The sequence below is a fragment of the Pseudomonas sp. P105 genome (assembly GCF_032614175.1).
Classification (GTDB): Bacteria; Pseudomonadota; Gammaproteobacteria; order Pseudomonadales; family Pseudomonadaceae; genus Aquipseudomonas; species Aquipseudomonas rhizophila.
On sequence record NZ_CP126693.1, the window covers coordinates 3,514,458 to 3,572,128 of the forward strand.

The following is a 57,671-nucleotide window of genomic DNA, read 5'->3' on the forward strand; positions in this document are numbered from 1 at the left end:
GGCGTAGAGGCGTCCATCCAGCCCATGCCTTGGGCGCGGGCCTACGAACTGGCGCTCAATGAAAGTAACGTGTTGATTTATTCAATCGTTCGAACGCCTGCGCGTGAATCACTTTTCCAGTGGGTCGGGGCCATCGCCCCAACCCAGTGGTACATGTATTCGCTGGCTGAGCGCCCGGTAAAACTCAACTCGCTGGACGATGCGCACGGTCACCAGATTGCCACCGTCAATCAGGACGTGGGTGAGCAATACCTGGTGTCGAAGGGTTTCCGCATTGGTAAAGACCTGCAGTCGAGCAACAAGTACGAACACAACTACCGCAAGCTCAAGGTCGATCACGTGGAGCTATGGATTTCCAACGAGCTCAACGCGCTGTACCTGACCCGCCAGAATGGTGAAGACCCGGATAAAGTGTTGATCCGCTCGCTGCCGCTTCCCGAATTGAGCAGTCAGGATGGCTTGAGCATGGCGTTCAGTCGCAAGACGCCGGCCGCGACGGTCGAGAAATTCCGCTCAGGCCTGGAGACCATCCGCCGTAATGGCGTTTACGACGCCATCATGCGCAAGTGGTTATGACATGGCCGACGATTTTCGGACTGTCCCCATCCATCCGCCAAAAACCAGGACGTTCAGCTCGCTGGGACGGCGTCTGGTGTTGGCCACGCTGGTGTTCTGCCTGTGCTTTACCTTGGCGATGGTCACGCTGCGTACCTGGCAGGCCTGGGAAAACAATCTGGCGCAGATGAATTCCGAGCTGGTCCTGATCGACCAGGTGTTCCAGAACACCCTGGCCCATGCCATTTGGGAAATGGACCGTGAATCGTTGGACAAGCAGATCACCAGCGTTGCGAATGCGGCGCCGGTGGGACGCGTGGTACTCAATATCCTGCGACCCGGACAGGCGCCAGAAATCATCGAGTTCAATCGATATGCCAGCAATGCATCCAGCGTGGCGCCGGTGCTGCATCGCCAGCTCGTCGCGCAGCCCTACATCGGCGCCAACGAAAAGGTCGGTGAACTGACCATCGAGGGCGATAACAACCTGCTTTGGGAACGCCTCTGGGACGAAGCCCGCAGCATCGTCATCACGCAGGTGATCCAGTCGTTGCTGCTGGCCGGCCTGGTCATGACCATGTTCAACCGCCTGGTGACCGTGCACGTTGTCCATATCGCCCGGCATCTGGGGAAACTCTCACCACAAACACTCAACTTCCACCTCAAGCTGCAACGTTCGGTCCGGCGCCAGGACGAGTTGAGCCTGCTCGAATCCAAAGTCAATGCACTGCAAGACAACCTCCACGCCCATCTGGAGCGCCAGCACTCGGACGAATTGGCCCTTGCAGCCAGCCGCGACCAGTTGGCCGAACTGGTCGAGGCGCGCACTTCGGAACTCAAGGCCGCCAACCAGGCCCTCGAAGCGCTGTCGCGTCACGATGCCTTGACGGGCTTGGCCAACCGTCGTTACTTCGATGAACTGAAGGATGTCGAATTCCGCCGTGCGATCCGCCACAACACCCCGCTGGCCGTGCTGATGTGCGATGTGGATTTCTTCAAGATCTACAACGACACCTACGGCCATATCAAGGGGGACGAGTGCTTGAAACAGATCGCCGGGACCCTGCGCAGTGTCTTCGGCCGCTCCGGCGAACTGACTGCTCGCCTGGGGGGTGAGGAGTTTGTCGTGGTATTGCCCAATATCAACGCCAGCCAGGCATGCGAGGCAGCCCAGCGGTTTCGTGAAAGCCTGGCTGAACTTGCACTGCCCCATGGCGGCTCAGCGGTTTCGCCCTTTGTCACCCTGAGCATCGGTGTCGCCGAGCTGGACACCAAAACCATGGACCACTTCGATCAACTGCTGCAACGCGCCGACCAGGCGTTGTACCGGGCCAAACGCCAGGGGCGCAATTGCGTCGCTTTATAAAACCACCGTGTGCTGCGAGGTCTGTATGCACTATCGTCTGAAGCTCTGCTCCTGCTTGCTCCTGGCCCTGATCAGCGTGAAAAGTCACGCCGAGGCGATCGAAGTCGTGACCGAAGACTCGTTATACGCCTACCTGCGTGAAGGCGCGCTCGTCGGCCCGGGCACTCGAATAGCCGACGAAACCTTGAGAGGCGCAGGGATCAGCGATTACCGCATGTTGCTGTACCCATGGGCACGCGCTTACGAAAAAGCGCTGCATGAACCCAATGTGATGATCTTCCCGCTCGATCGCACCCCGGCCCGTGAGCAGATGTTCAAGTGGGTGGGTGAAATCCATCGGGCGACGACCAAGCTTTACAAGCTGCGTGGACGTGACGGCATCGCCGTTGACAACCTTGAAGACGCCAAGCAGTACACCATAGGCGTGGTGCGCAATGACGCCAAGCAGGTTTACCTGCAGCAGAAAGGCTTTACCCGGCTGGTGGTATCGGCGGACAACCACGATAACTTTCAGAAACTGTTGAATCAGCAGATTCAGTTGCTGCCGATGCCCGAGAACACTGCGCGCCTGATGAGCAAAGATGCCCAAGTGGATTTCACCACTCTGGAGGAGGTCTTTTCCCTGGATGAACAACCCCACCGAGTTCACATGGCGTTTAGCCTGAGCACCCCAGACGAAATCGTCACCCGGGCTCAACAAGCTTTCGCGAAGCTCAAGGCTTCAGGCGAAGTGGATCGGATCATGACTGAAGAGCGTTAGCGGGTAAGCCTAATGCAGTACGTGCAGGCGGGGTGATTTGCTGACGCTGACCCTCCTATGGCAGGCTTGGGCCAGAGCTTTTTTCCGCGGTTCACGCGGTCACTGCAAGTCGGCAATGAGGCCCTCCCATGAGCAAAGCGCCCTATGTACCGCCCAGAGTCTGGAAATACAACGCCCCGTCTGGCGGCCAGTTCGCCAACATCAACCGCCCTACCGCCGGGCCGACCCATGAAAAAGTATTGCCAGTGGGCGAACATCCGCTGCAGCTCTATTCACTGGCCACGCCCAATGGCGTGAAGGTGACCATCCTGCTGGAAGAGCTGTTGGCGCTGGGGCACACCGGCGCCGAATATGACGCCTGGCTGATTCGCATCAACGAAGGCGACCAGTTCTCCAGTGGCTTTGTCCAGATCAACCCGAACTCCAAGATCCCGGCGTTGCTCGATCGCAGCGTGGAGCCGGCGATCCGGGTTTTCGAGTCCGGTTCGATCCTGCTGTACCTGGCGGAAAAGTTCGGCGCCTTCCTGCCCACCGATCCGGCCGGGCGCACCGAAACCTTGAACTGGCTGTTCTGGCAAATGGGCGCAGCCCCCTATCTGGGCGGAGGCTTCGGGCATTTCTATGCTTACGCGCCCGATAAACTTGAGTACCCCATCAATCGTTTCACCATGGAAGCCAAACGCCAGCTCGACGTCCTGAATCGCCGTCTTGGCGAAAGCCAATACCTGGCCGCAGACAGCTACACCATCGCCGATATCGCGGTCTGGCCCTGGTATGGTCAATTGGTGCGCGACAACGTGTACTCGGCTGCCGAGTTCCTGGCTGCCCACGAATATACCCATGTGCAACGCTGGGCCGAGGAGATCGCCAATCGACCGGCAGTGATCCGGGGGCAACGAGTGAACCGCACGTGGGGTGATGAAGCGAGCCAAGTGCCGGAGCGGCATCGGGCTGAGGATCTGGATTGAAGGGGCCGGGCCGGTCTTTTCCTGTCAGCACCGGATAGCAACCGCGGTGGGCCGGGCGCTATCCGAATCGCTGACCGCTGCGCGGATTAAACACGAATCGTGAATCGATGATTGACTTTTCAGCCATTGAACCTGCAATCGCATTCCCTATGCTGGCATGACTGCTCATTGAGCGCGGCGCATCGTGAGGCCCTCCCGGCGCGCCTTCCGATCACTCGCGAGAACCGTCATGAAAGGCCCCAGAACGCTCTACCAGAAGCATATAGATGCCCACACCGTCTGTACGCTGGACGACCATGGCCATGTGTTGCTCTACATCGACCGCCAGGTCGCCAACGAATACACCAGCCCCCAGGCCTTCAGCGGCTTGAGAGAGGCGAACAGAACGGTATGGCGCCCGTCATCGACGTTGTGCGTGGTCGATCACGTCAACCCGACCGCGCCTGATCGCGTCGCGGCCATGCCGGATGCGGGTGGCGCGCTTCAGGTTTCTTACTTCGAGCGGAACTGTCGAGACTTCGGAATCGAGTTGTTCGATGTCCTGGACAAGCGACAAGGCATTGAGCACGTGGTTGCCCCTGAGCAAGGCTTCATTCTTCCCGGGATGGTCGTGGCCGCAGGTGATAGCCACACAACGACCTATGGCGCGCTGGGCGCCTTTGGTTTTGGTATCGGCACCTCGGAAATTGAACACCTGCTCGCCACACAGACGTTGGTCTATAAACGTCTGAAGACCCTGCGCGTGAATGTGCACGGGCGGATGGGCGCAGGCGTCACCTCCAAAGACATCATCATGGCCTTGATCCGCGACATCGGTGCGTCCGGTGCGACGGGCTACGCCATCGAATTCTCCGGCCCCACCATTGAGTCCCTCAGCGTCGAAGCGCGCATGACCATCTGCAACATGGCCGTAGAGGCCGGTGCCCGTGGGGCTTTCATGGCGCCGGACGAAAAGGTGTACGCCTACCTCAAAGACAAACCGCGAGCCCCGAAAGGGGCGCTATGGGAGCAGGCTGTCGAGAAATGGAAAACGCTTTATTCCGACCCTGGAGCGCATTTCGACAAGGAAGTCGAACTCGATGCCAGCGCGTTGGAGCCGATGGTGACTTGGGGAACCAGCCCTGACCAGGCCGCGCCGATTGGTGAGTGCGTACCGGATCCGCGCCTGGAGAGCGACCTGATCCGCAGGCAGGACCTGCAGCGTGCACTGCGCTACATGGGCCTTGAGCCGGGAACCCGACTGGCCGGGGTGCCGATCAGTCACGCCTTTATCGGCTCCTGTACCAACGCACGCATCGAGGATCTGCGCGATGTCGCGCGCATCGTTCGGGGTCGCAAAGTAGCGGCGAGCGTGCGCGCGATGATCGTACCGGGCTCCACACGGGTACGTGATCAGGCGCAAGCGGAGGGGCTGGCGCAGATCTTCAAGGATGCCGGCTTCGAATGGCGCCAGTCCGGCTGCTCGATGTGCCTGGCGATGAATGATGATGTGCTGTCGCCGGGTGATCGCTGTGCCTCCAGTACCAACCGAAATTTCGAGGGCCGTCAGGGCGCCGGAGCAAGAACTCACCTCATGAGCCCGGCGATGGTCGCCGCCGCAGCGATTTGCGGCCACCTCACCGACGTTCGTCAACTGTCCATGGAGAGCTGAAATGCAGCCATTCACCATCGTTCGCGGTATCGCCGCACCGCTGCCCGCCGCGAATGTGGACACCGACGTCATCATGCCCAAGCAGTTCCTCAAGGGCATCGATCGCAATGGGCTGGACCGCGGGGTCTTCTTTGACTTGCGTTTCCTGGCCGATGGCGTCCCCAATCCGGCGTTCATTCTCAATCAGGCCCCTTGGGATCACGCCAGTTTCCTGATCACCGGACCTAATTTCGGTTGTGGTTCCAGCCGCGAGCACGCGGTCTGGGGGCTGAAGCAATTGGGTATACGCGCACTGATCGGCACGAGTTTCGCTGGTATTTTCTCCGACAACTGCCAGCGCAATGGTGTTCTGCTCATTCAGTTGAAGGAGTCAGAACAGCAGGAGATCAGCCATCTCGTTGGGTCACCTGAAAACTCGCAGATCACGATCGATCTGCATGCCCAGCAGATTCACCTTCAGAGCGGAAAGATGATTGGGTTCGAGATGGACCCCTTGCGTAAAAAAGCGCTGCTGGAAGGTCTCGATGCGATTGGTACAACGCTTGAGCACACGTCACGAATCCGCGACTTCGAGGCACTGCACCATCGTTTGAACCCCTGGCTTGCCTGAGCCTCGAGCGAACAAGGGCCTGCATCCTGCGGGCCTGCGGGGCCGGACAGAACTGCCGTCAGGCGCGGGCCGTCTCCGGTAGCCGCAGCCTTTTCAAATAGCTCTCCAGAAACTCCACGCACACGCGAAGTTTGGCCGAATCCGCCAGCCTGGTCGGATACACCGCCCAGACGTTCGCGCTTTGGGTGTAATCGGGCAGCACGCGGACCAGCTTGCCTTGATCCAACAGTGGCTGAACATCCCACAACGACCGCAGAAGCACCCCGCGCCCAGCCAAGGCCCATTGCAGTACGATTTCTCCGCTGTTGGATGACAATCTGCTGCTGACCCGTACAACCTCATCGCGGTTGGCCTGATTCAAATGCCACACACCGAATGGATTGTTCCGCTCCTTCAGGACCAGACAATCATGATGAGCAAGATCCTTGAGAGTGATCGGGACCCCTCGCCGCTCCAGGTAATCCGGTGTGGCACAGAGCACTCGGTGGTTACTGAGCAGCTTGCGGCTGATGTGATGGCCCGGCAAGTCGTCACCCACGCGGATCTCCAGATCAAAGCCTTCGGCAACGATGTCTACCACGCGGTCGAACACATCCAGCCGCACCTCCAGTTCCGGGTAGATCGATGACAACTCTGCAATCGCAGGGGCAACATGATTGCGCCCAAAACCGAAGCTGCTGCAAATGTGCAGCAGGCCACGAGGGGCTTGGCGAATCTCGGTGAGCTCACCAACGAAATCATCCATGTCGTCGAGAAAGCGAATCGCCCAGCGCTGGGTTTTTTCTCCCGCTTCAGTCAGCGCAATGCGTCGAGTGGTGCGATGCAAAAGCCGCGTGCGCAATGTCTGCTCGAGCACGCGAATCCGTTTGCTCACGAAGGCCGGCGAGAGCCCAAGCTCATCCGCGGCACCGGCAAAGCTGGATTTGCGAATGACGGTCAGGAAGACCCGAAGGTCCTCCGGCAGAGGCGTTTGAACACGAAATGTGTTTTCTGGTGTCATGACTGCCCGGCCTGCTCCACTTTTTTGCGAAGAATAGCATCTACTGATCCGCCCCCCGTCAGCTTATGCCCAACCCGTTCGGCAGCCCCAGGGAGATGGCCGGGATGTCAGTGATCACGATCAGAACCAGCAGCAAGGCAAACTTCGAGAGACGCCTTCGGCCACCCCGAACGGGCGACCGTGGCTGGGGAACTTCAGTTGGATTGGTTGGCCGCCTGGGCCGCTTCGATCAGTTCGGTACCGATCTGCGTTTCGAAGGCTTTCCAGGCAGGACGCACGGCGTTGCGCCAGACATCACGTTGCTGTGGGGTCAGGCTGATGATCTCGCTCTTGCCCGAATCGATGATGCCCTGCTTGGCCTTCTGATTGAGCACCTCGGCCTGCTTGTTCACTTCGACAGTGACCTCATCGATGATCTGCTCCAGCTCATCGCGTACATCTGCCGGCAAACCATTCCAGAATTTGGTGTTGGCGATCAGCAGGTAGTTGCCGATGGCATGGTTGGACTCGGTCATGTACTTCTGCACTTCATAGTATTTCTGGGAATAGATGTTCGACCAGGGGTTGTCCTGAGCATTCACCACCCCCGTCTGCAGGCCCTGGTAGATCTCGGCGAACGCCATCTTGCGCGGCACTGCGCGCAATGCGCTGTATTGCGCGGCCTGCAGGTCAGAGGGCTGCACGCGGAACTTCTGCCCGCGGGCATCACTTGGCTTGACCAGCGGCTTGTTCGCGGTCAACTGGCGCATACCGTTGAGCCAGTAGGCCAGCCCGGTGATGCCCTTGCCTTCCATTGACCTGAGCAGCGCCTTGCCTTTGTCCGACTGTTGAAAGCGCTGCGCTGCCGCCACGTCGTCGAACAGGAACATCAAGTCGAACAACTGCAATTGCTTGGTGTACTGCTCCAGTTTCGAGGGTGCCGGCGCCAACATCTGCACCTCACCCAGCAGCAACGCTTCCATCTCCTTGCCATCGCCGTACAACGACGAATTGGAGTAGACCTGCACTTCGACTTTACCCGGCAGGCGCTCCTCCACCAACTTCTTGAACATCAGGGCGCCCTGCCCCTTGGGCGTGCTGTCGGCGGTGATGTGGGAGAACTTGATCAGAATCGGCTCGGCGGCCTGGACAGACAACGCACCGACCAGGGCAAAGCTGGCAAGCACCCCGGTCAGGCCACGACGCACGGATGGATACTTCATGGTGAGCTCCTATTGTTTTTGTTCGAGCGTTGGGGACGTATCCCCCTCAGTCCGTTTGGACTCTACCCCCCGTCCCTACGCCACTGAAATTCATATTTGAACAATGCTGCCTTCGGCTTTCACGAAGGCTCGACCATGGAAGCCTCCCGTTGTTCGCTGCTCATCAGGTGTTCGAGCATCTGGCGTGCCGTCATCGACAGCGCTTCCAGGCTGCGCACGGCAATCTTCAACTCGCGACGCGCCCAGGGATCGTCCAGCGCAATGACCTGCACATCGAGCGCCGGCAGATAGGTCCGCACGGCAAGCTCCGGCAGGATGCCGATCCCCATGCCGGTGTGGATCATCCGGCAAATGGCTTCGAAGCTGCGCACCTGGATACGCAGGCGCAATGGCGTGCCCAAATGACGCGCTGCCTGTTGCAACAGGCCGTGCAACGAGGCGTCCTGCTGCAACCCGATGAAGTCGTAGCTGACCGCTTCGTGCAGGCTGATGCGGCTGCGTTCGGCCAGCGGATGCGCGCGTGGAGTGACCAGCACCAACCGATCGTGGCGGTAGTTGAACACCTGCAGCTCGTCGGCGGGCACATGGCCGGCGAAGATGCCGATATCGGTAAGCCCTTCGTGCACCGCACGGATGGCTTCGCTGCTGACCCGCTCTTCCAGATCGATTTTGACCTGCGGGTGCAACCGGGTAAAAGCACTGAGGTCCTCGGGCAAGAATTCGATCACCGCCGAGGTGTTGGCATGAATGCGCACATGCCCCTTGACCCCCTCGCTGAACTCGCTGAGGTCGGCATTCATCTGCGCAAGGTTGTCCATCATATTGCGCGCGTGATGCAGCAGCGCATGCCCGGCCGGCGTCAGTTCGACGCCCTTGGGCTGGCGGTAGAGCAAGGCGATTCCCAGCTGGTTTTCCAGGTCGCTGACCCGTTTGCTCACCGCCGCCAGGGCCAGGTGCTCGCGCTCGGCGGCCTTGGTCAGGCTGCGCTCATCGGCGATGGCGACAAACAGCTTGAGGGTGACGAAATCGATACGACGCATAGGCGCGGCCTCCTGTCAGTCGTGTATCACGACGTGCAGCACGATGAAGAACAGTTTCAAGGTTCTCACAGGTGGTACTTCGCAGGATACGAAGCCTGGCTTGGTCATTGATCAATTGTTCAGTCCATGGGCCTGAGCCATCCTGCCTGACAAAGAACAGCGCACGACCCAAAGGTGCAGACATGACAGAACAACACGCAAGCAGCATGGCGCTGCAAGGCCTGAAGGTCTTGGAGATGGGCCAACTGATCGCCGGCCCGTTCGCCAGCAAGATGCTCGGTGAGTTTGGTGCCCAGGTGATCAAGATCGAGCCGCCGGGTGTTGGCGACCCGCTGCGCAAGTGGCGCAAGCTCAAGGACGGCACCTCGCTCTGGTGGCATGTGCAGTCACGCAACAAGCAGTCGTTGACCCTCAACCTGAAGGCGGCGGAAGGTCAGGAGATTGTCCGCCGGCTGGTGGCCGAAGCGGATGTACTGGTCGAGAACTTTCGCCCCGGCACCCTGGAAAGTTGGGGACTGGGCTGGGACACGCTGTCGAAGATCAACCCGCGCCTGATCATGCTGCGCATCTCCGGCTACGGGCAGACCGGTCCCTATCGCGACCGTCCCGGCTTCGGTGTCATCGGCGAGGCCATGGGCGGCCTGCGCCACCTCACCGGTTATCCGGGTCAGGCACCTGTACGGGTCGGCATCAGCCTGGGCGATTCGTTGTCTTCCCTGTATGGGGTCATCGGCGTGCTTCTCGCTTTGCAGGAGCGCCAGAACAGCGGCATGGGCCAGTTCATTGACGTGGCGCTGTACGAATCGGTGTTTGCGATGATGGAAAGCCTGGTGCCGGAATACGACGCCTGCGGATACATTCGCGAGCCCGCCGGCAGCGCTCTGCCGGGTATCACGCCGTCCAACTCCTACCCCTGCAACGACGGGCATTTCGTACTGATTGCCGGCAATGGCGACAGTATCTACAAACGATTGATGCACCTGATCGGCCGCCCGGATCTGGCCGAGGACCCGCGCCTGGCGCATAACGACGGACGCGGCGAACATGCCGAGCGCATCGATGCGGCCATCACCGAGTGGACCCGGCAACGCGACCGGGACCAGGTTCTGGAAGCACTGAATCAGGCGTTGGTGCCGGCCGGCTTTCCCTACACCGCCGCCGATATCGTCAAGGACCCGCACTACCTCGCGCGCCAGATGATCGAGACCGTGCAAACCAGCGCCGGCGCGCTGAAAGTGCCGGGTGTGCTGCCCAAACTCAGCCGCACCCCAGGGCGTCTCGGCGCCGGCGGCCCTCAATTGGGCGAGCACACCGACGACCTGCTGGCCGGTCTGGGCCTGAGCGGCGAACAGGTCCGCGGCCTGCGCGAGCGCGGCATCATCTGAACAAGGACGCGCCTGCAAAACAGCTTGCGCTCCTCACCGTTACCCGGAGAACCGCCCCATGAGCAAACGCCTGTACATCCAGGAAGTCGTCACCCGCGACGGCTTCCAGAGCGAAGCCCAGTTCATCCCCAGCGAAGACAAGATCGCCCTGATCGATCGCCTGGCACAAACCGGTCTGGCGAAGATCGAAGTCACCTCCTTCACCTCGCCCAAGGCGATCCCCAGCCTGCGCGATGCCGAAGCGGTGATGCGCGGCATCCGTCGCGTGCCAGGGGTGGAATACAGCGTGCTGGTGCCCAATGTGAAGGGCTGTGAGCGGGCATTGGCCTGCGAGGTTGACGAGATCAACCTGGTGATGTCGGCCAGCGACAGCCACGGCGTGGCCAACCTGCGCATGACTGCCGAACAATCGCTCGAGCAGTTCCGCCAGATCATTGCCGTCAGCCAGGGTAGCGGCGTGTTCATCAATGCCTCGTTGTCGACCGCCTTCGGCTGCCCGTTCGAGGGCCAGGTCGCCGAAGCGCGGGTCCACGGGCTGATCCAACGCTTGCTGGACATTGGCGTGCAGGGCGTGACCTTGTGTGACACCACTGGCATGGCCGATCCGGCGCAGGTCGCGCGCATCTGCCGTGAAGCCCTGGCGCGCTGGCCGCAGACCCCGTTTACCCTGCACTCTCACAACACCCGAGGCATGGGACTGGCCAATGCCCTGGCGGCACTGGACGCCGGTATTGATCGTTTCGATGCCTCGCTCGGAGGGCTGGGCGGCTGCCCCTATGCACCTGGCGCCAGCGGTAATATTTGCAGCGAGGATCTGGTGCACATGTTCCAGCGCATGGGCCTGGACACCGGTGTCGACCTGGACAAACTGCTGGCGGCGGCGGCCACCCTGCCATCGCTGGTCGGCCACCCGGTGCCAGGGGCAATTCTCAAGGCCGGCAAGTCCGACCGACGCTATGCAAAAGCTCAATAGATACCAAGCCGGTAGCCTCGGGCCGAGGCTACCGCGCCGATAGTCGAGCGCCTCACCGCCCCCTCCAGCATCGGCCGATATTGTTATTGCGCCCTGCACAGACCATTCAAATCTGCTGGCTTTATAGCCGGAGCAGCTGCCTTGTAAGCTCCCTCTCGATCCCCATTGGCGACAAACCGGTGAGTGATTGCCGATCATCGATCCGGTTTGAGCGCGCCGGTATGCGTCGCCATCGGTGTCTTCGATGTCTTCGATGTCGCCACGGATCTTCTCTTCGCAGACTGGGAGTCAACGATGAAGCTACAGGTCAATGAACGCGAACTGGAGGTGGATGCGCCCACCGATATGCCGCTGTTGTGGGTCATTCGAGACCTCATGAACATGACCGGCACCAAGTTCGGTTGCGGTATGGGCCTATGTGGCGCCTGCACCGTGCATATCGACGGCTCGCCCCAGCGCAGTTGCATCACGCCGGTCGGCGCCCTGGCCGGTAAAAAAATCACCACTATCGAGGGGCTGTCAGCCGATATCAGCCATCCGGTTCAGCGTGCCTGGACCGAACTGGATGTGGTCCAGTGCGGCTATTGCCAGTCCGGTCAGATCATGGCCGCCGCTGCATTGCTGACCAGCAACCCTGCCCCCACCGACGCCGACATCGATCAGGCCATGGCCGGCAATCTATGTCGTTGCGGTACGTACCAGCGCATTCGTTTGGCAATCCACCGGGCCGCCGAACTGAGCAAAGCCTGACCCCATCCTCTCAGCCACCTTTCAGCCAGGGAGTGCTCTGCAATGAATGCCATGATTGTCTCTTCTCGTCGCAGTTTTCTTAAGTCCGGCACCGTGCTCGGCACTGGCCTGATTGTCGGTTTCACGGTGCCCGCTGGCAGACGCCTGATGGCGCAAGACCTGGAGTCCGCCGAATTAGCGCCCAATGCATTTCTGCGCATAGCAGCGGATGACAGCATCACCATTTTCCTGGCCCATTCCGAGATGGGTCAGGGGGTCTGGACCACCCTGACCCTGCTCATCGCCGAAGAACTGGACGCGGACTGGAGCACACTCAAGGTCGAGCATGCGCCGGCCGCCGCCGTCTATGCCAGTCTGCGGCGTGGGTTTCAGGGCACGGTCGGCTCTTCCAGCATTCGTGATGAGTTCGAGCGTTATCGCCGGGCGGGCGCAATGGCGCGGGCGCTGTTGATCCAGGCAGCGGCCATTCGTCTTGGCCAGTCACCCAGCGCATTGCGCACAGAACATGGAGAGGTCATCGCCGGCAATACCCGTCTGCGCTATGGCGAACTGGCCGAACAGGCCGCCACGCTCCCGGTGCCGGATCCGGCGACGCTGCCCCTGAAAGATCCGGCAGCCTGGACGCTCATCGGCAAGGGCGCCCTACGGCTGGACTCGCCAGAAAAGATCAGCGGTCGCGCGAAGTATGGCATCGACGTCCAGTTCGAAGGATTGCTCTGCGCCGTGGTTGCACGGGCGCCGATGCTCGGCGGCAGCGTCCGCGCCTTCGATGCGACCCAGGCCAAGGCCCTGCCCGGCGTACGCCATGTGGTTCAGGTCCCCAGCGGCATTGCGGTCGTCGCTGATCACTACTGGGCGGCCAAGCGCGGGCGCGATGCGCTGCAAGTGCAATGGGAGGCTGCAAGCGGCACCGTCATCCTCGACAGCGACCAGCAACGCCAGGATTTAACCGCCCTGACCCACACACCGGGTGAAGTCGTCACGCAACGCGGCGAGGTGGAGCAAGCCCTGAAGTCTGCCCGCAAGGTAGTCGAGATGGCGTACAGCGTGCCCTACCTCGCGCACGCCACAATGGAGCCACTCAACTGCACCGTGAAGCTCAGCGACGATGGCTGCGACATCTGGGTCGGCAGCCAGATGCAAACGTTCAATCAACGAACCGCCGCAAAGATCACCGGTCTTGCCCCTGAGCAAATCCGTATTCACACCACCTTCCTGGGCGGTGGTTTTGGCAGGCGTGCCCTGCAGGATTTCATCGCCGAAGCGGTGGAAGTCGCCAAGGCTGTGAATGTGCCGGTGAAAACCCTCTGGAGTCGCGAGGAGGATATGCAGGGTGGTTACTACCGGGCAGCCTTCGCCCAACGCCTGCGGGTTGCGTTGGGGGCGGACGGGCGACCGGTAGCCTGGTCGCAAACCACGGCGGGGCAATCGATATTTCCGGATGCGCCGGGCGTTCACCCGACGTCTGTCGAAGGCATGAGCGACTCGCCCTACATCATGCGCAGCCCGGCCTATCGGGTCGAAGCGCACGCCCCTCGGTCAAACATTCCGGTGTGGTATTGGCGCTCCGTTGGACACAGCCACAATGCGTTCGTCATGGAGAGCGCGGTGGATGAACTGGCACACGCCGCCGGACAGGACCCACTGGCGTATCGCCGCCTGCTGCTTGAATCGGACCCACGGCACCTGGGCGTGTTGAACCTTGCCGCCGAACGCTTCGGTTGGGGGCGCACGCCAGCACCGGGACGCGGCCACGGCCTCGCCGTGCATCAATCATTTGGCAGCTACTGTGCTCAAGCGGTGGAGGTTTCCATCGAAGGTGGGAATATCCGCGTTCATCGAGTGGTGTGCGCGATCGACTGCGGCATCCCGGTCAACCCTGACAACATCAAGGCACAGATGGAAAGCGCTATTATCTTCGGCCTCAGCGCAGCGCTGTTCGGGCAGATGAGCATCAAGGAGGGTCGTATCCAACAGTCCAACTTTCACGATTACCGGGTGCTGCGCATCAACGAAATGCCGCAGATCGAGGCGCATGTGCTGCCCAGCACCGAGAGCCCTGGCGGTGTGGGCGAACCCGCAACGCCCCCCATCGCTGCGGCGGTGGCCAACGCGGTCTTCGCCCTGACGGGTCAACGCTTGCGCGAACTGCCGTTGCGTCCATCGAGCAGTACATGGAGCGAAGGCCTTCAGGTCAGCGGGCCAAAGCGTTCGGCATACAGGGCGCTCACCCACTCGACAAACACCTTGAGTCGTGGAGAGAGCTGGCGGTGATAGGGATACAACACCGAAACCGGGAGTCCGGGACTGGGCCAGTCACCGAGAACCTCGACCAACTCCCCTGACGCCAGGTATTGCTCCACGCGAAAGCGCGGCACCTGGATCAGTCCACAGCCGTTCAACGCACAGCAGCAGTAAGACTCGGCGTCATTCACTGAAATCCAGCCCCCCGGCTCCAGCTCGACCACTTGGCCGTCAATGACAAAGGTGAACGGGTAACGTATGTCATGATTGCTGGCAAAGAAGCCCACGGCCTGATGTTCAGCAAGCTGCTGTGGAAACATAGGCGTGCCGTGTTCGGCCAGATAGCCGGGGCTGGCACAGACCACTTCAGGCATCAACGCCAGCCGCTTGGCCACCAGCGACGAATCACGCGGGTTACCTGCACGGACCACGCAATCGACGCCTTCGCTCACCAGATCCACCAGCCGGTCGCCGCAACTGATGACCAGGTTGATTTGGGGATAGCGCCGATGAAAATCCTGGATGTTCGGAAGGATGATCCGAGTCGCATGGGTCCCGTGCAAATCCAGACGCAAAGTGCCGCGCGGATTCGCCACGACCGTGCTGAGTGAAGACTCGGCGTCCTCCAGATCTGCGAGCACAGCCTTGCATCGCTCATAGAAGGCCTGGCCGTCGAGTGTCGGCCGCACCCGCCGGGTTGTACGCTCGAGCAGACGCGCACCGAGCTGCCGCTCCAGCTCCTTGATGGCCAGCGTAGCTGTGGCCCGCGGGATATTCAGACCATTGGCGGCACGAGTAAAACTGCCTTGCTCGATGATGCGAATGAACAGTTGCAAGGCATCGAATTTATCCATCGTGTGACGCCCTTTTATTGGTGAGAGATGAACAGTCTTACCTGCGATGCCTGACTAATCCACCCCATCGAAGCAATCAGTATCACTTTCACGACGGTGCAAGGTCCAGCGTGGGCCGATTGTTTATGGGAGGTGAATGGTCATGGCAGCCCCGTCGATTTATCCATCGCCAGGAAGACACCACACTGTCCTCGTCAACCTTTTGATAAACGACTCCAGGACATCATTCAGATGAAACCGACATCTCACGCTCCCAATGCTGAACAGCCCTCGAAGCTGGTCGTCCCGGCCCTGGGTATTTTTTATCAATGGGGCGAGCCTCTCGCCTATGCAATGCTCCGGTTATGCCTGGGGATCATCATGGTGACCCATGGCTTGCCCAAGCTGTTGGGAACTTCACACGGCTCGATGGCGGATCCCATGGCGGGTTCGATTCACTTGATCGCAAACGTCCTGCACCTGCCATTCCCCGCGCTATTGGGCCTGTTCGTCGCCTGGCTTGAAGGTTTGGGTGGGTTGCTGCTGGCGCTAGGATTGGCCACCCGGCCGTTGGCGGTGGCGATGGCCATACAGATGGCGGCGATCGCTTACATCCTTGGCCCGAACTGGCCCTGGATAGACCGTGGCATCGAATACCCGGTGTTGATGGGCTTTCTGTTCACTTACATCGCCTTCAAGGGGGCAGGTCGTCACTCACTGGACCGCCTATGGGGGCGTGAATTCTGACGCCTGCGCGACGCTTATCGACCGGCATCGGCTGACAGTCGATAAGCACGGCGGTTAAATGAGCAACGAATTCACCCGTGTTCAATCATCGTTGAATGGAGCGCTCGGATTCCTTTCACCCGGCGCCCCAGGCCGCTGAATCGTGGCGCAGTTCGAATCATAGCCCTGCCCCTCGAGTTGGGCGCGTGCAAAAGCAAACGCTTCATTCAACGAGCCATGCATCACCCCGTCATGCCCCAATCCTTCATAGGTTTGCCAGGTGACCTGGTTTCCAGCCGCGCACAGCGCCGCCGCCACCGCGTACTGTCGTACCGGGGTGATGGTCTCATCGGCCTGGCCGGTGGCAATCAGCAATGGAAAAGCGATCGTTGCCTGGGGCATATCGGTCGTGGGCGTGCGCAGTGCGCTCAACGCTTGCGCACTGATGGTCAGCAACTGCGAAAACGAACCGATTTTCAGCTCCCGCGACTTGAGGGCAATTTCCCGCGTACAGCTTTGCCGGGCAACGTCGAGAAGCTGCAGCCCTTCAGGCGTCAGTAGGTCGTCTATTCGGGGCGCGTTGTCGCGTAACCCGCCAGTGGCCAACGACAGGAAGATCGTATTGGAATGGCGCGCCTCAAGCGCGATGGGCCCGTCGGGGAATGTGCTATTGGGCGCTGTGATAACCGCACCGAGAATATTGAGTTCAGGTGCATAGCTGGCGGCGAGTATCGACGCGCCCAGAGCGGCGCCGCCCCCCTGGGACTGCCCCGCCAGGATCGTGCGGTTGGCAATCACACCGGGCTTGAGTGCGCGGGCAGCACGGACCGCATCCAGGACAGAGCTGCCTTCGGCCTGCCAGACCGTATAAGGGTGAGGCCCTGGCCCCCCCAGGCCTTGATAATCAGTGGCCACGACGGCGAATCCGCGCTCCAGCCAACGATTGATGTACGCAGCGTCACGCGCTCTGAACCCGGTCCACGAGGGCGCGCATATGTCGGCGATCCCCAGCGTACCGTGGGCCCAGGCCAAGAGCGGCCAACCTTCAGACGGAGCAGGACCGCTCGGCATGAACAGGGTGCCGCTGACAGGCACCTGGCCTGAGTGCCAACGCTGGTCCGTGGAACTGTAGAGCATGCGTATGGTTTGCGCTGCGGCTGGCACCCGCTCCTGCGGTTTGAGCGTTTCGCTCCTCAGCAAAACACCGGGAACAGTGGGCATTGGGTCCTGCCAGCGATAAAACGCAGAAAGCTCCATATCACCTGCGGCACGCCCGACCGGAAGTTCACCGGCAGCCATTGCGCTGAACGCAAGGGTCATGATGCTCCCAAGACAGATCCGCGTCACAAGTGAAGAAGCAAGGGTTCGAAGAATCAGCATTTAGCGTTCGCCTCATGATGAAGAAGGCCCCAGCACAATGGTCTGGAGGCCACGAGAGTCAGTGTTCAGGATCAGGATGACTGGCCGGACGGCGCACTACGCCAGTGCCTGACGCAACGCAGTGGCTTGGGTGAAAATCACATCCCGTACGACAGGTGCAACTTCATTGAATCGCAGGAACCCGTGGGTCATGTTCGCAAGGACTTCCAGGTGCGTCGCCACACCGGCAGCGTGCAACTTATCCGCCAGCTCACAGTTTTCGTCGTACAACGGATCAAGTTTTCCGACGATCAAGCGCACAGGCGGGAGCCCAGCCAGATCAGCGGTGATCGGCTGCACCCGCCAGTCATCTTCATCCTCGGCCAGGTAGCTCGCCCAATAAGCGCTCATCGTTTTGGCAGACAAGTTTTGCCCGCCATACCCACCGAGTCTCTGCCACGAATCGGAAGAAACGCCTCGGGAATAGGAGCCGTAGTACAGCATCAGCTGTCGCACCGCATCCATTCCAGCGTCGCGCAGCGCAAGGGCGGCGCCCAGGGCCAGATTGGCGCCCGCCGAGTCCCCACCCAGGGCATACCCCCGCACAGGACAATGAGTGATTGTCCCCAGGTTGATGACCCTGCTGACTATCGACACCACCTCGTTAAACGCCACTGGAAAACGGTATTCCGGCGAGAGGGCATAGCCGATGGACAACACCGCCAAGCCGCTGTCACGCACCAACTGGCGCAGAGGAGCGTCCCAATCGGCGAGTGCTCCGTGTCGAAACCCGCCGCCGTGACAATAGAACAGCAGCAAGGGCGTCTCATCGTCTTCCGGCCAATACAGCTTGCACGGAACAACCCGACAATTGACCGAAAACTCCAACATGCGCTCGCAGGACAAAGGCACACTGGGTCGCGACGCCCATGCGCTGATTCGTTGCAACTGCGCGCGAACCTTCTGAATCTCTCCTTCGACGACAGGAAGCAGACCCAGCTCGCGTAACGTCGCCGCGACGCTGACCAGGTCTGGATGAACCTCGTTAGGATCGACGAGCACCACGTCTGTCCCCTCACCGCCCACTTTCGGGTTGTCGCACTTCTCACCGAGCCTGGACATCGCCACCTCTGATTATCGGTTGTCTGCCGCCACGTTGAACAATGGCGCCATTAGGACCTGCCTTGATTGGCGCTGATGATTAATCGGATTCCAGGAGCGCGTCCCTCACCATGAAGGCCCATTGCGCACCGTGCATATCACGATCCTGCAGAGCCCCCTGTATTACGGGGCGCGGCAGGCTGATCTTGATCACATTCAATGCATCGATTCGAAACACGCTGATCGACTCGACGGTCCGGCGAAAGAGCTGAGCAATGGCCGGCGCTTGCAGTTTCGGTTCGCCCGCCAGCCGGGAAAAAACATCCGAGTCCTGACAAAACACATCAATGGTCAAAGAGAAGGGGCCGGCGTTCTTGGAGCGGATTTCGTAGCCGAGTGCTTCCATGGTATTCATCTCACGCCGCCTCAATGGTTTTCATGTCAAATCGAAAAGGTGCCAACGGATTCGCCACGACCATCACATGGCTGAGCACGAACTCATAAACCACTCCCCGGTCCATCGAGGCTGGAGAGAATGGAAACGCATGGGTGGGCAGGTCTTTGTCACCTGGCAACGGGAAGTGCAACAGGTAAGGATTGAGCAAAGCGACGATGTCTTTCGTGCGCTCGGCCGTTGCGGAAGTCGCCAGGGCCATGACGCCTATTTCCACTGGGGTGGCGGATCGCGATTCAAAGTCCCCCAACGCCGCGTTCTTGCCAATCGCGCGAAACTGCAGGTCGTAGTCGCCCGATCCGATGTTCAGATGTTTTTCTATTCGCTGGCGCATCACCGAATCGAGACAGGCGAGCCATTCATCGAAGCGCTCAAGGTACTCGGTGTCCCGGACAATACTCATGACAACCGATTGAAACCCGCAAGGCGCCGCACCTTCCAGCTTGACGGTGTAGTCTTCACTGGGTTTCCAGATCGAGCCTTCTACCCGCACCGTTCGCTCGTCGATCGCGGTGTACACAGCCCCCTCGACATCCAGCACACCACCCGGCTCGACGAGCACGTAGGGATTGCTGTTCTCATAGAGCATGTGCGCCATCACCGATTGTGGCGTAAGCCGGGCCCCCTCACCAATCGCCTCGATGGTGAATCCCGTTTCGTCAATGGTTGCCATGACCACGGCCTGGGCGGGTGTGGTGGTACAGGACGCGCCACATTCTAGAATCTTCCCGGCGTGCCAGGCGGCCCCTGGATGTCCCCCTCGCATGATCGGGAGCGACGCCATGACGGCGGTGTCCGTGGAGCGACCGGCCAGGATGATGTCCGCGCCTTCCTGGAGCGCATGAATGAAGGGTTCCACGCCCATGAGCGCGACTATTCGAGAACAGCGATCCACCAAGGCATCATCAATAAAATCAAGCTGCAGCGGTTTGATCCGCTTCTCCAAAAGTGCTGTTTTCACAGCACTTGCTGGCTGCTCGCTGTAGATGCCCGCGATACGTACGGTCTGCCCCAGCTCTGCCGCGACCTCCTCACAGAGCCCGCGCATCAAATCGACACCCGCGTCGGAACCACAGGTTCCGCAGCTGCCAATGATGAGCGGGATCCCCAGCTTTTCCCGGGCCTGCATGAAGACCCGAAGCTCTGCGCGCAATATCGAAGCAGAAGACTTTGTCGTGCCCGTACCGAGATAGTGCGGACCCGAGTCGGTGGACCCCGCATCCATTGCAATCACATCGGGACATTCCAGAAGCGCCTTCTCAAACGCATCTCTCGGGAATCCGGTGCCGATTGCACCCGTTGGTGTAAGCACCTTGATCTTGACGTTCATGTATTTTCCTTTGCAACGGTATGTCGACGGCCGTCTGCGATGACACAGTGCCCAGGCGGGCTCCGCCCTTCCAGGACCGCCACCACACACTGGGCTGCAATTAAATTGGTGCGATTCAAGCCTTCCACCGTAGAGGCGCCGGCATGGGGGGTCACGACCACATTGGGAAGTTTGATGAGCTGCTCTGTCACTGCCGACAGTGAAGGGTCGGACTCGCTTTCGAACACATCGAGTCCTGCCCCGGCGATGTCTTGCTGTTGCAGGGCTTTCAACAGATCCGCGTCGCGCACCAGGCCACCTCGGGCGGTATTGATCAGCACGGCGCCTGCTTTCATCGACTTTAAAGCGCGGCTGTCAATCATTCCCCGGGTCTGCGGGTTAAGGGGGGCATGAAGCGTAATGAAGTCACTTTCCTGAAACAGGGTCTCCAGATCTACGAAGCAGCTCTGCCCCCCGTTGGCTTTTTGTGAACTGTCTGGGCGAGGGGCATAAATCAGGGGTTTGACTTCGAACCCGGCGAGGCGCAGCAAGACGCCTTTGCCGATTCTGCCCAATCCGACGATTCCGACCGTTTTGCGATACAGGTCACCGCCCAAGGGAATGCTCCAGTCGTTGGCAGACAGCCCCGCCTGACATTGTTTTAGCTTGCGACACACCGCGAGCATCAGCGCAATCGTATGGTCAGCGACACTTGCATCATTTCCACCGACGGCGATCGTTGCGACCTTTCCGGCCGCTTCCACCGCCACCGTATCAATGCGCTCATACCCCACGCCACGGCGGGAGATCACCTTGAGCCGAGGGAGCGAACCGAGCAGGCTGGCCGTCACATTCGCGTGCCCTAAAATCCACCCGTCAGCGTCAATCAGGAGGTCGATCAATTGCCGCTCACTCAAACTTCCGTCGGCAACTCCCGGCGCAAGTTCTGCGATGATGACTTCACAACCGCAATGCTTGAGAAAATCAAGGGTCGCCGAATCAAAAAAACGTTGTGTGACGACAACCCGATGACGAGTTTTAGGCATCGCGCACCTCCCGACATAGTTTAAATAACCCGTATTCCATGAGCACACTCCACTCAAAACGCATAATCCAGGTACACCCGGGCTTCTGAGCCATTGACAACGTTATTGGGTTGGGCGGAAACAAGCGCAACAAAATCCTGGTCGATTCTGTAATCGAGATAAATCAAACCAACGGAAAGGCCGGCGTACTCTTTGTCATCGAATCGATAATAAACGCGGTATTCGTTTTGCCTTTCCCAAACATCCGTCTTCTGACCACTGAACGGGTTCACGGCGTCAAAGTTTCCCTGCTTATAGAGCGCCATGACTTTAAACCCGTCCAATGACGCCCCCAGCAGCGAAATACCGCCCAGGTCGTACTCCGCCCCTACCTGCCAGGTTCTTTCACCATGATTGTTGAAATCGTTGCCGGAACGGGTCCACGCATCCATTCTCCCGTCCACGTTGTCCGCGTGGTCGAAATAGGCATAGCCCAGGTTGCCATTGCTCAGCTCGGCGTGTGTCTCGGAGAAGGAAACACCCAGGCGCAACTTATCGAGCAATAAGCCAAGGTTGACGTTTAACCACGTGGCCTCTTTATCATAGGCCGCGTCACCGGCGGACCAATCTTGCTCCCACAGTCGTCCCGCTTTTTGGAACTGATAATACTGAGTGTCTAAAATGATCCCTGCCGTTTCACCGATAGGTGCCTGCAGGGTCAAGCCATAACGGGTATTTTCATTGAAGTCCTTTGACACACCACGGGCATAGCTCAACTCAACGGCCTTCAGATCGTAGTTGACCCCATAGGTGTAGACGTTGCTTATTTCCTCACCCGACTGGCTTAGCAGCTTTCCGAACGCCTGCCTGTCCCGCGGAGAACTTCGATCGATATAAGCCGCTTCGAAAGCCATCGTTCCGGGCAGCGGCCCGATGCCCATGTCAGTCAAGTTGAAATGGGCACGCGCGCCCTGATAGGAACCCGGCACGAGTCGCGTGTCATTGCTGACCAGGGTGCCCGCGTCAAATCGACCTCGGCCTATTTGTGAGTCTGCGTTCCATCCCTCGCCGACGTGGCGCAACTTCAAGTAACTTTGCCCGACTTTTGCAAAGCCACCGTTAGAACCATCGTCATTATCAAACAGGTCGCGGCTGTCCTGCTCGGAATCGATCATTGCCACACCGTACAAGGATGCATCAAAGCCTACGACGCCGCCCCAGTAGTTAGAGTTGTAATCCAGGATCGCGCCGACCCCTACCCCACCTAATTCGGAGCCGGTCGAAAACCCGCCGAAGCTGTCCTCAATCAGGTCGTTGGATATTCGCGTATTGATGTACATGGATCGAAGATAAGCATTCAACTTGCCTTCATGCTGAAATCTATCCGGATAGCTGATACTCGCAGAAAAACAACTGCCCGATGCAAACAGCGTAGCGAGATATGTCATTGCGACGGCTTTAGTCGATTTCATGATCACCTCAATTATTATTTTTATTTTTTCAATGAGCAGGCGTGAGCTGGCACTGCTTTAAACAAGCAGTGCAGGGATACAGGTGGATCTTTAAATAATTGCTCTTGTAACGATGGCGGTTGCTATGAGCGTGAGGCTGCTGCCGATTGCCCACAACAAGCAATATCTTTGCATCTCGCCCATGTCCCGCTGGATAATCCCGCTGATGAGATAAACAGCGGCAACGAGTGGACTTAATGCGTGAACCGGTTGCCCAAGCACCGAGGCGCGGGCGATGTGCATCGGGTCTATGCCATATTCCGCGCCCGCCGCGCCAAGCACCGGCAAGATCCCAAAGAAGAACGCGTCATTGGAAAGCAGGAAATTAAGCGGCAGCGCGACAAGGGCGGTAATGATGCTGAAGTACTGCCCGCCGCCATCAGGAATCATCTGCACGATCCGCGCCGACATCCCATCGACCATTCCCGTGCCGGATAGAATGCCAGTGAAGACCCCTGAAGCGAATATCAGGGCAATGACCGTCAACACACTGTCGGAATGAGCGGCGATTCTCGCTTTCTGCTCCGCCAAACGTGGATAGTTGATCAGCAACGCCAGGGAAAACCCCACCATCATCACCAGGGGTAACGGTGCCAGTCCTGTACCCATGGCGTACATCAGCGCGGCCGTGAGTGCCAGGTTGACCCAGAACAGCCTGGGGTTTTGCGTGGCCGATTCGATAAGGGGTAGAGGCAGCTCTTCAGACACAGTGTCCTTTGCCATGGGCGTCCACCCCAAACGGCGTCGCTCTTTGCGGCCTATCCACACTGCCACGATAAACGCGTAGGCCAGACCTGCAAACATGGCGGGTACAAGGCCCAGGAATATCTCGCTGACATCCAGATGCAGCGCGCTGGCAGCCCGCGCTACCGGCCCACCCCAAGGGATGATGTTAACGACCGTATTGGTCAACAGAAGCATCAGTGCAAGGATGAGCGGGTTAATCCCAAGGCGAAGGTAGAGCGGCAAAAACGCCGTTGTCACGATCAGCACCGTCGTTGCCCCATCCCCATCGAAGGAGATGACCGACGACAGCAAAGCGGTGCCGAGCACCACACGAAGGGGATCATTTCCCACATAACGCAGAATCCGGCGAACCGCGGGTTCGAACAGCCCCGCGTCGAACATGATTGCGAAATACAGGATTGCAAACATCAACATCAATGCCGTTGGCGCCACTTGCTGGACGCCTTCCATCACCATGCCGCCCAACTCCGGTCCTGCGCCGCTGGCCAGCCCGAAAGCAATCGGGATGAGGATGAGCGCTGTCACAGCAGAAAGTCGCTTGCTGATGATCAACGCCATAAACGTGATGACCATTGCGAAACCTAACCAAGCCATGCCTATCACCTTTTCTTGTTTTTTTTATCAATGTCGTAGCAAATCAATGTGAACGACCGGCCACTCCCGAGGAATCTACATAGGGGAGAAAACCCTGTAAATCTTGATTTTTTTCGTCAACATCCCGCAAATACTGGGGCAAACGTGCTCGTGAAAAGATATCTCAGGGACGCTGGTCGGCTTTCAATGCCCACATCCGTCGGTCCCTCTGTGTAGACCGTCCATTGCTGACTCCCTTTGAAAACACGACGGAATGGATATCCTGGTAGACATTGACGCAAGGCAGGTATATTTAATGAATATGTACAAACCCCCATCAACCTGTTCGGATCCGTCATGCCTGATCAAGAAGACCTTTACCTTTCGGCAGAAGAAGCGGCTGGAATGCTGGGGGTCAGCCTTCCAACCCTTTATGCCTACGTCAGCCGGAAGAACATTCGGTCCGTCAAGATCGCCAACACGCCCAAGCGTCGCTATTGGGCCGAAGACATCCAGCGCTTGGTGAAAAGCCCCGCGGGGCACGCTGCAAAGCGCTCGTCGTCATCGGACAGCGCCATTACATTGATCACCGATGACGGCCTCTTCTACAGGGGGCACGACGTCGTCGAGCTCGCCGACCACGCCACGGTCGAGGAGGTCGCCGGATTGATGTGGCAGGTGCCATCGGCCTTCGGACCGTCGCTGCCGCGCGCGCCGAAGGATAGCGTCAAACTGCTGAAGATCTATGAGCACATGTCAGCGCCGGAGAAGGCAATTGCACTTTTCCCCCTGGTTCAAAGGGAGAACCCCAAAGCCTTCGATCTTTCCATCGACAGCTATGCACGCACCGGCGCCGATGTTGTGAGATGGTTTGCCGCGTTGGTCGTGGGCGCGACCCAACCAAGCACACAACCCTTGCACGAATTCATTACCCAGGCCTGCGCAGCCCCGCCAGCCCACGCCGATCTGATCAGGCGTCTTCTGATCCTCAGCGTCGATCATGAACTGGACCACGCCACTCACAGCGTTCGCGTTGCCGCCACGACCGGCGCCACCCCCTACTACGCAGCGATCGCGGGACTCGCGGCCGCCAGGGGTCATAAGATCGCCTATGGCAGAAACGAAGCCGCCAGCAGGATGATCGAGGAAATCTGTACAGCTACCGATCCCACCCAACCGATATTGCAACGGTACAGTCAGGAGGGGCACATCATCGGGTTCGGACCTAATGTCCACTCAGTCAGTGACCCACGTGCTACCAATCTGATGAAAGCGTTGACCGCTGCCTTCGAGGGCGACCCCGAATTTGCCAAGTTGCAGAAAGCTTTTTCGGTCGCCTCGGAACTCGTCGCATACCCCCCGGAGTTCATTCTCCTGGTGAGTTTCATCGGTAGAAAGCTTGGGTTGCATCGGCAGGAAATCGCACTGGCGGGTGTCGGAAGATTGATCGGCTGGATAGCCCACGCCAGCGAGCAATACAACCAGCATCATGACGCTCGCCCCCGCGCTCGGTACACGGGAACTCTGCCACGAGCGACCCACCTCGCCAGTGACTAGACAGAAGCAACCATGGCCGCAAACAGCGATGTGAATTCGGGTTGGTGTTGAAGTTCAGCCACATACCCAAGCACCTTGGCCTGCGCCGACTCTTCAAGATGAGGTGAGGCCATCCTCCTGAATTTTCGTTCAAAATCGCTATCGGTCATCGGTGTTTCGACGGACCCGGGCCCGCTGATCATCTCGCTTACGACGATTTCGCCTGACACCAGCGTGGCGCTGACCCGGTTGGCAAGATGACGCGGAAACAACGCGGTGAGCGCGCCATCCTCCACCACGCTGATCTTGCCCATCAGGGCAACCACCATGGGATCAGCCATCTTTTCCGGCGAATAAGAGTCTATGGTGATGTCACCGTCGAGCAGCGCCCGGGCCACGTTGTAGGGCAAGCTGTGATCCGCCGTCTCTCGCGTTTTGGGCAACCATTTTTCAGGGGTGTCTGCCAACACTCGACGATTGAACTCGGACGTTTCGATAACGATGCAAGCGATATCGTCGAGATCGTCAATCCGGGCACGTATATCCAGGGCTGCCCACACCGCAGTATGCAACTCACCGTTGGTGGGAAAGGTCTTGGTCAGGGAGCGCCGTATAGCGTAATCACCATTCTCGGGCGTACCAAAACGATCCGTATCCAGGTCGAACGGGCCTGAGACCAATTTAAAGAATCCCATGTCCCCCTCGAACACCGGCGACGGGCCGGTCATGCCGTGACGCGACAGCTGGGCAGCGAAGATCGCATTACGTGCAGCGTTTGCGGCCGAGCAGCCCTTCCAGTCCGACAGGGATCCACTGCGAACCTGGCGCATGGCCAGATGAGCGCTCAACGCTATATTGATTGCCTGTGCGGTCTGCGCCACATCCAGCTTCATCAGACTGGAAGCCGCCGCGGCCATCGCCACATTTATGTAATTGACGTGGTCCCAGCCGCGCTTGTTCAGGCTGGCCGCGTCCTGCAGTCGCATCTGGATCTCATAGGCCAGCACAATGGCCGAAATGAGTTCTGCCCCGGTGGCCCCCTCGGCCTCTGCTAGCGCCAGGCAGGCCGGAATATTGTCACTCGGATGGCCCGGCTCCAGCCCCATATAACCATCGTTGTAGTCCAGGAAACGGACCATCACGCCATTGGCAAACGCCGCTATCTCTGGCGTTGTTTGGACAGTTGTTCCGAACACGCTGGACGCCTGCGCGGGATTGGCAACCGCATAACACACAGCGGCATTCACAGGCGCCGCTCCGTAGGCCCCCAATATGCACGCCAGACTGTCAATGAAGCGCTGTCGCACCAACGCGATGATCTCTTCGGGCAGTCGCTGATGCCTGAATTTATGCGCGTACTCTGCAAGTTGCAGCGCAATAGTCGTATTGCTCATGGTTGCCTCTGTTCTGCACCAGGGTTGGGTCTGCGCCGATGGCGGCGACGGCATCACCTGTTGCCAGGTGACGCGTGCGGTTCTCAGTCCAGAATGACGTCGAGTAAACGTACGTATTGCTGGCCGGCATGCATGTCGCGCTCCACCATCCCGCCTTGCGGCGTAGCGCGAGGGTAGGAAATCTTGACCATTTCCAGGTCAGCAACGGGAATATGTTTCACCCGTGCCGGATCGGTGCCATAGAGCCTTGCGAATTGCGCCGATGAAAGTGCTGCACTTTGTGAGTAACGCTCAAAGTTTTCACGCCCGTCAAAAAATATATCGAAGGTAATCCAGAACGGTCCGGCTTGTTTGGATCGAACATGTCGGCATACATCACGCAACTTAACCATTAACTCAACTCCTTCACAGCCAATGTTGACTCGGAAAGATCGATCCATTGAATACGCACCAACTCAAATGGGTCCTCCAATTGCACTACGTGATTTAACTTGAACTCATAAATCTGACCACGAGGTATATCAGCTGGGGTGAAAGCAAAGCCGTAAGAAGGCAATTCCTTGCCCATTACGCTGGGGTAGTGAAAAAAGTAGGGGTTGCATGCTTGGGCAATCGTATTTGCCATTTCTTGAGTCGCTGCTGTGGCGACAAATAGCATGCCTATTTCCGGCGGAGGCAAAGTTCCAACGGGGGGTTTTACGCCGGTGACGCCGTTCCAGCCATACATTCGCAGCGAGATATGAAACTCTCCCAACTCCTGCGGCGGGATGGATTGACGGGTCCGGGTGTACAGGGCTTCCAGCAGGCGGTCATGAAACCCATCAATATCATTGAGTACATCGGGGTCCTGGATACCCACTAACATGATTGTCTGATAGAGACCGGCCGCGGCGCCCTCCAGCTTCATTGTGTAGGGCATCGTCTCCCATTCAGACCCTACGACACGAACGGCTCGCTCGTTCAGCTTCTGGTAGCGCGCTTGTGCGACGTTCAGGATACCGCCGGGTTCCACCAATCGAAACGGGTCGCTATTTTCATAAAGCATGTGTGCAGAGACGCTATGGGGCGTGCACTGATTGTCTTTACTTAATGGCTCAACGTCGAAACCCTGCGCATCAACGCTGAGCAATATTCCCGAGCCCAATGTCGGGTTAACGGCGCACTGGACACCGCACTCCCCCGTTTTGCCGGCATGCCAGGACGGCCCCCAGGGCGCGCCCTTCCAGATCGGATAACAGGCAATGACCGCCGTGTCGGTCGAACGACCCGCCAAAATGATATCGGCGCCTGTTTCAAGCGCGGCAATGAACGGTTCTACACCCAGCGCCGCCACAATGTGTTCACAGCTGTCCACCGTAGCGTCATCGAGCTCACCGTGAGGCGGCAGCGGTTTGATACGCCCCTGTGCGTTCAGCTGCTTAACGGTATCCCTGTCCTGTTCACAATATATGAGCGCAATCTTTGGTGTGACGCCCAACTCTCCTGCAACCTCCAGGACTATATCGCGCGTCCAGTCCAGGTTGAGATCGCCACCGGCCTGTCCTGCCGTGCCGACAATTATCGGCACCCCGGACCAGGCCTGCGCCTTCATTAATATCGTCAAGTCGCGTTTGACCGCCCCGCGGTTATTCTTCGATTTTCCAAGTGCGAGATACGCTGCTCCACTATCGGTAGAACCGGCGTCCGTGGCAATTGCTTGCGCACCGGCCACCAGTCCATAAGTAATTTCTTCTTCACGAACGCCCGCCCCTAATGAACCACAAGGAACGATCACTTTGACGCAACCTTCAAATACCTGCCCCATAAAACCCTCTTCCGATTCACTCAGTCAGGCAATAATAAGGGCTGTAATCGTGTTGACAAGTGGACAAAAATTATCAATATAGGCCCGTTACCCAATGGGTTGCCGGGCATTCTTTCCGAGCATTCGCCTCCATTAATTCGCTGACCGAAATATACTTTTATCGATTAAGTTCAACACCGCTGAAAGTTCGTCTGAGCCTGCACACTTTTCAGAATAAAACTTTGATCTCCAGCGCATTCCGGGAACCCGATGACCGGCAGGACTCATGCGATGATGAACCACCCCGCGCACTCCCGCCGCGTGGCCTTTTATGTACTCCGGGTTATGTTTCGACGGCGCGGGCGCTGGCGGCCACTCCCCGTGCCTGCTGCTGGTTATCGGCATGCTGTCCCAATTGCCATCCCAGATAGGCCCACAGCAGCGCGCAGCCCGCGCCGATCAGAGCCGCCAGGCCAGTGCCCTGCCCCAGCATGTCGAGCAGGCTCTTGGCCCAACCGCTCAGCGCATCACCGCCGCGATAAACCACGGTGTCGATGAAGTTCTTGGCCTTGTACTTGCTCTCGGCATCCAAGGGTGCGAAGAGCATTTCCCTGCCCGGCCGGACGAACGCGTATTCACCGATTCGCCGCACGATCATCAGGGCGGCAAGCAGTGCGAAGCCGGGGGCCAGCGCAAGACCCACGAACCCGATGCACATGAGCAGCGGCACGATCGCCAGTAACGCACGCACCCCCAGCTTCGGCGCAATGCGCCCGGTGATGAACAGCTGAGACACCAGAGCGCCAGCCTGCACGATGAAGTCAATGGTGCCGAAAACCCGGACCTGCGCCTCACGACTCGGAAAATGTTCGGCCACCAGGCGCGCCTGCTCGAAGTAGAGAAAGGTGGTGACCGTCGCCAGTAGCACGACGAACCCGGCGATCCCCAACAGGTAGGGTGACCTGAGCACCGCCGTCAAACCGCTGAACGGATTGCCCTGCAGTGGCTGCCCGGGGCTTTGCGTCGGTGCCGCACCAGGCCGCCCAGCCCCGCCCTTTTCGCGCCAGCCCATCAGCGCCCGCTTCAATACAAATGTGACACCCAGCAACAGCGCGGCCAAAAACATCAAGCCCGAGGCACCAATGGCATCAATAAGGGCCGCGCTCAGGGCCGGCCCCAGCAGACCGCCGATGCTGGCGCCGGCAGCGATGAAGGCAAACAGCCGCTTGGCCTGTTCACTGTCGAATACATCCGCCATCAGGCTCCAGGCCACGGACACCACGAACAGGTTATAAACCGATATCCATACGTAGAAAGTACGGGCGAGCCAGACGCTGTCCGATTGAAACTCGAACAGTTCAACGAACATCAGCAAGTTGATCCCGAAGAAGCCGTACACCCAATCAACGAGGCGCAGGCGCGGGACCCGGGAACTGACCCAGGCAAACAACGGAACGGCCGCCAGCATCACCAGGAACGTGGCAGTGAACAGCCATTGCAGATTCTCCACGCCCGCCGCGATGCCCATCGATTCACGTATCGGGCGCAGCATGAAGTAGCCAGTAAAGAGGCAGAGAAACAACAAGAACCCGCACAGCGCCGGACGCAGCTCATCGTCACGGGCGTTCACGGCAAGGCTCAGTCGATGCAAGTAGGAAGGCGCACTCATGGAGACTCCTGGAAGGCGACAACAGGCAAGAGAGTGGGCACGCAACGGATTGCCGTGCCCAAGGCATGATCAGCGGTAGGTGACGCCGGTCAGTCGCTCGGAGACGGTCCAGAGCCGTTCGGCATCCGCCTCATGGGTGGCGGCCGGCGGCATCCTGGCGAAGCCCAATGGGCCGCGTTTTTCCTCGTCGCCGGTGGGGCCGTAGTAGGCACCGCCAACCGCCTCAGGCGCGGTGGCGGCATACAGCGTGGGCAGCGCCCCCTGGGCAGCTGAATGGTATACGTCGCGATCCTTGGCCCATCGCTGGCCGAACTCGCTGTTCAGACCCGGACCACGCGCGACCAACTCGGTGACGGCGACGCCTGGATGCGCAGCGATGCTGCGAATGTTCCAACCTGCGGCCTCGCTGCGCTGCTGCAAGGCAAAAGTCCAGTGCAGGATGGCCAGCTTGGACTGCGCGTAGGCGGCCAAAGGTTGGTACTGCTGCTCAGCCTGCAGGTCGTTGAAGTTCATTGTTCCGCGAGCCGCGGCGATGCTCGAAAGGCTCACCACGCGAGCGTCCTGGCTTTGCCGTAACAACGGCACCAGCAGGCCGGTCAGTGCGAAGTGCCCCAGGTAGTTGGTCGCCAACTGGAGCTCGAAGCCATCCGCGGAGGTACCCCGCTCAGGAGGCGCCATGACGGCGGCATTATTGATCAACACATCCAGGCGCGGCAGTCTCTGATTGAGACGCTGGGCCAGGCTGCGCACCGATGAAAGATTGGCCAGGTCCACGGCCTCGAACTGCACCTTGGCGTCGGGTACGGACGTTTTGATTTGCGCGATGGCCTGCGCGCCACGCTCCGGGTTGCGCGCAGCAATGATGACGTCGGCGCCGGCCCGGGCCAGTGCCAGTGCGTCCTCGTACCCCATGCCGCTCGTGCCGCCGGTGATCAGGACGATTCGACCTTCCTGGGAAGGCATGTCGCGGGTCGACCAGTCCGGTTTCGGCGCGACGCGGCTGGACGCATCGATACTGACCGCGCTTAGCAGCACGGCGCCAACGGTCAGTGTTCGAGCCAGCTTCACCAGTCGGCTCAAGTTATTTGAAAGGCCCGTTTCGGTTGCTGCTGTTCTGATGCACATGGTTGAGCTCTCTATTTGGATGAAGAACCAGCACTGCCGAACGGTCACTGGAGCACGCACACCTCAGACTGCTTCAGAAAGCTGACGCGCTCTGTGACCCCTTGTGTATTCACGTAGGTCATCTTTGCGCGCACGACCTCGCACACCCGCGACTCCGGTTCTTCAATGCGGATGACCCTGGCGATATCCAGCGGCATGCCATATTCGTAGGCAGGCACATCCGATTTCTCTTCGGCGAACAGAGGCGAACCGCTCAGAGTGATGAATGCCAGAAGACTGGCGATCGACACGTTTTGAATGTTCATAGTGGACTCCACGACTGTCCTTTACCGGGATGGTCGTAGCACTCTAGGGGGAGGTGACTGACGTCAAGGTGACTGCTGACTGACAGGAAGATGTCAAACGCCGGCGAGCCACGCCGGCCATCGGTTGACGGCGACTAGCGGGCTGCCTGGCTGGTCAGGGAGAATCCGAAGGTATTGAAGCCATCCTTGCTATGGGCGAACACACGGCCACCGTGCATGGACGCTACTGCCCGCACAATGGAAAGCCCCAGGCCATGGTGTGCGTCGCTTCGCGCCCGGGCGACATCGGCGCGATAGAAACGCTCGAACAAGCGCTGCAGGTGCACCTCGTCAATGGGCTCACCCGCATTGGAAACACTTACCTTGGCCTGCGCGCCAAGACGTTCCAGGCTTACAGTAATGGTACTCTGCGGCACCGCGTATCGCGCCGCGTTTTGCAGCAGATTGGCCAAAGAGCGGTGAAAAAGGCGTCGGTCGATGCATACGCGCATGTCGCCTTTGATCACCACGTCCAACTGTTTGTCGTGCAAGACAGGCTCCAGGTATTCCACCGTCTTGGACGCCTCCTCGTAGAGCGAGACATCACTGAGCTCGGTCGCACGCTGCCCGCTTTCGGCACCCGCCAGGAACAGCATGTCATTGACGATGGTGCCCATGCGCTCAAGCTCTTCCAGATTCGATTGCAGCAGATCCTGAAGCTCAGCCACATCACGCCCGTGGGCCAACGCGACCTGGGTCTGCCCGATCAGGTTGGTCAGCGGCGTTCGCAGCTCATGGGCGACATTGGCATTGAACCCTTCGAGCTGGCACCAGGCGGCCTCCTGGCGAGCCAGGGCCCCGTTGAACGACACCGCCAGTTCCTGTAACTCGTCGGGCAGTGCCTCGGTGTCCAGTCTCTGCTTTGAATCACCCGGCGGCAGGCTGTTGGCCTGACGGCTCAGGCGCCTGACCGGCCCCAGGCCGAAACGCGCGATCCAGTAACCCAGCAGTGCGACCAGTACGATGCCCAGCGCCGAAGTCAGGATCAGCGTCTTGGTGAAATGGTCCAGGGTCTTCATGAACGGCGTGGAATCGAGCCCCACGATAAAGCGCAACTCCGGGCGGTTACCCATGGCAGAGATGGTCTTGACTTGCAGCACCATGGGACGATCCCGTTCAGGTATCGCCATGCTGAAAAATCCATCCGGGCGCTTCGACCAATCCTGGCCGTCCGGCATCGCTCCGCCATAGCTGTAGGCCGGGTCGTCAACCAGGACCCAATAACGCACCCGCTGATCCGTGGGCGTCAGGCCATCGAGCTTTTCACGCAAACCGACCCAGAATGCCGGTGAATCGTATTTTGTGAGCACGGGATCAAGTACGGAATGGCGCAGGATCAACTCGTTTTGCATCTGATCTTCGAGCGATGTCTTCAATGAGCAGCGCAGCAGCGTCGCGCTGATAGAGATGATCAGCAAGACCGCCAGCGCAAACATCAATGCCAGCCGCTTGGCTATCGACCCCTTCATCACCGGGTACTGCCTTGACTGGCATCGGCTTCACGACTTTCCAGTACATAGCCCATGCCCCGGACCGTATGCAGCAGTTTGCGCGAATAAGGCACATCGACCTTGGCCCGGACGCGCTTGATCGCAACCTCGACCACGTTGGCGTCACTGTCGAAATTCATGTCCCAGACCTGCTCGGCAATCATCAGTTTGGAAAGAATCTCTCCCTGGTGCCGCGCCAGAAGGCTCAACAGACAAAACTCCTTGGCCGTCAGATCCAGCCGCAGCCCGGCCCTGGTCACCTTGCGCGCTTGCAGGTCGACCTCCAGGTCGTCGATGCGCAGATGGGTCAGGTCAGCCGTGTCTGCGGTGCGACGACGGATCAATGCCTGAACGCGGGCGACCAGTTCGGCAAAGGAAAAAGGTTTGCCAAGGTAGTCATCAGCGCCCTCGCGCAACCCGCGAACGCGATCATCCACCGTCCCCCTGGCCGACAACATGATGACCGGGGTTTTCTTCTGCTGGCGCAAACCCTCCAGCACGCTGTAACCGTCCTTGCCCGGCAACATGACATCCAGGATCACGACGTCATAGTCCATTTCCAGCGCATAGTGCAGCCCATCGATGCCGTTACTCGCCACATCGACAATGTAGCCGAGCTCACTCAGGCCACGATGCACATAGGAGGACGTCTTTTCTTCGTCCTCGACGATGAGCAAGCGCATCAGGTAACTCCTCTCGGGAAGCGGGACAACCGGGCAATCAGGGATCCAGGTTTGGGTAATTTTTGCACACGACCTGCAAAGTAGCCTGTAGCTACCCTCCACCAGTCTAGACAATCAAGGTGTCCGCAAACTGACCGCTTGCTGACATTCTTGTCAGAATCGACTGACAAGCATATTCAAAGGGCTGCAGGGCACCGGTGCCCACTATCGGATAGGGAATCCTTGGCGACTCTTACCAGGAAGGGATCGATGTCGGTTGATGGTAAGTGTCGAGTAAGAAGAACTTTTCGACGATAGGGTCGCTTTCATCCTATCGATCTGGAGAACCCCATGCATTGCACGCCCCTGTCTGCCGTTTCAAGTGCGATCCGGTTGACTGCCACCACTCAAGCCTTGGTGCTCGGTCTGTGCTCATCCATGGTCGCGCTCGCCGCTGAGTCGGCAAACGCCGAGTCGACTTCATCCTGGGGCCTTGGCATTGGGGCGGTCAGCAGCCAGCAGCCGTACAAGGGCGTCGACCGTGAAACTCAGGCCATACCATTGATCTACTTTGAAAATGACTACGTACGAGTATTCGGCCCTACCGCCGAGATCAAGCTGCCGGGTTTCACTCTCGACGACTCCCAGCAACTGGATCTGAGCATCGTCGGTGAATACGACTTCAGTGGTTATGACGACGACGATGCCCGCTTCCTGGATGGCATGAGTGATCGTAAAGGGGGCTTCTGGGCGGGCGCCAAGGTGCAGTGGCGCAACCCTCTGGCCGATGTCAGCGCCCAGTGGCTGGCGGACGTATCGGGCAACAGCAAGGGCCAGCGCTTCACCCTGGGTCTTGAGAGATCCTGGCAATGGGGTGAACACCTCACCCTCACGCCACGAGTGGCGGCGATATGGCAGGACCAAAAGTACGTTGATTATTATTTTGGTGTTCGCGAAAGTGAAGCTCGCATTGATCGAGCGGCCTATGATGGAAAATCCGGCCTCAATACCGAACTTGGCGTTCGTGGAAACTATATGTTCGATGACCATCATTCCGTGTTCCTTGACGTCAAGGCCACCCGCCTCGCCGATGAGATCAAGGACAGCCCGCTGGTAGACCGTTCTACTGAAAACAGCGTGCTCTTCGGCTACCTGTACCGCTTCTGATGAGTCGTATTCTGCTGGTCGAAGACCACGAGCGATTGGCGCATCTGGTGTGCAAAGGCCTGGCGAGCGCCGGCATCGCCGTCGATGTGGTCAACCGCATCGATGGCGCGTGGGCGGCTATCGGGCGGGTCCCTTACCAGGCGCTGATTCTTGATCGCGGCTTGCCGGACGGCGACGGGCTCGTCTTGTTGCAGCGCTTGCGCAACGCCGGGCTTGGCTTGCCCTGCCTTGTTCTCACGGCGCGCGACGCGCTGCACGACCGTGTCGCAGGCCTGGATGCTGGAGCAGATGATTATCTGCCCAAGCCATTCGCCATGGATGAGATGGTCGCGCGTGTGCGGGCGTTGCTAAGGCGTCCCGTGGACTGTCGTCCACTTGCGCCGAGTCATGGTGACCTGAGCCTGCAACCCGATACCGGCATCATGTGTTGTGCCGGCCAAAGCATTCCTCTCGCGCCGGCGGAAATGCAGATCATGCTGTTGCTGTTGCGAAAGCCAGGAGAAATCGTGCGTCGCGCCGCGATAGAAGCGGCAGGCTGGGGCTTGAGCGAAGCCGTGACGCCTAACGCACTGGATGTGGCCCTTCACCGGATCCGCCGCAAGCTGCTTGCCATCGGCTCCCGCCAACGAATCATCAACCTCAGAGGTCTCGGTTATGCCCTTCGTCAAGAGGACGTGGCGCAATAGCATCAGCTTCAAGGTGCTGCTCGCCTACGTGGTCGGCGTGGGGTTGAGTATTCTGCTGATTGCATTAGGGGTGCTCGCGCTCGTCACCTCAAAGAGCGATATTTTATTGACCACCGACGTCGCCGAGCGCACCCATGAACTGGCCGGCAAGCTCCAGTTCGATGCCACTGGCCGGCCCAACGGCTTCGACAGCAGCGAGGGTGACCGAGTCTGGACCTTCGATAGCCTGGGGCGGGAAATCGGCCACCGCGTGCTGGATTCAACGGGCAATGTGGTCCTGACCTCCACCGACGCGACGTTCTGGTCTTCAGTCGCATCGAATCCTCCATCGCAACAACCGAGATTCAAGTTCGAACGTGAAGGCATCGTCATGTACGCCGCCACCGCGGCTGTCGAGCACCAAGGCAAGACCTGGTATCTGCAATTTGCCGCCAGCGAAAGGCTAATGGATTTGCTCCATGGGGGATTTGCCTTGCCATTCATGGGGGCCGGGATCGCGCTGTTCAGCCTGGTGCTGCTGTTCGTCTTCGGCGCCTGCGCTTATTTCACGTTGGGCTACACCCTCAAACCCTTGCGTGAAGTGTCGGAGTCAGCGGCGGCCATCTCCCCTCGCTCCCTGCACTCGCGGTTGCAGGTAAAAACCGTGCCGTCCGAGGTCGAGCCGCTGGTCACCAGCTTCAACCAGGCGCTTGCGCGCCTGGAGCGAGGTTATCGTGTCCAGCAGGAGTTTCTTGCAACCGCCGCGCACGAGTTGAAAACACCGCTGGCGCTGATTCGCGCGCAAATCGAACTGATGCAAGACAGTCACGCGCACAATGCCCTGCTCGATGATGTGGCGCATATGACACGGCAAGTCCAGCAACTGCTGCTCCTGACCGAAGCCAGTGAGGTTCAGAATTACAGTTTTGCCACAGTGGAAATAGCCGATGTCGCCAGGGAAGCCTGCGGCTATCTGCAGCGTATGGCCGAGGCCGTCGACGTACGTCTTGTTCTGGTTGACGAAACGCCTGAAGGCGACCAATGGCAGGCCGATCGAAGCGCGCTCTTCACGTTGCTCAAGAATCTGCTGGAAAATGCCATTCAACACGCCCCCCGCGGTACTGAGGTCAGGATGCACGTCAGCGCGGGCGCACTCAGGGTGCGCGATTGGGGCCCCGGCGTTGATCGCGAGCAATTGCCGCACCTGTTCACGCGCTTCTGGCGTGGGCCACATCGCCGTGATCATGGCGCGGGGCTTGGCCTGACGATCTGCCAGGAAATTGCCCGGGCCCATGGCTGGATGCTGTCTGCAAAGCGCGCGGAGCCGGGCCTGCTGTTTGAGTTGTCTTGGCCGCAGCGGTTGGTTGACCCTATCCGGGTTTGAGTACTCGCGCTCGGGCGAACACCCCGCCCTCGCCCCTCAGATAAACGCCAGGGTAGCCCGAGCATCAACGATAGCAGCCAGATGCTGTGCCAGCCTGGACGGCAGGTAGTCAAAAAAGAACCCCGCGCTTTGCAACTTGCCGGCACGTAGCGGATCCGTTTCAGGCAATGCCCTGGAGACCCGTGCTGCCCGCGCCCAGGACAAGGCCAGCAGCGTTACGCCACACAACTGGAGGAAATCCCCTGCGATTCGATAGGGGTACTCGCGGTCTTCTCGTGTCCGTTCGACCACGTCCTCGACCACAGCCGCCAGCGAGTTGCAGAGATTATCCAGGGCCGCGGCGAACCCCTGGCACTCAACCCAGTCGCCACCCAGCCGCGCCTCTTCGCGCAGCTGCGCCAGCAGCAAGCCAAACGCCTGGCCATGGTCTCCCAGCACCTTGCGCAGCAGCAGGTCATTGGCCTGAATTTCGTTGCTGCCCTCATAGATCATGGCAATGCGGCTATCACGCAAGGTCTGCTCAATGGCGAACTCGGTGACATAGCCGTAACCGCCGAACACTTGCAAGGAGCTGCTGGCTTGGCGGAAACCCTGTTCGGTAAAGAACGCCTTGATGATCGGCGTCAACAGCTGCGCCAGTTGACTGGCATGCTGTCGGGTCTGTGGATCCACGGCATGTTCGGCCTGATCCAGCAAATGGGCGGCCCAATAGCCGATGGCCCGCATGCCTTCGCTGGCAGCGCGCAACTCCAGCAACACCCGGCGCATGGCCGGATGATAGTGAAGCGGGTCGGCAGCCTGCGCTTGCACCCCTTCGGGTCTCAGCGGTGCGCGCATCTGCAAGCGCTCGGCGGCATATTTCCTCGCGTTCTGCCACGCCACTTCGGTATGCCCCAAGCCTTGCAGGCCGACATGCAAGCGCGCCGAATTCATCATCACGAACATCGCCGCCAGGCCCTGATTGGCTTCGCCGATCAACCAGCCTTGAGCGCCATCGAACACCAGGGAGCAAGTGGCACTTCCCTTGATACCCATCTTGTGTTCAAGACCGTCGCAGCGCACACCGTTGGCCTGGCCATCGTCCAGTCGCTTGGGCACCAGAAACAGAGAGATGCCGCGACTGCCCGACGGCGCATCGGGCAAGCGTGCCAAGACCAAGTGCAGGATATTTTCCGTAAGGTCGTGCTCGCCGCCGGAGATAAACAGCTTGTTACCATGCAGGCGATAGCTGCCATCTACGCCAGGCTCGGCGCGACAGCGCAGCAGGCCGACATCGCTGCCTGCCTGGGGCTCGGTCAAACACATGGTAGGCAGGGTTTGGCCACTGACGATCTCGGGCAGATAGCGCTCTTGCAGCCAAGGAGCACCATGGCTCTTGAGGCACAGGTACGCACCGTAGACGATGCCGGTGTACATGGCCCAGGCATGGTTGCTGGCATAGAGCATCTCTTGCAGCGCGGCATCGAGCAATTGCGGCAACCCCTGTCCACCCAACGCCTCGCCACAAGCCAGCGCTGGCCAGCCACCGTCAACGTAGGCCTGATAGGCACTGGCAAAGCCGTCCGGGGTACTGACATGGCCTGCCCTCCAACGGCAACCCTGACGATCGCCACTGCTGTTCAACGGGGCCAGCACGTTCTGAGTGAAGCGCCCCGCCTCCTCCAGCACCTGCATCGCCAACGGCAGATCAAGCGCATCGAACGCCTGACAGCGACGCCATGTGGCGGGCGCCTGCAACCAATGCTCAAACACAAATTGCATATCGCGCAGAGGCGCCTGGTAGCTCCACATAAGTCACCTCGTCAGGATATAAAACAGACCGCCCCACCACTGCGGGCGGGCATAAACTCAGGTGTGGCAGGTCGGATTCTCGATCAACAACGCCATGCCCTGGCCACCACCGACACATGCTGCGGCTATCCCGTAGCGCAGATTGTGCTGGCGCAACTGCCTGGCCAGGGTCATGACCAACCGCAGGCCGGTAGCAGCCAGTGGATGTCCGACGGCCAAAGAGCCCCCCTGGACGTTGAGCTTCGTATGATCCAGCTCCAACTCCTGCGCGACCGCCAGTACCTGGGCCGCCTGGGCTTCGTTGATCTCAAAACGGGCAATGTCATCAAGGCTCAATCCGCTGCGTTGCAGCAACAGACGGATCGCTGGTGCCGGGCCGATGCCCATGAACTCCGGGGCCACACCGACCACCGCGCTGGCCAGCAAGCGAGCCAGGGGCACACGCGTGCAGGCCGAGCCTCGTCCTACCAGGGCCGCCGCCGCACCATCGACGACTGCGCAGCTATTACCGGCGGTTTGTACACCCCCCACATGTAACGCCCGCAGGCGCGATAAAGCCGAGAAGTCAGTAGGTCGTGGATGGCTGTCCTGGGTGACGATACCGGTGCCGCGCGGCAGGCTGATGCCCCTTGGCTGATAGCCTTCCAGTTCGAACACCTGGTTATCGATGGGGACGATTTCCTCACACCAGGCACCTGCGCGCTGGGCCTGCAAGGCTCGCTGATGACTGTCGCACGCATAACGGTCCACCGCCTCGCGACACAGATCATAGCGTCGCGCCAGGTTGTCGGCGGTGGCGATCATATCCACCCCGGGGGCCGGGTCGTACAGGGCTTCCCAGAGAAAATCCTTGAATTGCACCTCGCTACCGAGACGAAACCCGTTCCGGTGGGTGTAGGCGGCGATCGGATTGCGTGACATCGATTCACTGGCCACGCACAAGGCTAACTGAACGTCATCGCGCAACTGTTCAGCAGACTGGCGCAGCAGCTCAAAGCCGGTGGCGCAGATGCGCTGTACCCCCAGCGCAGGAACCGTTTGCGCCACGCCGCTGTACAACCCGATGTGCCGCGGCAACAAATAGGCGTCAAAGCTGGCTTGGGCCATGGAGCCGGCCAGCACGTTGTCTACGGCCATAGGATCGATGCCGGCCCGGGCCAGCACCTCACGAGCAACCTTGATCCCAAGATCGATAGGCGAAACCTGGGCCAGGGCACCACCAAGATCAACCCAGGGGGTGCGCACCGCATCGAAAATCGCTACATCGACAAAGGCTGAATATTGCCCTGCACTGCTCACGCCCTGAGTTCCATGGCTTCTGCTCTCTTGTTGCGAACTTGAAGGTGAGCAAAAAACTAACCGGCCATATTAGTTATGTCAATTAACTATTTCCGATACCTATTAAATCTGTATCTGGTCTGCGGGAGAAAAGTCATCGAGCAATTCAATGAAGGATTGTCGCAACCAGCGGTTCGCTGGGTCATGGTGGAACCGCGTATGCCAGTAAAGGTGAATGTCGTATCCGCAAATATCCCAAGGCAGCGGCACCAGGCGCACATCCGTGATGTCGGCAAACCTGCGTCCGACTGCCAAGGGTACAGTGGCGATCATGTCGGACTCGGCCACCAGAAATGGCACGCCCATAAACCGTGGCAGGCTGAAACGCACTCGACGGGTGATGCCGTGGCTCGCCAGCTCACGATCCAGTCCACTCATTCCACGCCCGTCAGGCTGGACCGTGACATGCATTGCGCTCTGGTATTGCTCGGCGCTCATGCTGTCACCGATGGTGGGATGATCACGACGAACGATGCAGACAAACGAATGGCGATACAACGCGCGATGCCGGATCGAGGTATTGAGCAAGCGCGGAAAATAGCCGATTGCCGCGTCCACCTCGCCGGCATCCAGCCCCTCCTCCAACTGCTCCGAGGACAACGCCAGGGTACGGATTCTTAACTGGGGCGCCTTACTGTCGAGCATCCGCATCAACCTGGGCAGGAACACCATTTCGCCGATATCCGACATGCACAGCACCAGTTGTCGCTCGGAGTGTTCGGCAACGAAACCGGTGGATGGCAACACCTCGCTGCTGACCATCTCCAGAATCCGTTGCACCGGCTCAGCGATCTGCAGGGCCCTGGCCGTAGGTTGCATGCCACGTGAAGTGCGAATGAACAATGGGTCATCGAACAGCGTGCGCAACTTGGCCAACGCGAAGCTCATGGCTGGCTGGCTAAGCCCCATGAGATCACCGGCCAGGGTCACGCTTTGCTTTTTGCGCAGCGCATCGAAGACTTTCAGCAGGTTGAGATCGACGTCCTTGATATCCATATTTTGGATTTTATCTATAAGTAAAATAAGGTTTTCGGATTCTAGGTCGAAGCCTAGACTCGGTACAAGATCGTTAAGGTAATTAACCGAATCGACATCTAATAAAAACAACGGAGCGAATCATGCCCAAGAAGCTACGCAGTAATTTCCCCTACGGATCCTACTTGTGGGCTGTGCGCGCCGCCCAGTGGCGCGCCTTGGGCATTGAGGAGAGCGAGCTGGAAAAACCGAAAATCGCCATCGTGAACTCGTCCTCGAACCTGGCGATTTGCTTCAGTCATCTGGATGGTATCGCTGCCAGCCTCAAGCAATCGATACGCGATGCCGGTGCGCTGCCCTTCGAAATTCGTACGGCCGCGCCCAGTGACTTCATCACCGGTGCCGGTGCGGGAGGCGCCTATATGCTCGCCGCCCGAGACCTCATCACCAATGACATCGAAGTCGCGGTCGAAGGCGCTCAGCTCGACGGCATGATCTGCCTGGCCTCTTGCGACAAAACAGTACCCGGTCAGTTGATGGCAGCTGCCCGGCTGAACATCCCGACGTTGATCGTAGTGTGCGGGTATCAGCCAAGCGGCGAATACAATGGCCAGCACGTCGATATCGAAGATGTATTCATCAGCTCCATGCACGTGGTCACCGGCAAACTGCCCGTCGAGGAACTGGCTGGCATGGCACGCAACGCCATCAGAGGGCCTGGGGTCTGTTCGGGCATGGGCACCGCCAACTCCATGCATCTGGTATGTGAAGCCTTGGGCATGGCCTTGCCCGGCAGTTCCCCTATTGCAGCAAATAGCCCGCAGATGTTCGATTTCGTCCATCAGGCAGGCAAGCGCATTGTGGAAATGATCGAGGAAGATCTCAAACCTCGCGACATCCTGACGCCTGCTGCCTTTGCCAACGCCGTTGCGACAATTCTCGCCGCCGGAGGCTCGGTCAACACCATCAAACATATGCAGGCGGTGGCGGCTGAAGGTGGCATTGACGTGGACGTGTACCAACTCTTCAGGGAACTGGGAAAAAAGATACCGGTGCTGGTCGGCGTACGACCAGTGGGCGAACACAGCATTGAGCAAATGGAAGCAGCGGGGGGTGGCCGTGGGCTGCTCAAGCGCCTTGAACCTTTGTTGCACGGTGACGTGCTGACCGTCACCGGCAAAACCCTGACGCAAAACCTGCAGGGGGTGACCGTCAGTGACGACGAGGTGATCCGCCCGTTGCACGCTCCCTTTGCCACGCAACCGGCCATCGTGATGCTGCGCGGCAACATTGCCCCGCAGGCCGGCATCGTCAAATACGGCATCGACCCGCGCAAGCCACGCCAGTTCAAGGGCCCCGCGATCTGTTTCGAGCGCTCCGCCGATGCCATCCAAGCGTTGCAGGATGGACGCATTCAGCCCGGCCATGTCGTGGTCATGCGGGGCGCAGGTGTACAGGGCGGGCCCGCCATGGGCGGTGGCGCCTCGAAGGTAGTGTTCGCCATTGACGGGGCCGGGCTGGGTGACCACGTGGCAATGCTGACTGACGGTCACCTCTCGGGGCTGGTGTGCAAAGGCCTGGTCGTGGCGGAGGTGGCTCCTGAGGCAGCCGTCGGTGGCCCCCTCGCACTGGTGGAAGACGGGGACATCATCGACATCGACCTGGATCTCAACACCCTTGACGCCAATATCAGCGAAACACAAATGCAAGCCCGACGCGCCCGCTGGATACCTGCGGCCCCCCAGTTCGGTGGTGGTTGGCTGGATATATACCGCCACAATGTGTCCTCCATGGAACACGGTGCGGTGTTGATAAAGCCACTGGATATCACCCATCCCGGGGAGCAACCGCAATGAAGTTGCGCGACGACGAAAAAGCCATGCTCGCTGGCGATCAAGGTCCGGCGGTGCAAAAAGCCATGGAGTTGCTGGTGCGCTATGGCGAAGCCCTGGATGCGCAATGTCTGGTGGATACGCGCAATGTCGCCGGTACCATCGGAGCCACCACGCCCTTTCTGCGTCAGTACGCAGACCAAAATGGCGGTATGGATGCGGTGTTCAGCGAGTTCAACCTCGACAGCGCCGAATTGGTCAAGATTCCTCGGGTCAAGGTCCCGAGCAGCCACCTGCAGCAAGGCATCGACCCCCGGCACGCTGTACGCCAAGGCATCTCGCCAGACGTGGTCCGCATCTATGAAACAGGTCAGGCTTACAGCAGCGGTCTGGGGGTACAACCCTTGAATACCTGTACGCCTTATCAAGTCGGCAACGTGCCGGTAAAAGGCGAACACTGCGCATGGATGGAATCCTCTGCGGTGATCTATATCAACTCGGTACTCGGTGCCCGCACCAATGCCGAAGGCCGGGAAAGCACGGGCGCGGCGATGCTGACCGGCAAGATCCCCTATTGGGGCCTGCACATCGAGGAAAACCGTCGCGGTACCCACCTGATCCAGCTGGACATAGACGTGAGTACCACGGCGGACTGGGGATTGCTCGGCTACTGGGTCGGCGAGCAGGTGCAGGACCGCATCCCGGTCATCCAAGGCGTGAGTCACCAACCCAACCTGGCTCGCCTCAAGCACTTCGGGGCGGCGGCGGCTTCCAGCGGTGGGGTGGAGATGTATCACCTGGTTGGGGTGACGCCTGAAGCCCAAACCAGCGAGCAGGCGTTTGGCGCGTCCCCTCCCCTGGCCGCAATGCGCTTCGGCGAGGCCGAACGGCGCTGGGCCTACGAGCAAGTCAATATCACCGCTCGCGATGACGAGATTGACTTCGTGATGCTCGGTTGCCCGCACTACAGCCTCGAACAGATCTGGGAGGTCTGCCAATTGCTGGAAGGCCAACGCCTGAGTCCGAATACCGAGCTCTGGATATTTACGGCGGCGTCGATCAAACAACTGGCCGACGTCGCCGGCTACACCCGCATCATCGAACAGGCCGGCGGGCATCTGATGACCGATACCTGCTCAGCCATTGGCAAGGTACTTCCCACGGGCACGCGGGTGGCGGCAGTCGATTCGGCCAAACAGGCGCACTACCTGCCGGCGATCATGGGTATCCAGGCGTGGTTCGGTAGCACCGCCGATTGCGTCCAGGCCGCCATCGAGGGCCGTTGGAAAGGAGTATTGAGATGAGCACAACCTTCACCCTCAAAGGCCGCAAGGTCGTCGGCGGCTGTTTCGAAGGCGAGGCCCTGGTGACCCGGGACCGCATCTCCGGCTGGGGCGGTATCGACCCGCGCAGCGGCACCGTCATCGAGACCCGTCACGAACTCAAGGGCATCAGTTTCGCCGGCAAAGTGCTGGTGTTTCCCGGCGCCAAAGGTTCGTCCGGCTGGTCCTCGCAGTTCCATATCGCTCGCCTCGCCGGCGTAGCCCCTGGCGCCATGTTGTTCAACGAAATGACCGCAAAAATGGGCCTTGGCGCCGTGGTCGTCCATGCGCCCGCCATGACCGACTTCACCGAAGACCCGTTGAGCCGGATTCAAACCGGGGATTGGGTTCGCGTCGACGCCGACGCCGGGACCGTTGAAGTGACTCCGCGTCAGCTGCAAACCGATCAGTTCGTATCGCAACACCCGACCGGGTCGGAGCGAAGGCGAGACCTGTCGTAACCGGAATCTGCCAGCCGCAACAACCGCTCCCGTAACCCTTGGTCATCGGGCTCGGGATCGGCTGCCCTTTTTACATCTCAAAGGTAGTTTTATGGCTCATGTCATTCGCACGGTACGCCGTACCAGCGCCCCCACCGCTCAACGCTTGCAGGCCGACGTATGCATTGCCGGCGCGGGTATCTCCGGTATTTCCGCCGCTCTGGAGGCCGCTGCGCTCGGCAAACGCGTAGTGCTGTTCGATGCCTTGCCGATGCTCGGCGGCCAGGCGGTCGGCTCAATTATCGGGACCTTCTGCGGGTTGTTCTCCAATGGTCCGAACCGCCGGTTGCTGACCCACGGAATCGCCGACGATATCCTGCGTGACCTGGGCGCCTCGGGGGACTTGCACCAGGCCATTGGCCCCCTGACGACTGTTGTTTACTACGACGAAGTTGCCTTGGGTCGATGGATTGGCCAGAAAGTGCTCGACGCCGGGATCACCGTGGTGCTCGGTGCGGTGTTACGCGATGTCGTGCGCGAAGGTCCGCGGATCCGCGAAGTGGAACTGGCCACTCGCTACGGCGATGTGCGTGTCGCAGCCAACGGCTTTATCGACGCCAGCGGAGACGCGGCGTTAGTCTGGAATGCCGGACTTGCCTGTCGCGAGCCGGACACCCCCATCTATGGCACCCAGATGTTCGTCCTTGAGCATATCAATGAAGCGTACTTGCCCACCCGCGCGCAGTTCACCGAACGGGTCAAACAAAAAGCCAAAAGCTACGGTATCGAACGCGACGACGGACTGTTCTTTCAGTTCCCCGGCCGTGGCACCGCAGCCTTCAACATGACTCACATCGAAACGCCTCTGGATCCGGTGGCCGCTTCCCATGTCGCGATCGCCGGACGCCAGCAGGTGGACCAGGTCATCAACTTCCTCAAGTCGGAATACCCCGAGGCCTACAGCAAGGCCAAGGTACGGGCGTACGCGCTGCCAGGTATTCGCCAGACCCGCTGGATCGTCGGACATCACCATCTGACGACTGACGAAGTGCGGGCGGCAACGATATTCCCGGATGCGGTAGCTCGCACCTCCTGGCCGGTGGAATTGCACGGCAATACCAGCGGTTACCAGTGGGAGCCCTTTGGTGACGATCACGTTCACAGTGTGCCGTTGCGCAGCATGCTTGCCCAAGGCAGCGATAACCTGGTCGTGGCCGGTCGCTGCATCGACGCCGATGCGGCCGCGCTGTCGAGTGTCCGGGTGATGGGCCCCTGTATCGCAATGGGGGCCGCTGCGGCCCACGCGCTGGACCTCGCGGGCCCCGATGGCAGGTTGAGTGATATACCTGCCCCGGCATTGCGCGAGCGGCTGGCGTTCAATCTGGAATAGTGCTTAAAGCAGTTCGACTGCGCCCACCATCCATAGGGGGGCGCCACTCCAACAAAAATAAAAAATGCAGTGGAGAACGCACATGTCACAGTCCCGCACCCTGGACGTAGCGGCGCTTATAGAAGGTCGCAAACTTTCACGCTTCAACTACGTGGTGATTCTGGTCTCGGTTCTGATCACCTTCCTCGATGGTTTCGATTTGCTGGTGCTGTCGCACACGGCCTCCTACATTGCCGATGAGGTCGGTCTGGACAAGATCCAGCTGGGTGAGATTTTCTCCATCGGCCTGCTGGGAATGATGCTCGGTGGATTCTTCTTCGGCTACCTGGGTGACCGAATCGGGCGGCGTCCCACCATTCTTCTTTCCACCTGCTCATTTGGCGTGTTGACCTTGCTGTTTGCCTTGGCCAACAGCTATGAATCGCTGATGGTCCTGCGCTTTCTCAACGGCTTCGCCCTAGGTGCCATGCTGCCGTTGTGCTGGGCCTTGAACATTGAGTTCGTACCCAAGCGTTATCGCTCGACGGTGGTGACCATCATCATGGTCGGATTCAGCCTGGGCAGCGCGATGGCCGGCCCGATCACCGTCTGGCTGGCGCCGCATATCGGTTGGCAGGGCGTGTTCGTGTTCGGCGGTGTACTGACCCTGGCCGCCAGCGTGCTCCTGTTTTTCACCCTGCCCGAATCGGTGCGGTTTCTGGCCAGCAAACGCAAAGGCCCGGAAAAAATCACGTCAACGCTCAAGCGTATGGATTCGAGCCTGGATGTGCGACCGGGCGACCGCTTCGTCCTACTGGACGAACCAGATCTGGGCCGCAAGGAATTTCGGGTCAGCCAGCTGTTTATCGGCCGCCTGAAATGGGTTACCCCGATGATCTGGCTGGGCTACTCCGCCAGTTCCATGGCCATGTACTTTCTCGCCTCGTGGAGTCCACTGGTCTATCAGTACGCAGGCTTTGACCGCGCGACAGCTTCGTGGGTCAGTTCGATCGCCTCGTTCAGCGGCGCAATGGCGGGCTTGGCGATGATGCGTTTCGTCGATACCCGCGGCCCTTACATGGTGATGATCTATCCGCTGCTGGCATTGCCTTTCCTGCTGGTATTGGGCATCACCGGCATGCAGGGCACCGCGTTCCTGATGCTGAGCCTGGTCGGGGCCGTGTTCGTCAAAGGCTCCCACTATGGGATCCTCAGTATCGCCGGGGTCTTCTACCCCAGCGCTATCCGCGCCAATGGCGCGGGCTGGGCCACCTCGATCGCCAAGATCGGCTCGATCCTCGGCCCATTGCTGGGCGCTTATGTACTGAACAGCGGAATGCCAGTGGTCAAGAGCTTCCTGGTCCTGGCCATATGTCCGGCAATGCTGGCCGCCTGTGCGTTCGTCATCGGTCACCTGACCCGCCACGACCTTGCGGTGGATCCATTGCCGGCCCCGTCACAGACGTGACCGCCTGCCTCTGATTCACAACACCTTGAGCCACGCCTGCTGCGCCGCGTCGTCACCGACGCGGTCAGGCAAAACTCGCCCTGAATAATCGTATTCCCTCTCCTGAGAGCAATAAAAAAATGAACAGGAATCTAGCCATCTTCACCGCATTTGCCCTCTTCTGCCACGGCAGCTACGCCCAGGCAGACTTTCTCAAGGACAGCAGCGCGACGTTGACCACGCGCAATTTTTACCTCAATCGCGACTTTCGCCAGAGTGGCGCCCCCCAGGCCAAGGCCGAAGAATGGACCCAAGGTTTCTTCGCCGAACTTCAGTCTGGCTACACCGAAGGTACCGTTGGATTTGGTCTCGACGCCTTGGGTGAACTGGGGATCAAGCTCGACTCGGGCCGAGGTCGACGGGGCACCGCACTGTTGCCCTACGGGCCCGACAGCAACCAGCCTGTCGACGAGTACAGCGAACTGGGACTGACCGCCAAAATGCGTCTGTCCCAGACCCGGCTCAAGGTAGGAACCCTGATGCCTATTCACCCGCTGGCGTATTACAGCGACACCCGACTATTGCCCTCGACCTTCACCGGTGCCTACCTGACGTCGAGCGAAGTCGAGAACCTGACCGTCACCGCAGCGAGATTGACAGAGGCTAACGGTCGCGACTCCTCCAGTAATGACGACATCAGCTATGCCGGCCAGAGCAGCGATCATCTGGACCTGCTCGGCGGCGACTATACGCTGGGCAAGAACCTGACCCTGCGCTACCACCAGGGTGAACTGCAGGACATCTACCGCCAGCACTTTTCCGGAGTGATTCACGTCCTGCCACTGGGGGAAGGCATGAGCCTGCGCTCCGATTTGCGCTACGTCGACAGTAGCGACACAGGCGCGGCAAAAGCCGGGAAGATCGATAACCGCAACTTCAATGGCATGTTCACTGTGACCGTCGGGGCCCAGCGATTCGCCGCCGCGTTCCAGCACCTATCCGGAGACAGTGTGTTCCCCGTGATCGACACCGGTACTCCGTATGTGGCGAACCTCGTCACCTACAACTCCTTCACCAAAGCCAACGAAAAATCCTGGCAATTGCGTTACGAATATGACTTCGCCGCGCTTGGGATACCGGGCCTGACGTTCATGACCCGTTATGTGAAAGGCAGCGATATCCGCACCCGTACGGTCAACGACGGCAGTGAGTGGGAACGTGACACCGACCTGACATACGTCTTCCAGAGCGGTGCCCTGGAGGGCCTGAACCTGCGCTGGCGCAACGTCACGTACCGGTCGGGGGATGGTCTGACCCAGCAGCTCGATGAAAATCGCTTGATCGTCGGTTACACCTGGAAACTGTGGTGAGTCCGGCAAGCCGGAACACGCTCACTTGGATCTTACTGTGCGGAGAGCAATCATGATCCCGTCACGCGCAATTGACGTCGCCGCCTTGATTGAGGGGCGCAGACTGTCGAGTTTCAACTATCTGATCATCTGTGTGTCGGTGCTGATCACCTTCCTCGATGGCTTCGACTTGCTGATGCTCTCCCACACCGCCGCCTACATGGCCGAGGACATTGGCCTGGATAAGTTGCAACTGGGCAACATCTTTTCCATAGGTTTGTTCGGCATGATGTTGGGTGGATTCTTTTTCGGTTATCTGGGTGACCGGATCGGCCGTCGCCCGACCATCATCCTGTCCACCAGCGCCTTTGGCCTGATGACGTTGCTGTTCACCTTGGCCGATAGCTACGCCTCGCTGCTGATCTTGCGCTTTCTCAATGGCTTTGCCTTGGGCGCCATGTTGCCACTCTGTTGGGCGCTGAATATCGAGTTTGTGCCCAAGCGCTACCGTGCAACCGTGATCACAATCATCATGGTTGGCTTCAGCCTGGGTGGCGCGGTTGCCGGCCCTCTAACCGTGTGGATGGCTCCCCACTATGGCTGGGCCAGTGTGTTCGCGCTGGGCGGCATCGCAACGTTGCTTTCCAGTGTGCTGTTGTTTTTCACCCTGCCAGAATCGGTGCGATTTCTGGTGAGCAAGCAAAGACGACCCGAAACCGTGGCGCGGATCCTCAGGCGCCTGGATCCAGACATCGATCTTCGCGCCGGGGACCGCTATTTTCTTGCCGATGAAATCGACATCGGTCACCGACCTTTCCGTGTCGGACAGTTGTTCATCGGCAAACTGAAATGGATCACTCCCATGATCTGGATTGGCTTTGGAGCAAGCTCCATGGCCATGTATTTTCTCGCGTCATGGAGCCCGCTGGTGTACCAGTACGCCGGTTTCGACCGGGCGACTGCATCATGGGTGAGCTCCTTCGCCTCGTTCAGCGGCGCCATGGCCGGGCTCGTATTGATGCGAGTGGTCGACACCCGGGGGCCCTACGCCGTGATGATCTATCCCCTGCTGTCATTACCTTTTCTGCTGGTCCTGGGCATTGGCGAACTGCAAGGAGACGCCTTTATTGCACTGAGCCTGATGGGCGCTATTTTCGTCAAAGGCAGCCACTACGGCATCACCAGCATCGCTGGGGTTTTCTACCCAAGTGCCATTCGCGGCAACGGCGCCGGATGGGCAGCGTCAATGGGTAAGATCGGCTCTGTATGCGGGCCGTTACTCGGGGCCTACGTGCTCAACAGCGGCATGCCCGTGGTGAAAAGCTTCGCAGTACTGGCTCTATGCCCTGCGGTACTTGGAGTGTGTGCCTATGTCGTGGCACGCATTGATCGGCGCTCAACCGTGAGCGCCGAGCTTCTGACCACATCGCAGCCCTAGAAACATTCAACGCAGCAGCGACGCAGAATCATGCAAGTCAAGGAGCCACGTCCACGACTTGCATGAGCGCTATTCGCCCGAGCAAGGAATCACGCGCTTGACCAGCTTACCGATGGTCATACCCTGGATCAGAATCGAAAACACCACGACCAGGTAGGTCATGCCAACCACGACATCGCGAGCATCCCCCGGTGGCAACGACAACGCCAGGGCCACCGATATCCCGCCGCGCAGCCCACCCCACGTCAGCACGCTCCAGGAGCCTTCAGGTAACCGGAAACGCTCCCCCAGGACCGCTATCGGGACGCCTACCGTCAACAGACGCGAGAACAAGGTCAGCACGATCACCATCAAGCCCGTGACAATGAGCGGGCTGGTGAAGTGGATCAGAATCACTTCCAGACCGATCAGTACAAACAGGACCGCGTTGAGTATTTCGTCAATCAACTCCCAGAACATGTCCAGGTTTTTCTCGGTCTGCTCAGACATGGCATAAGAGCGTCCATGGTTACCGACGATCAACCCCATCACCACCATCGCCAGCGGGCCGGACACGTGCAAATGAGTGGCCAGGGCATATCCGCCGAGCACAGCGGCCAGGGTGATGAGCACCTCCTCCTGATAGCTGTCGATACTCTTGAGCATGCGGAACGTGACGTACCCAACAACCGCGCCCAAAAGCGCACCGCCGCCCGCCTCCTCCAGCAAGAGCCGCGAAACGCCGGTAACGGAGGGCGCGTCGCCACTGGCGATCATCGCCAGAATCAGTGAGAACAGCACAACGCTGACCCCATCGTTGAACAGCGACTCTCCGGAAATCACCAATTCCACGCTACTTGGAGCACCGGCGGATTTCAGAATGCCCATGACCGCAATCGGATCGGTGGGTGAAATCAGCGCACCGAACACCAGGCAGTAGGCAAGCGGCAACTCCAGGTCGGTAAAAGACAGCAGCCACCATAGCCCGAAGCCGATGAACAGCGTCGACACAGTCGTGCCAACCACAGCCAGGGACGCCACCTGCCATCGATAGGCGCGCAGTTGCGACAAGTCGACATGCAGGGCCCCCGCGAACAGCAGCAATGACAGCATGCCCTCCATCAGCAACTCGGAGAAGTCGATGGACTCCACCAGTGATTGCTCAAGCGTGTGCAGGGAGTGAAAGCCCAGCGCATCGGAGGCCATGTTCAATAACGATAAGCCCAAGGCAATACCCATCACGCCAATGGCCGGGGGTAGCCCTACGTAGCGCCGATTGAGGTAAGCGAGTACTGCTGTGATACAGAGGAATATCGCAATAATGTCTAGCATTGGGCAGAGACGTCCATTGGGGTTAACTACATTTCAGGTGCGACAAGCGTGGGGGCATGGCTGCATGCATATACCTTGCATACCGCGCTGCCTTTTGATTAATGGGTCTTGAAAGACCGGTCGCCCGTACTCCACTTCCCTCACCCATTTCCAACCATCTGCCACAACGACGCCCCCACCCCGGTAATGCTCTCCCCGGCAATCAACCCCGCCGCCGCGGTGATGGCAAAGCGTTCTGTAAGGCTCGCCCAGCGGCAGCTCACCAGCCAGGTGAGTACCGCGCCGAAGGCCATCATCAGCGACACCGAGGCCGGCAAGACGAACGCCAGGCCCAAAGCCGCCGTGCTTGGCAAATAACGGGCCCGGTGGGTGGGCAGTACGCTGTCGAGAATCCCCAGCAACAAGCCGGCCACGGCGCCGATGATGACCGCCCAGCGAATGCTTGCTGACAGCGAGTCCAGCCCCAGGGTCAGGGTTTGCGCCACGGCTTTCCAGGTAGCGACCGCCGGGGCCGGCCACTCTTGGGTGAGCAGCATCGATTGTGGGTCCGGGATCAGGGCCAGGTAGGCCAACACCCCAACGATGCTTCCAACGAAAATCCCCAGGGTCTGGGCGATCAACTGCTTGTGCGGCGTGGCGCCAATCGCACGGCCCACCTTGAAGTCGTTCATCAAGTCCGTGCATTGCCCAGCCGAACCGCCCGCGGTGTTGGCGCTCATCAAATTGATCGGCACCTGCCCCGGGGCGACGATGCCAAAACTCAGTTGGGACAATTGTCCGATGGCGCCGATGGGCGCAATGCCCGTGGCCCCCACCACCCGGGCGGCCACGGCGGCCAGGCAGATGGCCAAGGGAATGGTCAACAACGCCATCCAGGGGTTGATACCAAACAACAGCGCTTGCAGGCTCACCACCAACACGATAGCCACCAGGAAACCGCTGGCAGGTCCGGTCTTGGGCACCACCCAAGTCGTCCCGCCGCCCGCCTTGGTGGACTTGTGCAATGCCCACAAGCGAATCGCCAAAGAGGTCAGGGTCGAGCAGACCATCAGACTCACGCCCGGCCACAGCAGCCACTCCACCAACGCCGCGAACTGCGGGCCACTGCTGTCCGGCGGCAGTTGCACCAAGCCTTGCTCCAGCAGCCACGGCGCCAATCCACCCCACGCCAACAGGGCGCCAAGCAGCAGGGTCAGGCCAACGCGAATCCCGATGATCCCGCCGAAACCCACCAACAACAGCGAAGGGTCCGCGGTAAACGTCAGGCGTTCCAACTGCGGGGTCGGCGACCAGCGCGGAAAAGCCCAGACGAAGGTATCGACCCACTTGACCAGCCCGGACAGCAGCGCAGCGCTGAGCAGCACCTTCAAGCGCTTCGCCGCTTCGTGGCCTTGGTTGTAGATGTGCAGAAGGGTCTCCAGGGTCGCCATGCCTTCGGGGAATTTCAGTGCTTTGTCATTGAGCAGCGAGGGTCGCAGGTACCAGGCGATCCAGATCCCCAGGAAGCTCACCGAGAACACCCAAGCGATCATCGGGATGACGTCCAACTGTTGACCGGTCAATAAGGTGTAGGCCGGGATGGGCGCAACCAGCCCACCGGAAATGATTGACGCTGCGGCCGAGGCCACGGTCTGGTTGATGTTGCTTTCGTGCAGCGTCCAGGGCTGTTGAGCGGCCGAACGCTTGGCCAGGCCTTGCCAGATGCCATAGCCGATCAGCAAGGCGATGATCGACATGTTGAACGACCAGCCAATCTTGAGGCCGGCGTACACATTGGAAGGCGTCAACAGGACACCGATCACGATTCCCGTACTGACCGCTCGCAGGCTCAGCTCACGTTCGACAGGGTAATCCAGGGCGATGGTTGGCGAGGTTGGGTGCATGCGAATTCCTTATCGGCAATGAGACAGCGCGATCACTCAACGCGGCGACTTAACAAGTGAGCGCTGCATGGGCGGAAGGTTCACATGACAGGGGCAAGCCCTTGCGAGCGCTTAACGCTCATATCGAAGTTTTCCGGGGGCGGTGACGAGGTCGACGAGGGATGATTGCTTCGTTATTTTCCGAGTACCGGACTCAGGCCAGCAGCTCGGTGATCCAGCGGGTTTGCAAAGCGATGTCCTGCACCTTCTGCTCGGGCACGGCTTGTCGCGCCCGGGCGAAGTGAGTCAGGGTCCGCTGTTTGAGGCGCAGCATGCGCTGCCACTTGGCCAGGAACGCCGGGCTGCGGGCGCGCATCTGCAATGGCCCGAAGTACAGCTCCTGCGCGGTGTACGTCACCGGGCCGGCGCGCTCGGCGACGATGATTTCGTAGTAGAAGCGGTTTTCCCGCAGCACTTCTTCGAAGCAGATGCGATAACCATTTTCCATCAGCCATTGACGCAGTGGCTGCTCGCCGCCGTTGGGCTGCAGGATCAGCCGTTCCTCACCGCTCAGGCGCGCCTTGCCGCCAGCGAGAATGTCGCGGATCGTCTCGCCGCCCATGCCGCACAGGCTGACTGCCGTGATCCCGTCTCCGGGCTCGATCGCCGCCAGGCCGTCGGCCAGGCGGACAATGACCTGCTGGGTAAAACCGTTCTCGCGCACGGTGCGTTCAGCCGAACGAAACGGCGTCAACGCCACCTCGCCAGCCACCGCCGCTGCGATCACACCACGGCGCATCAATGCCACCGGCAGGTAGCCGTGATCAGAGCCGATATCGGCCAGGCGCGCACCTGCGGGTATATGCGCGGCCACACGCTCCAGGCGCTGGGACAATGTCTGTTCGTTCAACGGCTGCTCCTGTTCAATACCGTTGCCCACGGTCCCGTCTTGTATTCGCCTTAGAGCGCGTAACCGCGCAAAAATCACGCGCGAACCTTAAACGCGGACTGCTCCCATTACAATCTTTTCGAGTGAGCCGCTCTCCCGCTCACGCTCCTTTGCCACGCAGCTTTTCCCATAGGGAATACCCACTGAAGCGGCAAAAAACGCCAACGAATTGGCGTCGAAAAATCCAAATCTGAATAAACCTGAACTAACGACATTTTTCCGACGATTGGCCCGTGCAAGCCATTGCTGGGGATTTGAATGCAGGCTCATCATCCGTCTGTCACAGCCAGCATTTTCAGGCCTGACGCAGATGTATTGATCGCATCGCTCTATAGGAGCATTCAGGATGATGACTGTTTATTTTGTGGTTATGGCTATCTGCAGCGGCGTGGAAGGTTGTGTAGAAGAGCGACAGCCGGGGCCGACTTATGCGTCCAGGGCTGTGTGCATGGACTCAGCCAGGACGATGGCGCCTCGCAAAGGCGTGAAATTCAAATGTCGCAGTGAACGCCTATGGGTGCCTGTTGAGGCGCGCGGTGTGAATCGGCACGAAAGCGTGGTCTCGACCGGAACGCAGACCCAGCCTTAGCAGCATGAGCGGTGAGCCTTCAGCCACTCAACTCGGCTTTAAGCAACGGGTCATTCAGGTAGGCGACATTCAATCTGGTCCAGGGATTTATACGCGACTGCTCCGGTGAAAAAATATGGCCGGGAGCAATCATGAATCCTTTCGGCAGTAGTTGCCGGGTCAGCTCCCTGGCGTCGTCAATGTGGGCGAACCTGGCCCACAAATACAAACTCTGCTCTGGTCGGAAGAACACCTCGGCGCCGATCTCATCGAGCATCTGCAAACCTGCCGCAGTGGCACTCTTGAGCCGCTCCTGGAGGCGGATCTGATGTCGCAGAAAATGCCCTTCCGTCAGGATGACATCGATGGTTCGCTCGCACAGCTCCGAGGTGCTGGTATGCAGGAGCATTTTCAGATCACCCAGTTCATCGATGACATCCTTGCTCCCCGCGATAAACCCCACCCTCAATGCCGCAGAAACCGATTTGGAAAAACTGCCCACGTACAGTGAACGGTTCAACTGATCCAGCGCAGACACCTTGATGGCCGACGCGGGTTTGAAATCTGCCAAAGCGTCGTCGTCCACCAGAATGAAGTTGTGCTCATGGGCCAACTGAACCAGTCGATGAGCCTTGCCGGGGGAAATATCGGAGCCCGTCGGATTGTGCCCAACCGACTGGAGGAAGAACAATTTCGGCTTGTGCAACAGAAGATGCTGCTCCAGCACTTGCAGGTCCGGCCCGTCCGGCAATCGGGGTACGGATAACATTCGCGCCCCTTGCAGTTGCAACTTGCCAAACAGCGGGTAATAACCCGGGTCTTCGACGAAAACGTAATCTGCGGGGGCAATAAAGCGGCGGATGATCAGATCCAGTGCGTGATTGGCCCCATGGGTCGTGACGATTTGCCGAGCACTGGCGGTAATCGAATAGCTCGCCAGTTTTTGCACCAGGTGTTGACGAAGTGCAGCATTGCCCAGCCGGTTGCCGTAGCGAAAAAGCGTGGTCACCCCCATGCGCATGATCTGACGGGTGAACTTGTCCAATCGCAGATCCATCAGCCACTCTACGGGCGGAAAACCTTCCCCAAGCGGCGAGTGACCCGGCTCACGGACAAATTGCTGGCGCATGAGCCAGATGGTGTCCATCGCCCGGGTAAAGGGCAGTGGTTCTTCCGGTTCGCTGCTGCTCGGGGCGCCTCGTGTCACGAAAAAACCCTGCCCGTGACGCGCCTCCACCAGTCCTTGGGAGGCCAGCGATTCATAAGCGTTGATCACTGTGTTTTTCGAATGACCAAACAAGCGCATGCACTCGCGCAGGGACGGTAAACGGTCGCCCACTCGGTAGGTACCGTTGCCGATCTGCGTCACCAAGGAGGCCGTCAGCTCTTGGGCAAGCGTCAGTCGCGCCATTGTACGAAGTCCTGGATGAATTATTCGCAGAGGGTACAGCTTAGGTACTGTCTGTCCAAACTGTACCTTTTTTGCCAGGACACATACGCATAGGGTGGCAGGCATTCGAAAACAATAACTGCAACTGGATTGCTACCATGAGTATCGACTCCCGCCTCCCGATGTTCCGCAGCCTGTCGCCCGCCGAACGCCTGAGCCACTTGCAACAACTGCTTGAGCTTGCAGAAGATGACGTTACCCTGCTCCGCGACGCAGGCGCCCTGCCCCTGGAAATAGCCGACGGCATGATTGAGAACGTCATCGGAAAATTTGAGTTGCCCTACGCTGTGGCGAGCAACTTCCAGATCAATGGACGCGACGTCATCGTGCCGTTAGTCGTCGAGGAGCCTTCGGTGGTCGCCGCCGCCTCGTTCATGGCCAAACTGGCGCGCGAAGCCGGTGGTTTTCAGACCTCCAGCTCGCTGCCGCTGATGCGCGCGCAAGTGCAGATCGTGGAAATCGACGATCCCTTCAATGCCCGTTTGAGTCTGTTGCGCCGCAAGGACGAAATCATCGAACTGGCCAACCGCAAGGATCAACTGCTGAACCAGCTAGGTGGAGGTTGCCGCGACATCGAAGTGCATACCTTCGCCCAGAGCCCTCGCGGCCCCATGCTGGTCGCCCACCTTATCGTGGATGTACGCGATGCGATGGGAGCCAATACCGTGAACACGATGGCTGAAGCGGTGGCCCCGCTGATGGAGCAGATTACCGGCGGCAAGGTACGGCTGCGCATTCTGTCGAACCTCGCCGACCTGCGGCTTGCCCGGGCCCAGATCCGCATTGCACCTGAACATCTCACCACCAAGGCCTACAAGGGCGAGGACGTCATTGAAGGCATCCTCGATGCTTACAACTTTGCGGTCGTG

49 protein-coding genes (2 of these 49 cut by a window edge) are annotated in these 57,671 nt (G+C 59.4%); 23 read left to right on the forward strand and 26 right to left on the reverse strand.

All coding sequences use genetic code 11. The annotated features are described in order from the left end of the window. The 6 genes from QOM08_RS15800 to leuD form a co-directional block, all read left to right on the forward strand. Positions 1-576, forward strand: the 3' portion of a protein-coding gene (locus QOM08_RS15800) for a substrate-binding periplasmic protein (protein WP_047225614.1). The gene continues 195 nt to the left of window position 1, outside the view; 576 of the gene's 771 nt are visible here — the last part of the coding sequence; the start codon falls outside the window, past its left edge; it ends in the stop codon at positions 574-576. A 1-nt stretch (position 577) separates the two neighbouring features. Next, positions 578-1,921, forward strand: a complete 1,344-nt coding sequence (locus QOM08_RS15805) for a diguanylate cyclase (protein ID WP_188250764.1) — start codon at positions 578-580, stop codon at positions 1,919-1,921. A 25-nt stretch (positions 1,922-1,946) separates the two neighbouring features. Beyond that, the gene (locus QOM08_RS15810; protein ID WP_107322814.1) at positions 1,947-2,681 is read left to right on the forward strand and encodes a substrate-binding periplasmic protein; all 735 of its coding nucleotides are present in this window, start codon (positions 1,947-1,949) and stop codon (positions 2,679-2,681) included. Between the two features lie 128 nt (positions 2,682-2,809). Continuing rightward, on the forward strand, positions 2,810-3,649 hold the full coding sequence (yghU, locus tag QOM08_RS15815; protein WP_107322815.1) for a glutathione-dependent disulfide-bond oxidoreductase: 840 nt from the start codon (positions 2,810-2,812) through the stop codon (positions 3,647-3,649). A 229-nt stretch (positions 3,650-3,878) separates the two neighbouring features. Then, the gene (gene leuC / locus QOM08_RS15820; RefSeq protein ID WP_188250762.1) at positions 3,879-5,300 is read left to right on the forward strand and encodes a 3-isopropylmalate dehydratase large subunit; all 1,422 of its coding nucleotides are present in this window, start codon (positions 3,879-3,881) and stop codon (positions 5,298-5,300) included. Between the two features lies 1 nt (position 5,301). Beyond that, a complete protein-coding gene (gene leuD / locus QOM08_RS15825; RefSeq protein ID WP_188250761.1) occupies positions 5,302-5,910 on the forward strand; it encodes a 3-isopropylmalate dehydratase small subunit in 609 nt (202 codons plus the stop codon). Between the two features lie 58 nt (positions 5,911-5,968). Here the strand turns inward: leuD and QOM08_RS15830 are convergent, their stop codons facing one another. The 3 genes from QOM08_RS15830 to QOM08_RS15840 all read right to left on the reverse strand — a co-directional run bounded on the left by QOM08_RS15830 (position 5,969) and on the right by QOM08_RS15840 (position 9,152). Then, a complete protein-coding gene (locus QOM08_RS15830) occupies positions 5,969-6,910 on the reverse strand; it encodes a LysR substrate-binding domain-containing protein (protein WP_047225608.1) in 942 nt (313 codons plus the stop codon). A gap of 194 nt (positions 6,911-7,104) precedes the next feature. After that, entirely contained in the window at positions 7,105-8,112 is a 1,008-nt protein-coding gene (locus QOM08_RS15835) for a DctP family TRAP transporter solute-binding subunit (protein ID WP_188250760.1), read from the reverse strand. Positions 8,113-8,231: 119 nt separating this feature from the next. Then, positions 8,232-9,152, reverse strand: coding sequence for a LysR family transcriptional regulator (locus QOM08_RS15840; protein WP_160892132.1), 921 nt, complete (start codon positions 9,150-9,152; stop codon positions 8,232-8,234). Between the two features lie 182 nt (positions 9,153-9,334). Between QOM08_RS15840 and QOM08_RS15845 the strand changes: the two genes are divergently transcribed. The 4 genes from QOM08_RS15845 to QOM08_RS15860 all read left to right on the forward strand — a co-directional run bounded on the left by QOM08_RS15845 (position 9,335) and on the right by QOM08_RS15860 (position 14,534). After that, positions 9,335-10,537 carry a CaiB/BaiF CoA transferase family protein gene (locus QOM08_RS15845; protein ID WP_188250759.1) on the forward strand — a complete coding sequence of 401 codons (1,203 nt, stop codon included), beginning with the start codon at positions 9,335-9,337 and terminating at the stop codon, positions 10,535-10,537. 58 nt (positions 10,538-10,595) lie between these two features. Next, positions 10,596-11,510, forward strand: coding sequence for a hydroxymethylglutaryl-CoA lyase (locus tag QOM08_RS15850; RefSeq protein ID WP_316911789.1), 915 nt, complete (start codon positions 10,596-10,598; stop codon positions 11,508-11,510). A 294-nt stretch (positions 11,511-11,804) separates the two neighbouring features. Beyond that, the gene (locus QOM08_RS15855; RefSeq protein WP_274090167.1) at positions 11,805-12,260 is read left to right on the forward strand and encodes a (2Fe-2S)-binding protein; all 456 of its coding nucleotides are present in this window, start codon (positions 11,805-11,807) and stop codon (positions 12,258-12,260) included. A gap of 42 nt (positions 12,261-12,302) precedes the next feature. Next, the gene (locus QOM08_RS15860) at positions 12,303-14,534 is read left to right on the forward strand and encodes a xanthine dehydrogenase family protein molybdopterin-binding subunit (RefSeq protein WP_188250757.1); all 2,232 of its coding nucleotides are present in this window, start codon (positions 12,303-12,305) and stop codon (positions 14,532-14,534) included. Here the strand turns inward: QOM08_RS15860 and QOM08_RS15865 are convergent. Then, on the reverse strand, positions 14,450-15,358 hold the full coding sequence (locus QOM08_RS15865) for a LysR family transcriptional regulator (RefSeq protein WP_047225601.1): 909 nt from the start codon (positions 15,356-15,358) through the stop codon (positions 14,450-14,452). The two genes, QOM08_RS15860 and QOM08_RS15865, sit on opposite strands and share 85 nt — an antisense overlap. Before the next feature lie 231 nt (positions 15,359-15,589). Between QOM08_RS15865 and QOM08_RS15870 the strand changes: the two genes are divergently transcribed. Continuing rightward, the gene (locus QOM08_RS15870) at positions 15,590-16,084 is read left to right on the forward strand and encodes a DoxX family protein (RefSeq protein WP_047225600.1); all 495 of its coding nucleotides are present in this window, start codon (positions 15,590-15,592) and stop codon (positions 16,082-16,084) included. 81 nt (positions 16,085-16,165) lie between these two features. Here QOM08_RS15870 and QOM08_RS15875 read toward each other — a convergent pair whose 3' ends face one another. The 7 genes from QOM08_RS15875 to QOM08_RS15905 all read right to left on the reverse strand — a co-directional run bounded on the left by QOM08_RS15875 (position 16,166) and on the right by QOM08_RS15905 (position 24,163). Next, positions 16,166-17,383 (reverse strand): alpha/beta fold hydrolase, encoded by a 1,218-nt coding sequence (locus QOM08_RS15875; RefSeq protein WP_047225861.1) that lies wholly within the window; start codon positions 17,381-17,383, stop codon positions 16,166-16,168. A gap of 156 nt (positions 17,384-17,539) precedes the next feature. Further along, positions 17,540-18,544 carry an alpha/beta hydrolase fold domain-containing protein gene (locus tag QOM08_RS15880; protein WP_047225599.1) on the reverse strand — a complete coding sequence of 335 codons (1,005 nt, stop codon included), beginning with the start codon at positions 18,542-18,544 and terminating at the stop codon, positions 17,540-17,542. A 79-nt stretch (positions 18,545-18,623) separates the two neighbouring features. Further along, complete coding sequence (locus tag QOM08_RS15885) at positions 18,624-18,938, reverse strand: DUF4387 family protein (RefSeq protein ID WP_188250756.1); 315 nt, start codon at positions 18,936-18,938, stop codon at positions 18,624-18,626. Between the two features lies 1 nt (position 18,939). Continuing rightward, on the reverse strand, positions 18,940-20,307 hold the full coding sequence (locus QOM08_RS15890; protein WP_188250755.1) for an acyclic terpene utilization AtuA family protein: 1,368 nt from the start codon (positions 20,305-20,307) through the stop codon (positions 18,940-18,942). After that, entirely contained in the window at positions 20,304-21,332 is a 1,029-nt protein-coding gene (locus tag QOM08_RS15895; RefSeq protein WP_188250754.1) for a phosphoglycerate dehydrogenase, read from the reverse strand. Before QOM08_RS15895 ends, QOM08_RS15890 begins: the two co-directional genes overlap by 4 nt. Positions 21,333-21,385: 53 nt before the next feature. After that, a complete protein-coding gene (locus QOM08_RS15900) occupies positions 21,386-22,783 on the reverse strand; it encodes an OprD family outer membrane porin (RefSeq protein ID WP_047225595.1) in 1,398 nt (465 codons plus the stop codon). A gap of 90 nt (positions 22,784-22,873) precedes the next feature. Further along, a complete protein-coding gene (locus tag QOM08_RS15905) occupies positions 22,874-24,163 on the reverse strand; it encodes a CitMHS family transporter (RefSeq protein ID WP_047225594.1) in 1,290 nt (429 codons plus the stop codon). 336 nt (positions 24,164-24,499) lie between these two features. On the opposite strand from QOM08_RS15905, the gene QOM08_RS15910 reads away from it, so the two are divergent. Next, a complete protein-coding gene (locus QOM08_RS15910) occupies positions 24,500-25,699 on the forward strand; it encodes a citrate synthase (protein ID WP_076384217.1) in 1,200 nt (399 codons plus the stop codon). Here the strand turns inward: QOM08_RS15910 and QOM08_RS15915 are convergent. The 8 genes from QOM08_RS15915 to QOM08_RS15950 form a co-directional block, all read right to left on the reverse strand. Further along, positions 25,696-27,072: an MmgE/PrpD family protein gene (locus tag QOM08_RS15915; RefSeq protein ID WP_188250753.1), complete on the reverse strand. Its 1,377-nt coding sequence runs from the start codon at positions 27,070-27,072 to the stop codon at positions 25,696-25,698. The genes QOM08_RS15910 and QOM08_RS15915 overlap by 4 nt on opposite strands. 83 nt (positions 27,073-27,155) lie before the next feature. Beyond that, positions 27,156-27,464 (reverse strand): DUF4387 domain-containing protein, encoded by a 309-nt coding sequence (locus QOM08_RS15920; RefSeq protein ID WP_047225592.1) that lies wholly within the window; start codon positions 27,462-27,464, stop codon positions 27,156-27,158. After that, entirely contained in the window at positions 27,464-28,876 is a 1,413-nt protein-coding gene (locus QOM08_RS15925) for an acyclic terpene utilization AtuA family protein (RefSeq protein WP_139049837.1), read from the reverse strand. The genes QOM08_RS15920 and QOM08_RS15925 overlap by 1 nt, the downstream gene beginning before the upstream one ends. Before the next feature lie 322 nt (positions 28,877-29,198). Further along, positions 29,199-30,524, reverse strand: coding sequence for an NTP/NDP exchange transporter (locus QOM08_RS15930; protein WP_188250752.1), 1,326 nt, complete (start codon positions 30,522-30,524; stop codon positions 29,199-29,201). A 69-nt stretch (positions 30,525-30,593) separates the two neighbouring features. Then, complete coding sequence (locus QOM08_RS15935; RefSeq protein WP_047225589.1) at positions 30,594-31,649, reverse strand: oxidoreductase; 1,056 nt, start codon at positions 31,647-31,649, stop codon at positions 30,594-30,596. 44 nt (positions 31,650-31,693) lie between these two features. Beyond that, on the reverse strand, positions 31,694-31,954 hold the full coding sequence (locus QOM08_RS15940; protein ID WP_316911790.1) for a DUF2790 domain-containing protein: 261 nt from the start codon (positions 31,952-31,954) through the stop codon (positions 31,694-31,696). A gap of 134 nt (positions 31,955-32,088) precedes the next feature. Next, positions 32,089-33,462: a heavy metal sensor histidine kinase gene (locus QOM08_RS15945; protein ID WP_047225587.1), complete on the reverse strand. Its 1,374-nt coding sequence runs from the start codon at positions 33,460-33,462 to the stop codon at positions 32,089-32,091. Continuing rightward, positions 33,462-34,166 (reverse strand): heavy metal response regulator transcription factor, encoded by a 705-nt coding sequence (locus tag QOM08_RS15950; RefSeq protein ID WP_047225586.1) that lies wholly within the window; start codon positions 34,164-34,166, stop codon positions 33,462-33,464. The genes QOM08_RS15945 and QOM08_RS15950 overlap by 1 nt, the downstream gene beginning before the upstream one ends. 330 nt (positions 34,167-34,496) lie before the next feature. Between QOM08_RS15950 and QOM08_RS15955 the strand changes: the two genes are divergently transcribed. Genes QOM08_RS15955 through QOM08_RS15965 form a run of 3 tightly spaced genes read left to right on the forward strand, consistent with a single transcriptional unit; the run spans position 34,497 to position 37,361 of the window. Further along, complete coding sequence (locus QOM08_RS15955; RefSeq protein WP_188250750.1) at positions 34,497-35,312, forward strand: MipA/OmpV family protein; 816 nt, start codon at positions 34,497-34,499, stop codon at positions 35,310-35,312. Beyond that, positions 35,312-35,998, forward strand: coding sequence for a response regulator transcription factor (locus QOM08_RS15960; protein WP_139049834.1), 687 nt, complete (start codon positions 35,312-35,314; stop codon positions 35,996-35,998). Before QOM08_RS15955 ends, QOM08_RS15960 begins: the two co-directional genes overlap by 1 nt. Next, complete coding sequence (locus QOM08_RS15965) at positions 35,967-37,361, forward strand: sensor histidine kinase (protein ID WP_160892122.1); 1,395 nt, start codon at positions 35,967-35,969, stop codon at positions 37,359-37,361. The genes QOM08_RS15960 and QOM08_RS15965 overlap by 32 nt, the downstream gene beginning before the upstream one ends. 36 nt (positions 37,362-37,397) lie before the next feature. Here the strand turns inward: QOM08_RS15965 and QOM08_RS15970 are convergent, their stop codons facing one another. From QOM08_RS15970 to QOM08_RS15980, 3 genes are all read right to left on the reverse strand, one after another. Beyond that, positions 37,398-39,152: an acyl-CoA dehydrogenase gene (locus QOM08_RS15970; protein WP_188250749.1), complete on the reverse strand. Its 1,755-nt coding sequence runs from the start codon at positions 39,150-39,152 to the stop codon at positions 37,398-37,400. A gap of 57 nt (positions 39,153-39,209) precedes the next feature. Then, positions 39,210-40,451, reverse strand: coding sequence for a thiolase family protein (locus tag QOM08_RS15975; RefSeq protein WP_188250748.1), 1,242 nt, complete (start codon positions 40,449-40,451; stop codon positions 39,210-39,212). Positions 40,452-40,553: 102 nt separating this feature from the next. Then, positions 40,554-41,486 (reverse strand): LysR family transcriptional regulator, encoded by a 933-nt coding sequence (locus QOM08_RS15980; RefSeq protein WP_316911791.1) that lies wholly within the window; start codon positions 41,484-41,486, stop codon positions 40,554-40,556. A 122-nt stretch (positions 41,487-41,608) separates the two neighbouring features. Between QOM08_RS15980 and QOM08_RS15985 the strand changes: the two genes are divergently transcribed. From QOM08_RS15985 to QOM08_RS16015, 7 genes are all read left to right on the forward strand, one after another. Continuing rightward, positions 41,609-43,321: a dihydroxy-acid dehydratase gene (locus tag QOM08_RS15985; protein ID WP_188250746.1), complete on the forward strand. Its 1,713-nt coding sequence runs from the start codon at positions 41,609-41,611 to the stop codon at positions 43,319-43,321. Next, a complete protein-coding gene (locus QOM08_RS15990) occupies positions 43,318-44,601 on the forward strand; it encodes an aconitase X (protein WP_047225578.1) in 1,284 nt (427 codons plus the stop codon). Before QOM08_RS15985 ends, QOM08_RS15990 begins: the two co-directional genes overlap by 4 nt. Then, positions 44,598-45,080 carry an aconitase X swivel domain-containing protein gene (locus QOM08_RS15995; RefSeq protein WP_047225577.1) on the forward strand — a complete coding sequence of 161 codons (483 nt, stop codon included), beginning with the start codon at positions 44,598-44,600 and terminating at the stop codon, positions 45,078-45,080. The genes QOM08_RS15990 and QOM08_RS15995 overlap by 4 nt, the downstream gene beginning before the upstream one ends. A 91-nt stretch (positions 45,081-45,171) precedes the next feature. After that, a complete protein-coding gene (locus QOM08_RS16000) occupies positions 45,172-46,449 on the forward strand; it encodes an FAD-dependent oxidoreductase (protein ID WP_047225576.1) in 1,278 nt (425 codons plus the stop codon). An 82-nt stretch (positions 46,450-46,531) separates the two neighbouring features. Further along, complete coding sequence (locus QOM08_RS16005; protein ID WP_188250745.1) at positions 46,532-47,896, forward strand: MFS transporter; 1,365 nt, start codon at positions 46,532-46,534, stop codon at positions 47,894-47,896. Positions 47,897-48,015: 119 nt separating this feature from the next. Then, positions 48,016-49,245 carry an OprD family porin gene (locus QOM08_RS16010; protein WP_316911792.1) on the forward strand — a complete coding sequence of 410 codons (1,230 nt, stop codon included), beginning with the start codon at positions 48,016-48,018 and terminating at the stop codon, positions 49,243-49,245. 52 nt (positions 49,246-49,297) lie between these two features. Further along, a complete protein-coding gene (locus tag QOM08_RS16015; RefSeq protein WP_160892116.1) occupies positions 49,298-50,662 on the forward strand; it encodes an MFS transporter in 1,365 nt (454 codons plus the stop codon). Positions 50,663-50,731: 69 nt separating this feature from the next. Here QOM08_RS16015 and QOM08_RS16020 read toward each other — a convergent pair whose 3' ends face one another. The 4 genes from QOM08_RS16020 to QOM08_RS16035 form a co-directional block, all read right to left on the reverse strand. After that, a complete protein-coding gene (locus QOM08_RS16020; RefSeq protein ID WP_188250744.1) occupies positions 50,732-51,973 on the reverse strand; it encodes a cation:proton antiporter in 1,242 nt (413 codons plus the stop codon). A gap of 140 nt (positions 51,974-52,113) precedes the next feature. Then, the gene (locus QOM08_RS16025) at positions 52,114-53,856 is read right to left on the reverse strand and encodes an OPT family oligopeptide transporter (protein ID WP_316911793.1); all 1,743 of its coding nucleotides are present in this window, start codon (positions 53,854-53,856) and stop codon (positions 52,114-52,116) included. A gap of 193 nt (positions 53,857-54,049) precedes the next feature. Continuing rightward, positions 54,050-54,745 carry a class I SAM-dependent methyltransferase gene (locus tag QOM08_RS16030; protein ID WP_316913237.1) on the reverse strand — a complete coding sequence of 232 codons (696 nt, stop codon included), beginning with the start codon at positions 54,743-54,745 and terminating at the stop codon, positions 54,050-54,052. Positions 54,746-55,392: 647 nt separating this feature from the next. After that, positions 55,393-56,763: a PLP-dependent aminotransferase family protein gene (locus tag QOM08_RS16035; RefSeq protein ID WP_047225565.1), complete on the reverse strand. Its 1,371-nt coding sequence runs from the start codon at positions 56,761-56,763 to the stop codon at positions 55,393-55,395. 137 nt (positions 56,764-56,900) lie between these two features. On the opposite strand from QOM08_RS16035, the gene QOM08_RS16040 reads away from it, so the two are divergent. Next, on the forward strand, positions 56,901-57,671 hold the 5' portion of the coding sequence (locus tag QOM08_RS16040) for a hydroxymethylglutaryl-CoA reductase, degradative (protein WP_316911794.1). The gene runs 528 nt beyond the window's last position; 771 of the gene's 1,299 nt are visible here — the first part of the coding sequence; its start codon is at positions 56,901-56,903; its stop codon lies off the right edge, out of view.

Excerpts from the sequence above, each read along its gene's own strand:
- QOM08_RS15805 (WP_188250764.1), top strand. The coding sequence starts at position 578 with ATGGCCGACGATTTTCGGACTGTCCCCATCCATCCGCCAAAAACCAGG.
- QOM08_RS15810 (WP_107322814.1), top strand. The coding sequence starts at position 1,947 with ATGCACTATCGTCTGAAGCTCTGCTCCTGCTTGCTCCTGGCCCTGATC.
- yghU (WP_107322815.1), top strand. The coding sequence starts at position 2,810 with ATGAGCAAAGCGCCCTATGTACCGCCCAGAGTCTGGAAATACAACGCC.
- leuC (WP_188250762.1), top strand. The coding sequence starts at position 3,879 with ATGAAAGGCCCCAGAACGCTCTACCAGAAGCATATAGATGCCCACACC.
- leuD (WP_188250761.1), top strand. The coding sequence starts at position 5,302 with ATGCAGCCATTCACCATCGTTCGCGGTATCGCCGCACCGCTGCCCGCC.
- QOM08_RS15830 (WP_047225608.1), bottom strand. The coding sequence starts at position 6,910 with ATGACACCAGAAAACACATTTCGTGTTCAAACGCCTCTGCCGGAGGAC.
- QOM08_RS15835 (WP_188250760.1), bottom strand. The coding sequence starts at position 8,112 with ATGAAGTATCCATCCGTGCGTCGTGGCCTGACCGGGGTGCTTGCCAGC.
- QOM08_RS15840 (WP_160892132.1), bottom strand. The coding sequence starts at position 9,152 with ATGCGTCGTATCGATTTCGTCACCCTCAAGCTGTTTGTCGCCATCGCC.
- QOM08_RS15845 (WP_188250759.1), top strand. The coding sequence starts at position 9,335 with ATGACAGAACAACACGCAAGCAGCATGGCGCTGCAAGGCCTGAAGGTC.
- QOM08_RS15850 (WP_316911789.1), top strand. The coding sequence starts at position 10,596 with ATGAGCAAACGCCTGTACATCCAGGAAGTCGTCACCCGCGACGGCTTC.
- QOM08_RS15855 (WP_274090167.1), top strand. The coding sequence starts at position 11,805 with ATGAAGCTACAGGTCAATGAACGCGAACTGGAGGTGGATGCGCCCACC.
- QOM08_RS15860 (WP_188250757.1), top strand. The coding sequence starts at position 12,303 with ATGAATGCCATGATTGTCTCTTCTCGTCGCAGTTTTCTTAAGTCCGGC.
- QOM08_RS15865 (WP_047225601.1), bottom strand. The coding sequence starts at position 15,358 with ATGGATAAATTCGATGCCTTGCAACTGTTCATTCGCATCATCGAGCAA.
- QOM08_RS15870 (WP_047225600.1), top strand. The coding sequence starts at position 15,590 with ATGAAACCGACATCTCACGCTCCCAATGCTGAACAGCCCTCGAAGCTG.
- QOM08_RS15875 (WP_047225861.1), bottom strand. The coding sequence starts at position 17,383 with ATGACCCTTGCGTTCAGCGCAATGGCTGCCGGTGAACTTCCGGTCGGG.
- QOM08_RS15880 (WP_047225599.1), bottom strand. The coding sequence starts at position 18,544 with ATGTCCAGGCTCGGTGAGAAGTGCGACAACCCGAAAGTGGGCGGTGAG.
- QOM08_RS15885 (WP_188250756.1), bottom strand. The coding sequence starts at position 18,938 with ATGAATACCATGGAAGCACTCGGCTACGAAATCCGCTCCAAGAACGCC.
- QOM08_RS15890 (WP_188250755.1), bottom strand. The coding sequence starts at position 20,307 with ATGAACGTCAAGATCAAGGTGCTTACACCAACGGGTGCAATCGGCACC.
- QOM08_RS15895 (WP_188250754.1), bottom strand. The coding sequence starts at position 21,332 with ATGCCTAAAACTCGTCATCGGGTTGTCGTCACACAACGTTTTTTTGAT.
- QOM08_RS15900 (WP_047225595.1), bottom strand. The coding sequence starts at position 22,783 with ATGAAATCGACTAAAGCCGTCGCAATGACATATCTCGCTACGCTGTTT.
- QOM08_RS15905 (WP_047225594.1), bottom strand. The coding sequence starts at position 24,163 with ATGGCTTGGTTAGGTTTCGCAATGGTCATCACGTTTATGGCGTTGATC.
- QOM08_RS15910 (WP_076384217.1), top strand. The coding sequence starts at position 24,500 with ATGCCTGATCAAGAAGACCTTTACCTTTCGGCAGAAGAAGCGGCTGGA.
- QOM08_RS15915 (WP_188250753.1), bottom strand. The coding sequence starts at position 27,072 with ATGAGCAATACGACTATTGCGCTGCAACTTGCAGAGTACGCGCATAAA.
- QOM08_RS15920 (WP_047225592.1), bottom strand. The coding sequence starts at position 27,464 with ATGGTTAAGTTGCGTGATGTATGCCGACATGTTCGATCCAAACAAGCC.
- QOM08_RS15925 (WP_139049837.1), bottom strand. The coding sequence starts at position 28,876 with ATGGGGCAGGTATTTGAAGGTTGCGTCAAAGTGATCGTTCCTTGTGGT.
- QOM08_RS15930 (WP_188250752.1), bottom strand. The coding sequence starts at position 30,524 with ATGAGTGCGCCTTCCTACTTGCATCGACTGAGCCTTGCCGTGAACGCC.
- QOM08_RS15935 (WP_047225589.1), bottom strand. The coding sequence starts at position 31,649 with ATGTGCATCAGAACAGCAGCAACCGAAACGGGCCTTTCAAATAACTTG.
- QOM08_RS15940 (WP_316911790.1), bottom strand. The coding sequence starts at position 31,954 with ATGAACATTCAAAACGTGTCGATCGCCAGTCTTCTGGCATTCATCACT.
- QOM08_RS15945 (WP_047225587.1), bottom strand. The coding sequence starts at position 33,462 with ATGAAGGGGTCGATAGCCAAGCGGCTGGCATTGATGTTTGCGCTGGCG.
- QOM08_RS15950 (WP_047225586.1), bottom strand. The coding sequence starts at position 34,166 with ATGCGCTTGCTCATCGTCGAGGACGAAGAAAAGACGTCCTCCTATGTG.
- QOM08_RS15955 (WP_188250750.1), top strand. The coding sequence starts at position 34,497 with ATGCATTGCACGCCCCTGTCTGCCGTTTCAAGTGCGATCCGGTTGACT.
- QOM08_RS15960 (WP_139049834.1), top strand. The coding sequence starts at position 35,312 with ATGAGTCGTATTCTGCTGGTCGAAGACCACGAGCGATTGGCGCATCTG.
- QOM08_RS15965 (WP_160892122.1), top strand. The coding sequence starts at position 35,967 with ATGCCCTTCGTCAAGAGGACGTGGCGCAATAGCATCAGCTTCAAGGTG.
- QOM08_RS15970 (WP_188250749.1), bottom strand. The coding sequence starts at position 39,152 with ATGTGGAGCTACCAGGCGCCTCTGCGCGATATGCAATTTGTGTTTGAG.
- QOM08_RS15980 (WP_316911791.1), bottom strand. The coding sequence starts at position 41,486 with ATGGATATCAAGGACGTCGATCTCAACCTGCTGAAAGTCTTCGATGCG.
- QOM08_RS15985 (WP_188250746.1), top strand. The coding sequence starts at position 41,609 with ATGCCCAAGAAGCTACGCAGTAATTTCCCCTACGGATCCTACTTGTGG.
- QOM08_RS15990 (WP_047225578.1), top strand. The coding sequence starts at position 43,318 with ATGAAGTTGCGCGACGACGAAAAAGCCATGCTCGCTGGCGATCAAGGT.
- QOM08_RS15995 (WP_047225577.1), top strand. The coding sequence starts at position 44,598 with ATGAGCACAACCTTCACCCTCAAAGGCCGCAAGGTCGTCGGCGGCTGT.
- QOM08_RS16000 (WP_047225576.1), top strand. The coding sequence starts at position 45,172 with ATGGCTCATGTCATTCGCACGGTACGCCGTACCAGCGCCCCCACCGCT.
- QOM08_RS16005 (WP_188250745.1), top strand. The coding sequence starts at position 46,532 with ATGTCACAGTCCCGCACCCTGGACGTAGCGGCGCTTATAGAAGGTCGC.
- QOM08_RS16010 (WP_316911792.1), top strand. The coding sequence starts at position 48,016 with ATGAACAGGAATCTAGCCATCTTCACCGCATTTGCCCTCTTCTGCCAC.
- QOM08_RS16015 (WP_160892116.1), top strand. The coding sequence starts at position 49,298 with ATGATCCCGTCACGCGCAATTGACGTCGCCGCCTTGATTGAGGGGCGC.
- QOM08_RS16020 (WP_188250744.1), bottom strand. The coding sequence starts at position 51,973 with ATGCTAGACATTATTGCGATATTCCTCTGTATCACAGCAGTACTCGCT.
- QOM08_RS16025 (WP_316911793.1), bottom strand. The coding sequence starts at position 53,856 with ATGCACCCAACCTCGCCAACCATCGCCCTGGATTACCCTGTCGAACGT.
- QOM08_RS16035 (WP_047225565.1), bottom strand. The coding sequence starts at position 56,763 with ATGGCGCGACTGACGCTTGCCCAAGAGCTGACGGCCTCCTTGGTGACG.